Origin of the sequence: Streptomyces sp. NBC_01298 (assembly GCF_035978755.1) — a bacterium.
In the GTDB taxonomy this organism is placed as follows: domain Bacteria; phylum Actinomycetota; class Actinomycetes; order Streptomycetales; family Streptomycetaceae; genus Streptomyces.
Genome location: NZ_CP108414.1, coordinates 8,815,132 through 8,872,802 on the forward strand (window position 1 = coordinate 8,815,132; position 57,671 = coordinate 8,872,802).

Sequence of the window (57,671 nt, forward strand, 5' to 3'; positions counted from 1 at the left end):
GCCCCCGGCCGGAGCATGCGGACGAGGTCCGGAACATCCTCTCCTCCTTCGTGGAACCCACCCGGCAAGAGCCCGGCAACCTGCAGTACCACCTCCACGAGCAGGAGGACGGCCGCTTCTTCCTGTACGAGGTGTGGCACTCCCAGGAAGACCTGGACCGCCACAACGAGACGCCCCCACTGCGTGCCTTCCTGGAAAACCTGTCGACCTTCCTGGAGGCAGCCCCAGAGGGCTACTTCGACACCATGCTGAGCCCGTATCCCGAGCCTGAACCGGCTGCTCGCACCTGAGGGGGATTCCCACGACAGCCCCTGTGCCTCATGAGCGTGGCCATTCCTGCCTCGGGGACCATCGGAACAGAGGTTGGCGTCAGGGCCGCCGTCGTCATCACCGCGAAGTCCACCGGGCGCAAGGCCTTCGGTCGTCTCGCCACCGCAGCCGTCCTCTCACTTGACCTCTTGCGCGTCAGTCCGGCAGCCAGTGCAGCTCGTGCGCCAGGGTTTTGGCGACGGCACGGAGGCGGCGGTGCAGCGGCGACTGCTCGCGCGGGAGGACCAGGTGGATCGTCATGCCGGGCGCGCCCCGCAGCGGTCGCCAGGTGAGGCCGGCCGGTTGTACCGTGATCGCGGTTTCTCCGGCCGGGGCGAGGGTGACCCCGTCGCGCAGGTCGCGCTGAGACAGGTCTAAAGAGACTGCGGGCGTGTGGAATCGGGGCTGTGGCCGGATGTCGCGGAACACCGAGGCCAGCTGATCGTGGATCACGGGGTTGGCCGCACGGTCCGGGAGTCGCAGCGGGTACGCGGCCGCGTCGGCGATCTCGATCTCCGGGTGTTCGGCCAGCGGATGGTGCTGCGCCAGTTGGACCCCGACGCGCATACGCCGCAGCAGGTACCGGCGCACGCCACGGCCCGGCTGTTCGCCGCGGGTGATCCCGGCGTCGATGCGGCCGTCGGCGACCGCGGGGGAGATGTCCGGTGTCGCCATCGGGACCGCGCCGACCTCGAGTCCGCTGTTGCCGCGAATCAGCCTGTCCACCAGCGCCGGTGCCGTCTCGGCCCCGGCGCTGAGGCTGTATCCGATGCGCAGCGTGCCCAGTTCACCGGCCGCCGCGCGCCGGGCGGTGTCCCATGCCCGGTCCAGCGCCGCCAGCGCAGGCGGCGCGGACTCCGCCAAAGCCGCACCGGCCGTGGTCAATACGACGCTACGCGTGCTGCGGACCAGCAGGGCCGTACCGAGTTCCGCTTCCAATCGGCGCATCCGGGCGCTGAGTGCGGGCTGTGCGATACCGATCCGGGCGGCCGCGCAGGTGAAGTTCAACTCCTTCGCCAGCACCAGGAAGTACCGCAGGCTCACCGTATCCGGCGCCACGTGACCTCCCTGCCGATTGATAACGATCCGTTCTGAGCCTATCCCGAACCGGTCTTTCCCTGGACCGCACATCAAGCCCTAACCTGCGCATATGGCGATTCCATGGACCGCAGTACGCGGCGCCGGGATCGATCGATACGAGTGTCAATTCGAAGTCGGACGTGTCCGGCCCAACACAGGAGGTTTCCATGGCCAAGGGCTACTGGGTCAGTGTCTACCCCGCCATCTCCGACCCTGAGGGGCTGACTGCCTACGACAAGCTGGCCGGTCCGGCTGTCCAGGCCGGGGGCGGGCGCGTCATCTCCCGGATCCCGTCCCATGGCGGTCGAGTCGTCGCCCACGAGGCCGGAATCACGGAACGCGTCGTTCTGATCGAGTTCGACAGCTTTGAACAGGCCGTCGCGGCATACGAGAGCGAGGCCTACCAGAAGGCACTGGTGGCTCTCCCCGACGGCGTCGAGCGCGACTTCCGCATCATCGAAGGCATGGACTGACAGGCGGCGGCCAAGTCGTCGCTGAGCATCCGTCACCTGCACGCGCACACGGTGCCGAACGACGACTCCCGAAACGAGGGTTGGCGCTGAAGTGGGTGAACCACAGATTGCGGTCCGCACCGGCGGCGATCTTCACCGGAGTGGAATTCCCGGCCGGCACGTCATCCTCCGTGGCCACCCCGGCAGGGGTGACCCTCCGGATCTGGCCGCCCAGTGGCTGGGTGAACCAGACGTTACCGCCCGGGCCCGCGGCGATGCCCTGAGCCCGGCCGGGCGGCACGCTGTGCATGGTCACCACTGCGGATGCCGGGATCGCGCCCACCCCGTGCCTGCAGCAGAGCGCTCAGCGGGCCGCCCTGCACAGGGTTCGCGCGAGCCCAGCCCGGCCCATGAACCCGCCATCCCCTCGACGTCCGCTGACACCCCTCAGTGCGACGACGGGAGCGTTCCGAAGCCGGTGTACTTCGACGGCTCCTCCGTCACGGGACACGATGCCGCGCACTGGAGCGTCTACGACGGTGGCACCTGGCCGCGCCCCGCACAACTGAGCCCGGACCCGCCCAGCCCATCGCGTCCCCCGTCTCTCCTGCCGCACCGCGGCCGCAGTCTCGGGTATCTGTCGGGTCATCACATATGGCAGCTCATTGGGATGAACGTGCTGCGCAGAAACCGTTGGCCAACTCTTGAGTGCTGCTACCAATTAGCTTGCGTTCAGAACGGAGTTGGCAATCCATCTCGAGTTCGGGCGTGAATCCCACTTCTCAATCAAGAACGGTTACGCCCCCATGGCAATCGCCCTCCGCAAGACGCTCGCCCTCACGACGCTGGCTCTGACGGCTTCCTTCCTGCCGGCCGCCGGGGCGCAGGCCGCGGCACCCGCCGCCCCGGCCCTGCGTGCTCCCGCGCTCTACTGCCTCGCGAATGCCTGGAACACCCCGAACATCTCCACGAAGCCGTGTGACCCGAAGGACCAGGGCCAGCACTGGACCCTCGCGGGCCACCAGATCTATCTGACCAACGCACCGGCCTACTGCCTCGCCAACACCTGGAACGCCTCGGATGTCTCGGTGAAGCCGTGTGACCCGAAGGACCAGGGGCAGTACTGGAATGTCTCGGGCCAGCAGATCGCCCTGAACTTCGCGCCGGCCTATTGCTTCGCCAATGCGTGGGGCACCCCGAACGTCTCGACCAAGCCGTGCGACGTGAAGGACCAGGGGCAGCGCTGGGTGATCTTCAAGGACCAGATCAGCCTTGCCGCCGCCTGACCCCCACCGCGCCAACGGCCCTCCCCGGCCAGTTCGCGCAAGCCGACTGGATCGACGGTCCTGGCTGTCAGGGGCCTCCGGAAGCCCTGACAGCTCGCGATCCGCTCCGCCTGGGGTGGGCCAGCGACGTCTTCCGGGCCTTCAGCTTGTCGTTTAACCCGCATGCCACGGCCTGACCTGCTGTCCGTTGGGGACGAATGCGGCCACGTAGTCCTCGAATCCTTCATGCAGGCCCCATTCCTCGCGGGCCATGGCGGCTTCGTGTCTGGCTCGGGAGTCCTGGCGCCCCTTGGCGTAGACGTGGACGGTGTAGATCGTCGCCGGGTCGAGCTGCAAGGCTGGGGCATACCCCTGCCCACCGGTAAGCCAGCCCGCAGCTGGTGCGGCAGGGCCGGTGGTGGGGCCGGACATGCTCATCCGCCCGCCGGAAATCGGCAGGTAGGGCCACTTGCCGAGTAGCTGCCATTGTTCCGACTGTTCGACAGGCTCGGCCTCGGTGAGCATGAGCGTCACCCAGGCGTCGTGGGCTTTGACGCGGCTGACGATAGTGAGTTGGCCGGGGGTGACGATCACGGGCTCGTCCGTGCGGAAGTCAGGAGTCTGGTCGAGACCCTCCAACGCGGTCTCGATGTCCTCGCTGATGTAAAAGTGCGAGTACTCGATGCTGATAACGCCGGTGACTATGTCCATCTCTGGACCGTACGTCGTCATCGCATTGGAACGAGCTGAGCTTGCCTAAGCCGTGATGCGTCTGGGTTTGGTCCCCTGCTTGTGGTGGCTGGGGCGTGAGTACGGTTCGCCGGTTTTGAGGACACGTCCGACGTCGTGAACGACGGCCCGGGTACGGTTCGTTGATCCGAGTGGGCGCCCGGGGCCGGGCCTGGCGGGTTTTGGTGCACCGGCTGGTGGAGGGCACTTCGCACGGAGGTTCCTGAACCCGCGCCGGACCCGAGCGGGAGTGAGCCTGTTCGGTGCGGCGGGTCTCTCCCAGGGCCGCCGCAGGTCGGCAGTGAGAGGTCGGGCGAGCCGAAGTTGGGCGTGGACGGCGAAGATCAGCCAGATCCAGCGATCCGCTGCCTCGGGGAGACGGAGTTTCGGACGGGTCCAGCCGAGCGTCTGCTTGAGAAGGCGGAAGGTGTGCTCCAAGTCGAAGCGGCGAAGGAAAGCGTGTCAGAGCCGGTCGGCATCCACCGGGCTCGCGCCAGTGCCGGACCACCACAGCCAGACCGGCTTGGGCTCGCCGCCCGTGGGTGGCCGATCGACCTTGAGGCGGATCACGGTGCCCTCAATGATCGGCAGATCGGCTCCGTGGCTGAGCCGGGCCGCGCGGCGGGTCAGTCTCGGGTGGAGCCGGTCGAACGCGGTGGCCACCGCTGTGCCGTACCGCTCGGTGACCGTGGCTGTCCGGACGTCCGGCTCGCCCCAGGTGTCAGGCTGTCCGAAGACGAACTCGCCGCCATGCCTGGGCGGCCGGCCGGCCTTGGAGTCGTAGACCCTCGGCGGGGTCGGACGACGCATGACCCTGTCCGACCTCAGCCTGCCCAGCAGTTCCAAGGCAGATCCTCCAGCAGGAACGACAGCCGTTGGACGTCGTAACCCGCGTCCAGTACGAGGAGGATGTCGAGGTCACGCGGCTTCCACTGCCCAGCTGTCACCAGACGCTCGACGACGTCGCGGACCTGGTTGGCGGTGACGGCCGCGACATCTGCACCCGGTTCCAGGCGGACCGCGTCTGGCAGCGCGGTCCAGGATGTGCGTCCTACCTCCAGCGCCGCGACGATCGAGTACGGCCAGCCCGGGATCATCCGGTGCTCGCTCTTCCCGCGGCCGTAGGTATGGCAGAACGAGCGGTCTGGTGAAGTATTCGCGTCCGGCCGCAGCCACGGGCTGACATCCGCGGCCAGGACCAGCCGCCCATCCGTGGCCCTCGGCAGTGGCAGGCCAACCAGTGTCCTGCGAAGGCGGTCGATGTCGATCCGGCCCCGATTGAGCCCGGCATAGAGGGCGCCGCGGCCACGGCGGTGTTCGGGTGCGAGCGCGAGATCGACCAGAGTCCGCACCGGCCCATCGGCGCACGGGACCGCATCCGTGAGCTCGAACAGTTCGTCGCCGCGAGTGGTCAGACATAGGGAGAAGTCGGCCCGGAAGCCTGACAGTTCTGCGAACGCATCCCGCTTGGGCACCTGGAGGAGTGGACTCATGTCCACGGCCTTCGTGCTGGTCACATGCCTGATTCGATACGGCAAACGATCGCAGCTCACCCTTCTGGCTGACACTCGTCCCGGCGCAGCTCACCGTCCGGATCCGACGATGGAGACACGCTCCCCGGAGCTGATCCTCCCGAGCCTGATGCTTTCCCACGCCCCGGCGGCAGGCGGCAGGTGGCCGCCGGACGGTGGGCGGCGGACGGCGGGCCCTTGGCCGGTCCTCGCGATGGCGGCCCATCGGAGCGCCGAACCATGGGACATGGCGGGGCGAATCGTATGGTTGCGCGGTCGGGGGGACGACCGAACCGCCGGCCCTGGGAGTGGCATGACCGAGCCCGATTCCGACCGCGTGCGCGTTTCCGCGGGGCGGGTGCTGCGCAACCCGCATATCTGGAAGTTCCCCACGATCCTGGTCTCCCTGGTGATCGTGGGCCTCTCGCTCCTCTACATGGGAGGCATCGCCAACCCCAACGGGCACCTGCGCGACGTGCCCATCGGCCTGGTCAACGCCGACCGCGGCGTGGACGTGGCGGGCAAGCACCAGAACCTGGGCGCCTCGATCACCGAAGGCATCGCGGACCCGCGCGCCGCCGTACCGCAGGCGTCGTGGCGGCTGCTGGACGCGGACACCGCGCGCGAGCAGATGGAGTCCGGCAAGCTCTACGGAACCCTCGTGGTCCCCGACGGCTTCACCGCCGCCGTTCTCGGCCTCCGTACCGCCTCCGGGAGCGATCCGGCCCGGCCGACCCTGGTGGTCCTGACCAATCCCGGCGTGGGCAGCCTGGCCTCCAGCTTCGCCTCGACCATCGCCCAGGGAGCCGCCCACGGTGCCTCCGCCCAGGTGGGCAAGGACCTCACGGCGGCTGCCGCGGCCGAGCCGAGAGGGTCAGCGACCGCGGCCGAGCAGTTGCTGCTGTCGGACCCGCTGCACGTCGAGGTCAGGCCGGGCCATCCGCTCGGCGCGCACAGCGGGCTGGGCCTGACGGCCTTCTACTACTCGCTGCTGCTGGTCATGGCGGGTTTCCTGGGCGGCAACATCATCAGCAACGGTGTGGACGTGGCCCTCGGCTACGCGGACGGCGAGATCGGCCCCTGGCACAGCCGCCGGCCGACCGTGCCCATCGACCGCCGGCGCACCCTGCTGGTGAAGTCCGCGATGTCCGTGGCGCTGGCCGCCGTGACCTCCACCCTGATCATGCTCACCTGCGTCACCGTGATCGGCATGGACGCCTCGCACCTGTGGCTGCTGTGGGTGTTCTCCTTCGCCACCAGCGCCACGGTGGGCCTCGGGGTCCAGGCGATCAACGCCACCTTCGGGAGCATCGGGCAACTCGTCAGCATGTTCGTCTTCATCGTCATGGCCCTGCCCTCCTCCGGTGCCACCGTCCCCCTGGAGGCCCTGCCGGCCTTCTACCGCTGGCTCGCGGTGTTCGAGCCGATGCGACAGCTCAGCGGCGGCGTCCGCTCGATCCTCTACTTCGACGCCCGAGCCGACGCCGGACTCACCCGTGCCTGGCTGATGATCGCCCTCGGCATCGCGGTCGCCGTCCTCCTGGGCTGGGCCGCCACCACCTACTACGACCGCAAGGGCCTGCGCCGAATGGTCCCCACCTCGACCCCCTGACGAGGCAGGCTCTGACAGCTCGCCGTCAGAGGGCCACTGGGCACGGGCCGACCGCGCCAACGCGGAAGCGGGCTAGAACAAGTTGGCGAGGTCGTTGGAGATGCTCCAGGCCTGGTGGGCGGGGCCGGCGGCGATTTCGGGGTCGGCCTTGGCGGCGGCTTCGGCGCCGGCCTGATCGGCGTAGAGGTTGACCCGGTCGCAGAACCGCACGCGCACGGAGCCCCCGGTCCCGGGAGCCAGAGTGAACCAGGCGTTCGGGTGGGAGGAGTTCTCGATCCCGGTGGGTGTGACGGTGAGGGTGATCCGCTCCCCGGTGGCGGGGCACGTAGTCGTGACCGGGGAGCGGTTCTTGAAGATGATCGGGAACATGAGGGCGTCGGCCATGCACCACTGGTGGAAGAGGGTGCCGTCGATCTCCGCGGTGTGCCGGGAGTTGTTGATGAGGGACATGCCGGCGCCGACGATGTTGCCGCGTCCGTCCATCTCCAGGTCGTACTTCCGATCGCGGAAGTACTGGACCATGCCGATGCCGCGGGCGCGTTCGGCGTCGGGGAGCATCTTGTCGGCGGTCTCGATGGGCAGTGGCCCGTGGTTCTTCAGATGGAGGACGATCTTCGCGCCCTCCCGGATCAGCTCCTGCCCCTGAGGGGCGGACCACTTCGCGAAGAGGGCCTCGATGAGGCCGGGCATCGTCGCATTTTCTACGGTCACAATCGTCTCCATCCGGGTGCGGGCCGTACGAGCAGACCGAGGGCCGGCCGGTCGGTTGGCCCCGGCGTCGCAGGGCCGGACGGCACAGCCGTCGTCGTGGGGTCAGCGCATCACGAAGCCGGCCGGGTGTGCCGTCAGCCGGGCCGAGGCCCGCCGAGGTTCACGCGGGCAGCAGACCCCATGCCCAGGTCCAGGTGGAAGCGGGGACCGGCGAACCCCGGCACAGGATGCAACCCGCGGCAGAGCGCCTGGGGCAACGGTCTCCCACGGACCACATGGTGCCCGCGGTCACCGGCCGGACAACCGGAGGTCCCGCGCGTGCCGGGCCCGCGGCTCTCGCCGACCCGGGCGTAGAGGTCGCGCCAAGGTCCTCGGATCTGGACCGACAGCCACCCGCCGACTCTGGTCGTCGGGCCCGCGGGGGTCGGGAAGACGGCCCTCGTGCTGCACTGGCCCACCACGGCCGTGCCGCCTTTCCCGACGGGCTGCTCTACGCCGATCTGCGCGGGTTCGGCGACACGGGCGAGCCCGCCCTCGTCGAGGTGCCGCGCGAGTTCCTGCCGGCGCTCGGTGTGCCCCACGGCCGGATTCCGGAGTCGGCGCACGGCGCGGCCGCGCTGTTCCGGTCGCTCGCTGCCGACCGCCGGCTCCTCGTGGTGCTCGACAACGCCCGGGGCTCCGAGCAGGTCAGGCCGCTCCTTCCCGGAGGTCGCCACTGCGTCACCGTCGTCACCAGCAGGAACCGGCTGCCGGGACTCGCCCGGTGCCGCGCCACCTGTCCGTCCGGTGCTGTGGATGCTGCTTAGGGGCCACAAGATCGCCGGTGTGGTGCCGGGTGGGCAGGTTTTGGTCAGGGGAGGGATCGTCGTGGGCCGGTCGAAGCGAGAGCTCGGGGCACGGCCGCGGTGGGCGCTGGATCCGTTGGCCGGGGTGGGCCCGCTGCGGTTCGGGATGCGTCCCTCCGAGGTCAAAGCGGCCCTGGGCGGGGCGATCACACATGTGAGCCAGGGGTCGGGGGGGCTCAACGTGCTGGGAGAAGTACGGCGATGAGGGTGTGACCGCGATATACGGGCCGGGCGAGCGGCTCGTAGCGGTGGCTGTCGACGGTCTGGACGGGCCGCGGGTGAAGGTCGGGGACGTCGAACTGATTGCCCGCGTGCCGTCCGAGGCCCGTGCGGACATCCACGAACTGGCACGCCGGCAGGGCGCGGAGGTCCGGGTGAACTGGAGCGGCGACCCGCAGATCGCGGTCTGGGGCGTCTCCATGGGCGCCGAGCAGGAGTGGGTCCCGCACCCGAAGGGGTATGCGGCGCGGACGGACACAGCGCTCAGCAGCGCGTTGCTGGTCGCGCCGGAACTGGCCCAGGACCCGTACGGAGCCGCCCCGGTCATTGCTTGGCAGGACGTCCGGGAGAAGACGGCCAATCCCGGGGCGTGGCCGGTGCGGCCCGTGGTGGACCGGCCACGTTGGGAGTGGACACCGCTGCGGGGCGTGGGGCCGCTCCGGTTCGGGATGAGCCCGCCGCAGGTGGCTGCCGCGCTGGGCGGCGAGGCACCTGCCGCCCGCCGAGGCCACTTCCCCTACCCCTTCTACCGCCGGTCCGGGCAATGGATGCTGGACGAGGACGAGTTCCCCGGGACCGGGGTGACAGCGCACTACTGGAACCGGGACGGCGGGCCCACCCTCGCGGCTGTGACCGTGGACGGGTGTGCCGGTCCGCAGGTCGCTTTCGACGGCCTCGATCTCATCGGCGGGAGCGTTGTCGCCATCGGGGATGCCCTGGTGCGGCGCGCCGAGAACGAAGAGATGGAGCTGCTGGTCGGATGCGGCGGCGACATGGGGCCGGACGGGCTCAACATGTACGTGCGGGCTGCCAGAGCAGGTGATGCCTTCGTCAGTGAAGCGCGGTTCTGCACGGCCGATTGGGATGATCACGGCTGAGGGGGCAATTCGGGCACTCCTTTGGGAACTTTGGAACCTTGGAACCCCCTGGAGGTCCGGCCCGTGCCGGGGTGGTGTGAAGCGGCTGGAAGCATTGTCCGAGGCTGCCCCTAGAGTCACACCAACATGATCGCGGCGGCGCTGCGACAGGGGGTGTGCCATGCCGTGCCATGCCCCGGACCAGGCCGTCTGACCGAGGAGACAGCACATGGGGTGGGTTCCGGCCGGCGACTACGAAGTCGCCCTCGACGACGGGAAAGTGGTCTGCCGCAACGCGGCGGGTCGCCGGCTGAAGACGGTCCCGGGGAAACTCGCGGACGACCCGGCCGTGGTCGGACTGCGCCAGCTGGTGGAGTGGCTGGATCGGCACGAACGCCAGTGCGTCGCCGACGTGGAGCGCTGGATGGTGCGCTCGCTGCCCGTCCCCGTCGCGGTCATCGCCCGGGTGTGGCAGGACACGGCCTGGCGTTCCGCGCTGTACGACCTCGTCGTCACGGGTGAGGACGGCGAAGTCGCCGGATTCCTGCGCGACGCCGACCCCGTACGGGGCCTCGGTCTGGTCGACCTGGACGGCGACACGGTGCGCATCAGCCCCGAGCTGGTCCGCATCCCGCACCCGGTTCTGCTCGCGGACTTGGAAGAACTGCGCGAGTTCGCGGTCGAACTCACCGTGGACCAGCGGGTGCAGCAGCTCTTCCGCGAGGTCTGGCACCGCCCGGCGGACCTGGACCCGGAGACCGCCTCGGTTGACGACTACGCGGGCGGCGCCTTCAAGGAACTGCGGTTCCTGCACGGGCGTACCACCCAGCTCGGCTACCGGGCCCGCGGCGGCCAGGCGGTCTGCCCGGTCGTGGAGGACGGCGCGACGGTCGAGGCGCGCATCTGGATCGGCGACTACGACAGCTACGAGCGGACCGAGACGGGCTCGCTGACCTGGACCGACGCCGCCGGCCGGGCCCTGACCGCCGGTCAGGTCGGCCCGGTCGCCTGGTCGGAAGGCATGCGCATGGCGGCGGCCCTGTACGCGGGACGCGACATCGAGGACGAGGAGCAGGCGGCATGAACACCGACGACATCACCCGGGCCGCGGCCCTGCTGGACGCCGGGGCGATCCTGCGCGCCGGCACCGTCTCAGGCGAGGACGCCGACACCCTCACCGCCCGCACCTACATCCACCCGGCCCTGGACGACCGGCGCGTGGTGCGCCTGGTGGCGGGCACCCTGGGCGAGGCGGAGGACCTGGCACTGGACTTCCTCGGACTCGCCCGCGAGCCCGACGCCCCGGAAGTGGGACAGGTGCGCCGCGAGACGCTGGGCTTCCCCGCCTGGGCCCTGGTCAACGATCCGGCCAACGGCCACCACGCGCTGGCCCTGGTCAAGGACATGGAACGGCTGGCCCGCCAGGCCAAGTCCCGGGCCGGCGCCGCCAAGGACGGCTTCGAGGCACTCGCCACCCGGCTCGGCCGCGCCGTACCGCACTTCCTGCCGACCTTCTACGAACAGGCCGCGCGCGTCTTCCTCCAGCACGACAACAGCACCTACGCCGCGACGCTCTTCGGCAAGGCACGCGCCGCCGAGCGCGTCCACGGCCTGCCGGTCGACGAGGAGCGGCAGCGGGCGGTCTTCCTGGAGTTCGCCTTCGCCGGGGCCCTGACCGTCAAGGCGCTCAAGGACCACGCGCAGGACCTGTCGCGCCGCCTCGACCCGGCCGAGGCCTGGGCGCAGTTCCGGCAACTCGCCGTCGAACGCTGCGCCGCGGGCATGGCCCCGTACGCGGCCCTGCCGCAGGATGCCCGCGCGCTCATCAAGGCCGCGGGCCTGGACCGGGGGCCCGCCGGTAACGCCGAGAGCGCCTTCGTCGGCGATCTGATCGCCTCACCGAGCATCGTCCGGGCCCCCGCGTCCTTCTGGACCGCTTACCGCCCGACCCTGGTGGCGCTCGCGGCCGTACGACCGGAGATCCGCGCCCGCCTGCTGGAGATCATGCCGACCCGGCTCGGCAACGACCGGAAGGCCGACGAGGCCTGGCTCTCGCTGCTCGCGGAGACGGGCGCGGACACCCTGCTCACCGACACGGAGAGCACGGACGGGGGCGACCCCACCAACGGCGTCGACCCCGCGGACTGGCTCAGCCGCTGGGCCCTGCACCGCAAGCACGGCTCGTCCAGTTCGGAGCGCTGCGCGCGCACCCTCGCCCTCGTCGAGCGCATGGCCCCCAGGCTGCGCGCCGACGGCCGCCCCGCCGACCTCTTCCAGGGACGCTGGCACGCGGGCGCCGACCTGGACCTGCTCGACGCCTGCGTCGCCTGGGACATCCCCGTCACCGAACCGGCGGCGGGCGCCAGCGTCCACCTCCCGCTGGAGCGCTGGATGGGCGATGAGACCCCCGGCCGCCGCGACCTGACGGCCGTCGCCGGCCGCCCCCGCCTGCGCGGACTGCTGTACGAAGCACTGAACGGCATGAACGGCCATCGCTCGAAGGACTCCGTACTCACCGAGATCGCCGCCCACCCGGTGCTCGGCGCCGTCCTCCACGACTGGCTGCGCGATCGCGCCGCTGAACTCACCGGGGCGGCGGGACTGCCCGGTTCCCGCTCGGCGCTCCGGCGCCTGTCGTCCTTCCGCGCGGTCGCCGGCCAGGTCAACCCGGAAGCCGTCGCCCGGATCGCCGCCCACGACCTGGCGCCGGTCCTCGGCGCCACCCTGCGCGCCGGTGTCCTGGACGAACTGGGCTGGCCCGCCCTGGAGGAGACCTACCGGCGGCTCGACACCGACCGGACCGACCAGCACCACTGGATGGTGGTCACCGAGGCCTGGCCCGCCCTGGTCCTCGCCAACCGCCACACGGCCGTCGTGGTAGGCCCCGAAGGGGTGCTGCTCGAACACGAGCTGCGGCTGCCCGCCGACCTGGACCGCTGGCGGCGCCCCCGCTTCCGGTACACCGACGGCGAACTGCTGGTCATCTGGACGGAGGACGGCAAGCAGCGCGCGTACTGGTCGAACCGCCCCGGCGAACCCTTCACCCTCGGCGGCGAGCAGCTGCCGCAGTGGTGGAACGGGCAGGACGTCGGCTCCCCGTCGCTGCCACTGCCCGGCGGTGGCCGCGCCACCGGCGGCCGTACCCTGCACGCCGGTGACACCACCCTGCCGTCCACCCGCCCCGTGCTGGGCGACGGCACCGGACACTGGCGCCAGGGCAAGCAGGGCCGCGACCACTGCTGGGTCGAGTACGACCCGGCGGGCGGCACCCACGGCCGTGCTTCGCTGCCCGCCTTCCTGCAGTCGGGAATCCGCGACGGCGCCCGCCTCGTGACCGAGGAATGCGAGGTCCTGCCGCTGCTCCCGGGACTGGAGACCACGCCGTTCGGCACCGACGGCACCGTCCTGGGCCGCTGGGTGCGCACCGAGGGACAGGACCCCGACCGCCGCGTCACCTCCGGGACCCCCGACGGGCGGACCGTCACCCTGGCCGTCGCGCCGGGCCGCCGGGACCGTTCCGTACCGCTGGGCGCCCTGCGGCTGCCGGGCGGAGCGGCGCCCCTCGCCGCCGTCGTCGGCGGCAACGTCGAGCTCTATCCGGCGGGCGCCACCACCACCGACGCGCTGGGATCGGTACCCCTGGGGGAGCAGGGCGGCGAGTACGCCGCCGGCACCCGGTACGTCCCGCCGCCCGCGTTCTGGCACGCCCTGCGCCCGCGCGACGAGCGGGGCTCGGCCGCCCTGCGCGCGGTCACCGACGCGCAGATCACGACCCTCCTCGACACCGTCGCCACGGCACTGGCCGGACGGAAGGCCGCTGTCGCCGCCGACAAGTCGTACGACGGCCCCACCGCCGACGAGCTCATCGAGGCAGCCGTCGCCACGGCGCTCCCCGCGCTGACCGACGCCCGGCTGCTCACCGGCGTGAGCGTGCTCGTGCGGACGGCCGCCCACCACCGCGCCGCCATCGCCGCGTACGGAGCACCCCCGCGGCACGAACCGCACGGCGGGAAGCGGCACGGCGAGGGGATGTACGCCGACCACCGGCCCGCGCACGGGGACGACACGACCCTGACGGCCGCCGTGGACGGGATCGCCACGCCGGGCAGACACGGCTACTGGGGGCGCGAAGCGAGGTGGAGCGGCCTCCAGCAGATCCTCTCCGTCAACCAGGTCCTGTCCGGCAAGCCCGCCGACGGCAAGCCGCTGCCCGACCCCACCGCGCTGCCGGCCCTCGGCGACGGCTGGACGAGCGAGACCCACACCGTCCCCGGCATCGAACTGGGCTGGCTGCCGTTCCTGGACGCCCTGGCCCCCCTCGCCTACCGCGCCGCCGCCCCCACCACCACCGGTGAACACCGGGAGGCGCTGCTGCTCCTCCTGGAAGCGGTCGCCACCGGCCCGCTCGCCAACCCCGCGGGCGCCCTGCGACAGGTCCTGCTGTGCGAGGAGGACAGCGAGGACCAGGTCGGCAAGAAGCAGCGGCTCGGCCAGGTGCTGCGCCGCGGCGACCGCACGGTCGTGATCCTCGGCCGGGGGCACACCCAGCGCAACGACCGCGTCCACTGGCTCGCCCTGGACCACGACCCGGAAGGGGCGTTCGGCCAGATCGCCGGCTTCACCCACCACGAGGACCAGCGGTACACCCCCGCCCTCCCGCACGAGCGCCTGCTCCCGCTGATCCGCCTCGTCCGCGAGCGCGGCGCCGCGCCGTGGCGGCCCGAGGCGCCCGTCACCTTCGACGCCGCCACCGGCATCGGGCCCGCACAGGCGGCACTCCTCGTCGCGGCGGGAACCGGTGAACTCGACGCGGCAGGGCTGGCCCTGGTGGGCCTCAAGGCCCGGCAGGCCGAACGGGCAGACGCCAGGCTGAGCGCGCTCGGCCGCACCAACCGGCTGGCGCTGCTGGACGCGCTGCTCCCCGCCGACCCCGCCGACCTGTGGGAGACCGGCCCCGACACCGCGGCGGCCGCCAAGACCTGGGCGGAGCGTCTGGGATCACAGGTCCGGCTGCCGGAGGAGCTGGGAGACTTCCTGGCCGGTATCTCCATCGCGTCGGCCGAAGCCGTCCTCAACCCCGGCACCACCGCGTGGCTCAGCCGCACCACCCCGATGCGGCTCGACAAGGACGGCCACCTCGTGGCGGAGGATCCGGCCGCCGTCCCCGGCCGCGGCCACCTCACGAGCGCGGTGGCCGCGCTCAGCGGGCTCGCCTACGGACTGCCGTACGGCCATCCGCTGCGCGCCCACCTGCCGGCCGGACTCGCCGCGCTGCGCCGGCGCCTGGCCGACCCCGGCCTCATCCTCGACCTTGACGTGGAGTGGACGGAGAAGGGCACCGCCACCGCGGCCCCGCTGCGCACCGCGTACGGCCTGCCCGCGACGGGAGGCGCGGGAGACGACGGCCTCACCCGGCTCGGGGACGCCCTCGTGCTGCGCCCCTGGTACGGCGACACCGAGATGACGTTGGTGCGTACGGCCGGGATCACCGGCGCCGACGACCCCGTCCTCGGGCTGCTCGAAGGGCTGGTCGGCCCGGGCCGCGGCCACTCCCTGGCCGCCGTGCGGACCCTGCTCGGCGACGACCTGGAACAGGCCGTCCTGGCCGGGTCGGCTCCCGGCGGCTTCACCGGCTACGCCCAGGACCCCGCCCGCTCGGTCCCGGAGCTGGTCGCCGAGGTGGCCGCGGCCCACGGGCTGGGCGACGACGCGGCCGTGCTCTACCTGCAACTGCTCGCACTGCCAGATCCGACCGACCGCGACCGCGCCCGGTGGACCGGCTGGACGCCGGGCCGGTCGAAGAAGGCCAGGACCGAACTGGCCGCCACCGGACTGGTCCTGGAGGCCAAGCGGTCCCGCGCGGGCCGGACGCTGTTCCTGCCCTGCGGCTGGCACGACTTCAAGGCCCCCGCCCTGCCGGTGGAGACCTGGAAGGAATCCCTCTACCCGCTCCGCGACCACACCCGGGCCGTGCCGCACCTGCCGGTGCCCACCCTGTTCGCCCGCGCCTGGGACCGTGTCAAGGACGGCGACGCCCCCGCCTTCGAAGAACTCACCACCCGTGCCACCCGGAAGGGCCGCCGCCGATGACCACCGACACCACCGACACCATCAACACCACCGGCACCATCAACACCACCGTTTCCGTACTCCCGTCCGCAGCCCCGTCCGCCCGTCAGGTCAGCCCGCCCGAGGACAGCCACGCCACCGAACTGGCCTTCCTCGCCGCCTACGACAACGGCCCCCGCCCACCCGCCTGGCTGCTGAGCCCGCGCGCCGTCGTCACCTTCGTGATGGGCAGCGCGGGCGAGGCCCTGCGGCTGCCCGAGGGCGCCGTGGCGCCTGACGGCGTCCCGCGCAAGCTGGTCGTCGAGCAGAAGTTCGTCGGCGATCGCGCCTTGGTGGAACGCTGCGTCGTCACCCTCGCGGGAGAACGCGGGCTGCTGCTCGTCGGCGAGCCCGGCACCGCCAAGTCGATGCTCTCCGAGCTGTTGTCGGCCGCCGTGTGCGGCACCAGCGGCCTGGTGGTGCAGGGCACCGCGGGCACCACCGAGGACCAGCTCAAGTACGGCTGGAACTACGCGCTGCTCCTGGCCCAGGGCCCCACCCGGCAGGCCCTGGTGCCCTCTCCGGTCCTCACCGCCATGAACCGAGGCGCCGTGGCCCGCGTCGAGGAGATCACCCGCTGCCTGCCCGAGGTCCAGGACGCCCTGGTCTCCATCCTGTCCGAACGGCGCATCGCCGTCCCGGAACTGGCCGGCAGCGTCGACGCCCTCGCCCATGCCGCCCCCGGCTTCACCCTCATCGCGACCGCCAACCTCCGCGACAGGGGCGTCTCCGAGATGTCCGCGGCCCTCAAGCGCCGCTTCAACTTCGAGACCGTCGGCCCCATCGGCGACCTGGACGCCGAGACCGCCCTGGTACGCCGCCAGGCCCACGCGGCCGTCACCCGGGCCGGTGCCCCGTTCCAGGTGGACGACGCGATCCTCGAAGCCCTCGTGACGGCCTTCCGCGACCTGCGGGACGGGCGGTCGGCCGAAGGCTGGGATGTCGAGCGCCCCTCCACTGTGATGAGCACCGCGGAGGCGGTGTCCGTGGCCGGTTCGCTGGCCCTGGCCGCCGCGTACTTCCCCGGCGACCGGGACGTGCTGTCCCTGCTCCCCGGGCACCTGCTGGGCGTGGTCCGCAAGGACGACCCGGCCGACGCCGCCCGGCTGCTGGGCTACTGGGACGGTGCGGTGCGCCGCCGCGCCGAGCAGGGTTCGGCGACCTGGCGCACCCTGTGGGACCTGCGCCCGGTCCTGGAGAGCTGACACCATGACCGTAGCGTCCCCGTCCCCGTCCCCGTCCCCGGCCGCCACCGCCACCGCCACCGCGGAAGCCTCCGTCTCCCCGGCCGATTCCACCGCCCACGCCATGACTCCCGACGAGGCGGTGGAGGCCCTGACCGACCCCACCGCCCCGTACCTCATCGGCGTCCGCCACCACGCGCCGTCGCTCGCCGCCGTCATACCGGAACTGCTGGACGCGGCGAAGCCCGAGGTGCTGCTCGTCGAGCTCCCCGCGGATCTGCAGGAGTGGCTGCCCTGGCTCGCCCACGCCGACACCCGGGCCCCCGTCGCCCTGGCCGCCGTCCCCGCCGTCCCCGCCGGCTCCGGCAGGGACGGAGCCGGCGGGGACGGGCGCGGGCCCGCCTTCTACCCGTTCGCGGACTTCTCTCCCGAACTCGTCGCCCTGCGCTGGGCCGCCCGCCACGACATCCCCGTGATCGCCTGCGACCTTCCGCTGTCCGACCCGGCCCGGCACGAGCCCCGGCACCCGGCCGGAGCGGGCCTCGAAGGACCCGGGCTGCGGGAGGCGCTCACCGCCCGCCTCACCGGCCGTCCCGGCGAGGACCTGTGGGACCGCTTGGTGGAGACCACCGCCCCCGGCTCCCCGCCCGAGGCGCTGCGCCGCGCCGCCCTGCTCACGGGCTGGGCACTGCGGCACGACGCCGAACGGGCCGGTGCGGTCGCCGAGTCGGACCTGGCCCGCGAGCGCTGGATGCGCGCCCGGATCGAGGAGGCCGTGGCCGCCGGCCGCCGGGCCGCCGTGGTCGTGGGGGCCTTCCACACCCCGGCGCTCCTGGGCCCCGGGCCCGGCCCGGGGTCGCCCGGAGAGGCGCTCCCCAGCGGTCCGGCCTGGACCGTCTCCCTCATCCCGTACACCTATCCGCTGCTCGACGAGCGATCCGGCTACCCGGCCGGCATCCGCGACCCCGAATGGCAGCATCTCGTCCTGGAGGCGGCGGGCCGTCCGGCCGCCATCGACGAGGCACTGCTCACCACGGCCGTGCGGATCTGCGGCGAACTGCGGGCGCAGGACCACCCCTCGGGGCCCGCGGACGCCCGCGAGATCGTCCGGCTGGCGGGCGACCTCGCCCGGCTCCGCGGCCTGCCCGCGCCCGGCCGCGGCGAACTCATCGAGGCCGTGCAGACCGTACTGGCCCAGGGCGAACCGCTCGGCCGCGGTCGCGCGGTCGCCCGGTCCCTGGAACGGGTCCTGGTCGGCACCCGCTCCGGCCGGCCCGCGCCCGCCGCCCCGCGCGGCGGTCTGGCACCGGCCGTGGAGGACGAGGTCGCGGCCCTGGGCCTGCCCGGCCCCGCCGACAGCGGCCCCGCCGCCCGCGACCTGCGACTCGACCCCTTGCGCTCGGACCTCGACCGCCGCCGCGAACTCCTGCTGCGCCGGCTGACGGTCTGCGGCATCCCCTACGCCACGTCGACGCCCGTCACGGGCGCCGGCGCCGGCGAGGCCGTGACCACCCGGTGGGAGGTCCGGTGGACCCCGGCCACCGCCGCCATGCTCACCGCCGCCGGAAACCGCGGCGTCACCCCGGCCCAGGCCGCCGAAGGCCTGCTGCGCGAACGGCGCCGCGCCGAACAGGACGACGGCGGGCCCACCGCCGCCCAGAGCATCGACGGCCTCGCGGAGGCCGCCGCCTGCGGACTGCCTGCACTGGCCGACGAACGGCTCAGGGAACTGGGCGGGTCCGTCCCGGCCACCGGCACGCTGCCCCAACTACTGTCCGCCCTCGGCCTGCTGGACCGCATCCGGGCCGGCCACGTCGCCGGACTCGGTCCGGACCCGGACCGCGCCGCGCGGTCGGCGGCGGTCGGCGAACTGCTCACCTCGGCCGCCGTCCGCCAAGTCGACGGCCTCACCGGCTCCGACGACCCCGAAGACGCCCGAGCACTGCTCGAACTCGCCCACCGCGCGGACGTCTTCGGCGGAATCCGGCTCACCGACGCCCTCACCCGGCTGGCCGCGGACGGCTCGCCCCTGATGTCCGCCGCGGCCGGAGCCGTCCGCGTCCTGCTCGGCCACGAGGACGCCCACGCCTTCGGTACCCGTACCGCGTCCTGGGTGGACGCGGCCACGGACGCCGCCACCCGGACCGCGCTGACCGGCCGCCTCATCGGCCTGCTCACCGCCGCCGCCCCACTTCTGGAGACCATGGCCCCCGTCCTCGACCCGGTGCTGGACCGCGTCACCGACCTCGCGGACACCGCCTTCCTGGACCGCCTTCCCGCCCTGCGCGGGGGCTTCGACACCCTCAGCCCCGCCTCCCGCGACCGCCTGCTCACGGCGGTGGAAGAACGGCTCGGCGACGCGGTCGGCCCGGTCACCGACACGGACGGCATCGACCCGGCCGCGCTGGCGCTGTGGACCCGCGCCGACCTCGCCGCCCGCGGGACCCTGGACCGGCTGGGCCTGCTGCCTCCTTCCCTTCCGGCGGGTCCCGACGTCCGCGGACCGTCCGCGCCCCCGCCGCATGACGGCGCTGACCACCCCGGCGAACCGTCACCGGTCCCCCTGGCGGAGCCCACGAGTCCTGATCCGACCGGTACACCACCGCCCGTCCCCGGCCGAGCCCCGGCCCCGTTCGCCGCTGCGCCCGCTGCGCCCGCTGCGCCCGCTGCGCCCGCTGCGCCCGCTGCGCCCGCTGCGCCCGCTGCGCCCGCTGCGCCCGCTGCGCCTGGTGCAACGGCCGACCGCGCGGCCGTGCGGCGGGCCGGCCTGCCGCCGGCAGGATCCCCGGCGACGCCCGCCGCGCCCGCGGGAGACCGCGTCCTGGCCCCCGCCGACCGCTGGCGACTGGTACTCGGCCGCCGCGCCGACCAACTGCCCCCATCAGCGGCACCCTTGGCCACCGCACTGGACGAGCTGTACGGCAGCGGCCGCGGCGAGGGCTCCCGCGGCGAGCTCGGCGCGGGCAACCGCGGCGGCCGCCAGGCGTCCTACCCCGGCGTCCGCGAATGGTCCGAGGAACTGTCCGCCCTCTTCGGCCCCGGCATCCGGGAGGAGGTCCTCGCGGCGGCCGCCGCGGCCGGCCGCCGCGACGTCCTGGGCGAACTCGACCCCGCCGCCGTCCGCCCCTCCGTCGACCTGCTGCGCACGGTCCTCCAGCACGCGGGCGGCCTCCCCGAGGCCCGGCTCGGCGCACTCCGCCCCCTGGTCCGCCGACTCGTCGACGAACTCACCCGGCAACTGGCCACCCGGCTGCGCCCCGCCCTGACCGGAATGACGCTGCCCCGCCCGAGCCGACGCCCCGGCGGACAGCTCGACCTGGCCCGCACCCTGCGCGCCAACCTCGCCACCGCCCGCCGGACCCCCGACGGCAGCGTGCGGGTCATCCCGGAGCACCCGGTGTTCCGCTCCCGCGCCCGGCGCGCCGCCGACTGGCGGCTGGTCCTGGTCACCGACGTCTCCGGTTCCATGGAGGCCTCCACCATCTGGTCTGCCCTCACCGCCGCCGTCCTGGCCGGGGTGCCCACCCTCTCCACCCACTTCCTGGCCTTCTCCACCGAGGTCATCGACCTCACCGACCACGTGCACGACCCGCTGTCCCTGCTGCTGGAGGTACGGGTCGGCGGCGGCACCCACATCGCCGCCGGGCTGCGCCACGCCCGCACGCTGGTGACCGTCCCGTCCCGCACCCTGGTCGTCGTGATCAGCGACTTCGAGGAGGGCCATCCGGTCGGCGGGCTCCTCTCCGAGGTCCGCACCCTCGTCGGAGCCGGGTGCCATGTACTCGGCTGCGCGAGCCTGGACGACGCCGGCCGCCCCCGGTACTCGACCGGGGTCGCCGGGCAGCTGGTTGCCGCGGGGATGCCGGTGGCCGCCCTCAGCCCGCTCGAACTCGCCCGCTGGGTAGGGGAGAAGATCGCATGAGCCAGCACCTGCCCGCCGTCGCGCCGGCCGTGACCGCCGAGATCGTCGGCGCGCTCTCGCCCAGGCTGCGCAAGCGGCTCGACGCCGCCATCACCAAGATCGCCGACCGGCCCGTCACCCGCGACGGAGACATCGTACGGATCGCGGTCGACGACGAGACCGGCCTGGAACTCCACGCCCCCGCCGGGGTGGTGGTCACGGCGGACGCGATCCGCTGCGGCTGCCTGCTGGCCCCGGACTGCCTGCACCGGGCGGCGGTCGCGTCCGCCGCGCCGGTGGCCGACCCCGTGGCCGGCCCGTCCTGTGACGCGGACTCCGGGCAACCGTCCTCCGGCGGGGACGCCGGATCACCGGAGCCGCCGCCGGCCGAGGAGAGCGCGGCCACCCCCGAGCAGCGGGCCGCGGCCGCCCAGCTCTGGGCCGCGGGCGCCGCCGTGCTCGACACGGGCATCGAAGGCGCCGGAGCCGTCCTGCAGTCCGAACTCCTGCGGGCGGCCCACACCGCCAAGCTCGGCGGCCTGCCCCGCCCGGCCGCGGCGGCCGTCTCCGTCGTCACCGCGCTGCGCTCCGCCCGCTCCGCCGACCCGGCCCACCGCCTCGCCGACCTCACGGCGGCCGTCCGCGAACTGCTCGGCACCGCCCACCGGCTGCCCGACGCCACCGGCCCCGAACTGGCCGCCCTGCGCGGCACCGCCCGGCAGACCTACGTACCGGAAGGATCCCTGCGCCTGTACGGCCTGTTCACCGAACCCCTGATCACCGCCGACGGCTACGCGGGCGCCATCACCTGGACCGCCGCCGCCGACGGCCGTCTCTACACCGTCTCGGACATCGCCCCGGGCGGCCCCGGCCGCGCCACGGCGGCAGCCGGGCGCACCGTACGCCTGGGCGACACCGCGCTCACCCACCGCCAGCTGTCCCACGCCGGGCTCGCCCTGTCGGGGGCCACCGTCTCGCCCACCGGCCGCCTCGGCGCGGGCGCCGGGAGCAAGGCGGTCCAAGCGGCGGGCGCGGCCTGGACGGACGAACCCCTCGCCGCCCTGTGGGCCCCGCCGCCCGCCGGACAGGTCGCGCGCGCCCTCCACTCCCAAGCTCCCGGTGCCGACCTGCTCTTCCTCGACGTGACGATCCTGGGCCCCGTCCGTGAAACCGGCGGCGACTGCCTCCTCGCCACGTCCTGCGACGACCTGACGCTCCGCCTCACCGCGGCCCACGACCATCCCGCGCTGGCGTACCGCGACAACCTCCGGATGCTGGCCACCCTGCCCGGCACGCGCCTGCGCGTCGTCGGCCGCCTCGTCCCTGACTCCCGACCCACCCTCCAGCTCCTGGCGGCCGCCCATCCGGCGGATCCCACCCGGCGGGTCGACCTGGGCCTGGACCGGCTGCAACGCGCCGACCTCCCCTCCGCCCCGCCGACGTCCGTCGCACAGGCCCCCACCGGCCGGGGGGCGGACCCGGCCCCCCTCCACCTCCTGCGTCGCCGCCTCGAACAGGCCGTCGCCGCCGGACGCCCCTTCCTGTCCGTCCCCGGATCGCTGTCCACCGACGCCGGGCGGCTGCGCCGCTCGGCCTTCCCCACCGCCGCCGACCTTCTGGCCGAACTGCAACGCACCGCGACCCGGCGCGCCCGAGACCCCTTCGGCCGCCTGCTCCCCGCCGACCCGACCGACTTCGCCCGAGCCTGGCTGGGCGCGGCCCTGTACGCCGAAGCGGCCGAGACCTCGCTGTGTGGCGCGGCGTGGCAGCCGGACCGGTGAGTCCCGGCAAGGCGGCGGTGGCATCCGGCGGCGGGCACTCGTAGATATCGAGGTCGAGGTCGACTGCGACCTCGACGAGCAGCTGCTCGTACCCCCGGACCGACCCGTCTCGGCGACGACCTCAAGAGCGAGTGACCAGCCGAAGACCCAGCACCTTCTCAGGCCGGGCGGACCAGGCGGTTGTCGTGGGCGAAGACCACGGCCTGGATCCGGTCGCGGAGTTCGAGCTTGTGCAGGATCCGCCCCAGATGGGACTTCACGGTCGCCTCCGCGAGGTACAGCGCGGCCGCGATCTCGGCGTTGGACAGGCCGCGGCCGACCTCGACGAGCACCTCGCGCTCACGGGCGCTCAGCCGGTCCAACCGCTCGTCGCGGACGGCGGCGCCCCCGTCGGGCAGGTGCGGACGGAAGTCCTCCAGCAGGCGCCGGGTGATCCGCGGGGAGAGCGCCGCGTCGCCCGCCGCGATATTGCGGATCGCGGTGAGCAGCTCCTCCGGCCTGGTGTTCTTCAGCAGGAAGCCCGAGGCTCCGGCGGCGAGACCGGCGAAGGCGTACGCGTCCAGGTCGAAGGTGGTCAGGATCAGCACTCTGCTCCGCGGGGAGACCTCGACGACCTGTCGGGTCGCCTCGATCCCGTCCGTCCCGGGCATCCGGACGTCCATGAGGACGACATCGGGCCGCAGCTCCCGGGCGAGGCGGACGGCCTGGGCGCCGTCCGCGGCCTCGCCGACCGGTGTCATGTCGGGCTGGGCCTCCAGGACCGTGCCGAAGGCCATCCGGAGCAGCGCCTCGTCGTCGGCGATCAGGATGCGGATCGTCATGCGGAGCCCGCTCCGCAGCTGTGGAGGAGGAGTCGGGTACGGACGCTCCAGCCGCCGCCCGGAAGCGGTCCGGCCCGCAGCATCCCCCCGTAGGCGGCCGCGCGCTCGCGCATGCCGGGGATGCCGTGGCCGGACGGTGCGGCTCCGGGCCGCGCCGGGCGGGGGCCGCTGTCGGTGACTTCCACGCCGACGGCCTGGGGCGAGCACTCGACCAGGACCGTCGCGCGGGTACCGGCGGGTGCGTGCTTGAGGGTGTTGGTCAAGGCTTCCTGCACCAGACGGTAGACGGTGAGTTGCGCGGTGGCGGGGACGTGGGTGTGGCCGCCGCGGACCTCCAGGCGGGTCGGTAGCCCGGCGGCGCCCATCTGGTTGGCCAGAGCCTCCAACTGGGTGATGCCCGGCGGCGGGTGGCGCTCCGCGTCCCGCTCGCCGGCCCGCAGGACGCCCAGCGAGCGTCGCATGTCGGTCAGCGCCTGCCGGCCCGTCTCGGAGATCTGCAGCATCGCGGCGGTGGCCCGCTCCGGGGACCTGTGCTGGGCGTAGACGGCGGCGTCGGTGAGCGCGACCATGACCGACAGGTTGTGGGTGACGATGTCGTGCATCTCGCGGGTGATCCGGGCCCGCTCCTCGGCGACGGCCAGCCGTGCCTGCTGCTCCTGGTGCAGCGCCACCCGGTCGGCCCGTTCCTGCACGGCGGCGAGGTAAGCCAGGTTGGTCCGCACGTTCACACCGAGGACGGCTGCGGCGACGACCGTCGCGGAGAGCGCGACGAAGGGGGTCAAGAACGCGCCGTCCGGTACCCAGCGCAGGCAGGCCAGCACGGCTCCGGCCTCCACGACGGCACCGGCGAAGAGCGTGCCGCGCCGGTCCGTGTGCGTGGCCGCCGTGTAGAGGGCCACCAGCAGGGCGACGTCCGCGAGCAGTTGGACGTCCATCGACCACTGGACGAAAGCCGCGGCCGCGACGGCGGCGAACACCGCGAGCGGGGCCCGGCGCCGCCACAGCAGGGGGAGCGCCAGGGCGGCGGTGAGCGCCGCGGCCACCGGCAGCTCCCGCGCCGGGTAGGTGGTCACGACGTTGAGGAGGAGAAGGATCGGCAGCGCCGCGTCCCACACCAGGGGCGGTACCCGGTCCCGGTGGCGCACCGTCACACCTCCCCGTCGATCGGTCGTCTTGGCGGCCCGACCGGGACCGTCAGCGCGTACGTGCCGAGCCTAGGCCGCTGGGGCGGCGGTGCGCATGAGTCCATCGTCTGACCGCACCCTGCCGGGGTACGACCGCAGGATGAGGCCCACCACCTCCCGCGGTCGCAGAGCGGCTGCCGGGCGGGCGTGACCGCATGCCACTCCGGTCGCACGGCGGCCCGCCCGGGTTGCGACCGGAGTGGCAACCGGCGGCGACCCGCGACCGATTCGGCGGCGCGGACCCGGCGTCGAGCATGGCCGGGTGACCGAAACCATCACGGGGCCGTCGATGTCCCTTCCGGAAGTCCTCGTCCTGCTGGGTGCCCTCGGGCTGGTGGCGGGGCGCTGGCTCCCCCCGGCCGCCCGCCGGCCCGTCACGATCGGGGCGGGGGCGGTGCTCGTGGCGTCCGCGACCGTGCTGGGCGCGGTGGGGATCCGCTGGCAGCTGCTGCCGGTCCTGGCCGGCGCCGCCCTGGCGTCGGCGTTCGCCCTCCCACCCCTCCTGCGACGCCGTGCCGGCCGACCGGTGTGGCGGGCCCGCTGGTGGCTGGCGCTGCCGGGATCGCTGGCCTGCGCCGGCCTGATCGCCATGGGACCGGTGGCGGCCCGGGCCTTCCCCGTGCCCGAATTCCCCCAGCCGTCGGGCGGTTTCGCGGTCGGCACACGGGTGGTGCAGTGGACCGACCCGCTCCGCCCCGAGAGCTTCACGGCCGATCCGGACGACCGGCGCACGGTCGTGGCCCAGCTCTGGTACCCCGCGCAGAAGAGCCCCGCCGGCACCCGGCGCGCCCAGTACCTGGGACGCACGGAGCAGGAGGCCCGCACCGTCGCCGAGGCCCTCGCCGGCGGGGTCGGCCTGCCCGGCTTCCTGGTCGACGGCGTCCCGCGGGCTCGCAGCCGTGCGGTCGTCGACGCCCCGGTGGCCGTTGGGGGAGAACGGTTCCCGGTCGTCCTGTTCTCCCCGGGGTCGGGCGGGGTCCGGACCCAGAACACCGCCTGGGCGGAGGAGCTGGCCAGCCACGGCTACCTGGTCGCCGCCCTCGACCACCCGTACGACTCCGCCGTCGTCGTCCTCGCTGACGGTCGCACGATCCGCGCCACGACCGCCTCCAGCGGGGACCGGGACCGGGACGAGGAGCTGGCGGCGGGCTGGACCGCCGTCCGGGCCGCCGATCTCGGCTTCGTCCTCACCGAGCTGGAACGGCTGGACCGGGCAGAGACCGCCGACCCGCTGACCGGACGCCTGGACACCGGCCGCGCCGCGGTGGCCGGCCACTCCCTGGGCGGCGCCGCCCTGCAGGCGGCCCGGCAGGACCGCCGGTTCGGCGCCGTCGTCGACCTGGACGGCTACCCCCACGGCCCCACCGCGCCCGCCCTCGAGCAGCCGGCGCTCGCGCTCACCCAGGAGATCACCGCCGGCACCGACCCGCGCTATCTGCCCCGCCTCACCGACGCCCTCGAGCACAGCACCGCGACGAGCTACCGGCTCACCGTTCCCGGCGCCGGGCACCTCACCTTCATGGACGGCCCGCTCTACCTGCCACCGCTGCCCTCGATCGTCGGCACCCTGGGCCGCACCGAGAGCCCGCGCGTCGTCGCCGGAGCCACCCTCACCTTCCTGGACGCCGTCCTGCGAGACCGCCCCGACGACCCGGCCGAAGCCCTCCGGGCCTACGGGAAGGTCTACACGCTCTCACCATCAGGACTCGGTGAACTGCGAGGCTGACCGCGTGATTTGGCCGAAGGCGCACGTAAGCCGCGCGGTTCGATCTCCTCGCCGTCCACTTGACGACCCACGCCGCTGAGCAGAGGGACCGGCCGGAGCAGTCTGCCGCGGAGTCACCCCCGCCACCCCACGTCGCCGGCGCTCCGGTTCCTACGCGGCCGTGCCGCCGAGGCGGCGGGGCTCGGCGTCGAGGAGCGCCCACACCCGGCGGCCGTCCTCGGCGGCATCGGTTCCGCACGAGTCCACGGTGCGCAGGGCCCCAAGGCTGCCGAGGATGTTCTCGTTGGGGCCGGGATCGGGCACATGGCCAAGGACGAGCACCAAGATCTTCTGGTCCTGATCGGCCAGGTGCACGCTGACCCGTTTCCCGCCGTCTTTCACGACGGTATTCACCAGGAGATTTACGGCAGCATCAAGGTCGTCCGCGTCGAGTTCCGGGTAGCCCCAACCGCGCACGGTGGTCAGGGCCTGCTGGGCGGCTTTGGCCGCCGCCCACTGGTCGGCGCGGAAGGTGAGCACCGTGGTCTGCCGGTTGCGGATCTGCATGCGCGGCCGCCGGGGCATCAGCTGTGCCTTGGGCTTCGTGGCAGGCTGTGGCCGGGGTGCCTCTACCGGCTTCTTCTGCGGCGGAGGACTCCGCGGGGGGTAACTCGGCGGCACCATCGGCCCCTGGGCCTCTGAGATCGTCAACTCGTCCTCCCCGAAGCGGGCATTGCTGTACCCCAATCCTGACAGTCCCCCAGGGAGGCCGGGCACGAAACCGCTCCGTCCAGGTGGACTCGTCCACGGTCGGCTTTCGCCGCTGAGCCACGGCAGCGCCCTCTCTCCGTCGATGTACGGCCCGCCCGCGCGCTCCTGGAGCCTGTCGCCTAGCGACCCGGGCCACATGCGGACGCCCCGCCTGCGGTGCGCCGGGTACGTCCGTAGCTCGCGCGATCGTGACGGCCGGGGCCCGCTTGCCCTCCCCACCGGCCTGCGCCCACTCCGCGTCCGGCCGCACTCGCCGCTCGCACCGTCGCGGGACCCCTATCCATGGGCCGCCTGGACGTGGACGGCTCGGGCGCGGACCACGAAGGGCCGGGAGAAGACGGCGATGGCGATGGAGACGGCGGCCACAAAGGTGATGGCCGTGCCAGAAGTGAACTGCTGGGCGATGCCACCGGCGATCGCGGCACCGATACCCTGCCACGTCATCCGGCCGGCGGACTCGACTCCCTGGACCTGGCCACGGACCGGGTCAGGAGTCAACTCCAGAAGCTGTTCCTGAAGCGGCAGGGTGGCGGAGAAGCCGGCACTGGCGATGAACACCGCGGCTGTCGCCACCAGCACGGGCGGGTGGACGGCGAACAGCAGGTAGGGGGCGGCGAGCACCAGCCGCAGGGCGAATGCGTAGCGGCGCCGCTGCTCGGCGGTGAGTAGCCGCCCGACCGCGAGGTCACCGAGGAGCATGCCGGCCGATCCTGCGGCCAGGAAGACGCCGGCGTGGTGGGGGGCGTAGGAGATGAACAGGGCCTCGCAGCCAACGATCAGACCGTTGGGGACCCACAGGTTCAGCAGCAGCGCGCGCTGGCCGGAGTGGGAGAAGAGCTCGATGTTCGTCGTCCAGGTCTGGCGCAGTCCAGGGCGACGGGTCAGGCGGATCGAACGTTCTCGGACCGTCACCGCCACAATGATCACTCCACCGCCGGTCAGGGCTGTCGCGACGGCGAAGACCCCCTGCGGGCTCAGGGACCGCAGCAGCACGGCGCCGATGGCGTAGCCGAGGATGGCCATGCCGCCCGAGGTGATGTTCATCAGCGAACGCGCCAGTGCATAGGTGGAGGCCGGCACCACCTCGGCGAGCAGCCCCATCCGTGTGCCCGTTCCCAGGGACTGGAAGAACCCCAGTACGAGGAGCAGACCGAACCGGGCGGCGAGCGGCAGCCCTGGAATCACCTGCGCCGCAACACCTACGAGCGAGACGCACTGGAGCGCGACGAGGGTCCGGCGAGGACGGCTTCCGTCCGCGACCGACATCAGCGTCAGCGCACCGAGCACCGTCGCGAAGGCGGCGCCGTACATGCTCACAGCGGTCAGGAACGGGGACTTGGTCTGCTGGTTGACCAGCGTGCCGAGCGCGAAGCCCGACAAGGTGCTCGCGGCGACCGACAGCGTGAAGCCGGCGTACAGGCCGACGAATTCACGGTTGCGGAGCAGGTCACGGTAGGTGGTGGGAGGAGAGCCGTGGGCAGATGTGTCAGAAGGCATAAAAAAAGCCTTCGCGCGCACCCAAGTTGGGTCGCCGAAGGCCGACTCGTGGAGTATAGCAAGCACCCCAGCCCGGCCAGGGAGGGGAATGCGGACGCGTGTGCCGTCCGGCCGGATGCCGACGCGCAACCCCGGCGGGGCCTTGGCCTCGGCACGCGGGAGCACGTGCAGCTCGCTGCGGCGGCGGTACGGACAGCAGGTACCTCCCCTCTTGAGGGCCATGCGGGTAGGGCCCAAGCGGGTTCAGCTGGGGCTGGCACGGGCACCGCTGGAACAGATCCGACAATCGCCCGGCACGCCCGGCCGTATGGGCGATCTCCATGGCGGCCCTCGTGGCGCAGCGGGCCGACCGGGTCGGCACTTCCTTGGACTTCTCGCCCCGTGGTTCTCCCGGCGTGGCTAGCTCGCCCCAGGGCGCCCGGTCGCCGCGCCCGTTGCGCGTCGCTTCCCAGGGGCGTGCGCCGGGCGCTTTTGTACCGGACAACTATTGATAAATGCGCTGTTGCGGATAGCTATCCCTGTATGGGTTGATGAGCGCCCGGAACAACCGGAAGGCGTAGCTCCGATGGGTGGCCTCGCCATGCACACCCCCACGGCCTTGCGTAGAAGAGATCCCTTGCGTGAACGCTGCCAATCGCGCAGAGCTGGTACGGCTGATCGAAGAGGCAGCACACGGGCACGGTCGTGGCACGCGTGGAGCGGATCCGCGGATGCGCGGTGCGGGCCTCGACTCGCGGGCCGTCGCCGAACTCGTCCAGTACCGCACGGTCGACCACGCGGCCACCCTGGACTTCCCCCACACCCTCGACGAGGTCCGTATCGGCCTGCGGCCATCCGGACCGTCCTGTACCTCATGCGTCCGCAGCGAGGACGTGTCGAATCGACCTGCACGGGCGACGTCCGTGACGCGGTCGAACGCTACCGCGCGCTCTGAGCCGTAGCCGACGCTCTTGAACGAACACCACCTTCACCCGCACCGGAGGACTCATGCCCGAATCGTGCCAGTTTTCGCCCGACCGGTTCCTGACCGATATGGAGGCGACGGCCCGCGCCATCGGGGCCGGCTACTGCCCCAGCACGACGCGCCGCATGCTCGACGTGTACGAGTCGGGCTTCCACGAGGGGGCGGTCTTGTGGCGCACCACCAGCAAGCCCGCCGGCGCGCTCAACTACCGCTTCTACGCGCGCCGTCCCACCGACACCGTCGCCATCGCGACGAGCGCCGGACTCCTGGCCCCGGCCGACCCCATGGCCCGGCTCATCGGGGCATGGAGCGGCCTGTACGAGGGCTCGACGGAGCTCTGCGACTTCGACGCCGTAGACGGGCTCGTGAAGACCTGGGTGTTCCTGGGAGGGATGCGGCCGATGGCCGACGTCCTCGCCACGCCCGGGGTGCCGCAGGGCATCCGCCGCCATGAGGCCGCCTTCGACAAGCTGGGGCTCACGTGGGTGCGGCACGTGGCGGTCGACTACCAGAACCAGTCGGTCAACCTCTACTTCCGCACCATCGAGGGCTTCACCCCGGCGCAGGCCGAACGGCTCCTCGCCCTCACCGGAGCAGAGCTGCCCGAAGCCGCGGTACTGAAGGACATGGAGGGCTTCACCGCCCCCACCGGCTGCACGTTCTCCGTCACCATGTCCGCGGCAACGGGTCGGATCGAGAGAGTGGGCGTCTACGCCCTCAGGCTCCCCACCGGCCAGTTCCCGACCATCGGCGAACGACTGGAGCAGTTCTTCACCACGGCACCCTCCCACGACGACGAGGAGATGAACGCCGTCGCCTGGTCATTCGGCGCCCAGGGCCGGCAGTACATCAAGGCCGAGCGGTCCTACTGCGGCCGCCTCGTCGAACTCATGCGCCAGTGGGCGAGCCCCATGACCGACACCGGGGCGCGAGCGTGAAGCCGACCCCGACGGACACCTTGGCGCGGGACACCGGACGTGCCTACGCCGACGGTGTACTGGGCCACGACCGATCCGGTGAGTACGAGCGGCTGCGCCTCCTCGAGAGGATCAGCGACCCCGCGACGATCCGCGTCCTCGACCGCCTCCCCATGACCCGCTCGTGGCACTGCGCCGACATCGGCGCCGGAACCGGCTCCCTGGCCCACCACCTCGCGGAGCGCTGCCCGGACGGACAGGTCACCGCCACGGACCTGGACACCCGCTACCTCGACGCGATGCCCCGGCCCGACAACCTGACGGTGCTGCGCCAGGACGTCACGAGGGAAGACTTCCCTCCCGCTTCCCTCGACCTCGTCCACGTGCGGGCGCTGCTCACCCACCTCTCCGAACCCGCGGAGGTGGTGCGGCGCATGGTGAGCTGGCTCAAGCCGGGCGGATGGCTCGTGATCGAGGACCCCACCTACCTGCCGGCCGAAGCCTCACCCCAACCCGAGTTCGCCGCCCTCCTTGCCGCCTGCGGAGAGCTGCTGGCCCGGACCCAGGGAACGGACAACACCTGGGCACGGAAAATCCCCGCGGCCATGGCCGACGCGGGACTGACCGATGTCGCGATGTCCGCCGAACTGTCCGTCTGCGGCCGCAGCGAGGTGGAGGATGCCTACTGGCGCCAGTGCTTCACCCAGGCCACCCCCGGCCTCCTCGCGCACGGCCTGATGACCGGACGGCAGATCCAGCGCGCCATCGCCCACTTCGACGATCCGGGCTTCGCCGACGCCGCATGGCTGATGGTTTCCTGCTGGGCGCGCCGCCGCTGAGGAGTGGTGGTTCGGGCCCGAGAGGCCGTTTCCGGTGTCGACCGGGCTCGACGATCACTACAGTCCATTCTCATGGCGAATCCGACGGCGAATCCCATGACGAAGGTCACGACGCGGGCGGTCGAGTATCCGGCCGACGGTTTGACGATGATCGGGCACCTCGCGGTCCCGTCCGGTGTCGACCGCCGGCCCGCGGTGCTGCTCGGACCAGAGGGCATGGGGCTCAGCGACGTCGAGCGCCGCCGGGCCGATGCTCTCGCCGAACTCGGATATGTAGCGCTGGCCTTCGACCTGCACGGCGGGCGCTATGTGGGTGACCCCGAGGAGATGCTGGCCCGATGCCTGCCGCTGCTCGCCGATCCCGACCGGTTGCGGGGGATCGGCCATGCGGCGCTCGACGTGTTGCGCTCCGAGCCCCGGACAGACCCCGACCGGATCGCCGCCGTCGGCTACGGCACCGGGGGCGCCGTCGCGCTGGAACTCGGGCGCGGCGGGGTCAACCTGCGCGCGATCGGGACAGTCAACGCGACCACCACGGGTCGACCGGGTGAGGCGGCGCGCATTCGCTGCCCTGTGTGGGCCGGGGTCGGGTCGGAAGATCCGATCATGCCACCCGCTCAACGAAACGCGTTCACCGCCGAGATGCAGGCCGCGGGCGTCGACTGGCGCCTCACGGTCTATGGCGGAGCCTTGCACGCCTTCCACCACCCGCCGGTCGACCACCCAACGGTCCCCGGCGTCGGCTACCACCCACAGCACGCGCGGCGAGCCTGGCGCGACGTCGTCGACCTGCTGGCCGAGTGCCTGCCCGTGAACGAGATCGCGCATGGCTGGCGGTGACGCGTCGGACGGATCCGGGTTCGTGCGCGGCGCAGGTCAAGGCGCGGCCCAGGTCAGAGCCGCCACACGCGCCAGCGGTCATCGCGGCAATCCTGCTGGGTGATCGGTTCGTTGTCCCCGCTGCCCGGCCGGGAGGAGACACATTTCCCGCTGTGGGTATTGGCGAGCCACCAGGCCCCGCGACTGCTGTCGTAGCGCAGGGTCCAGAACTGGTCCGGAAACAGGCCGTCCCGGTCTCCGCACTCGAACTGGGTGACGAGGGCATTGTTGGTGTCACGGGCCGCGTCGACGGACAGGCACATACCGGTTTGCCTGTTGCGGATCGAGTAGACGATGCCGGCCGGGCCCGTCGTCTCCGGGGTCAGATGCCAGCGCTGCTCCAGGCTTGCCGTGCACCCGCTCTGTACCAAGCCGGCGCCCGGCGTGTTGCTCCCGGCGGCCACTGCCAGGCACATTCCGCTTCCGGGGCTGGTGAATTGCAGCAGCCCATCAGCCGGCGACGGCACGCTGGGCGGCGTACTCGGCGCCGTACTGGGTGGCGTAGTGGGCTGAGGACTGCCCGGGGCGGTCGCCGTCGCGGACGGCGACGGCTGCGCGGAGGGGCCGGGCAGGGCAGCCGGTGGAGTGATCGCGGGCGCGTTCGGCACCGCGGCGGAAGGCGAGGTGCTCGGAAACCCGGCGGGCCCGGGCGGGGACGGCGAAGGTGAACCGGACGGCGAGAGCGAGGGCGTCGTGGCCGACGCCGAGCTCCAGCCCAGGTCACGGGAGAGCGAAAGGTCCCGCTGCCCCACGCCGCTCGCGGCCGGGGGCGGGACGTTGCGCTGCTGGCCGATGACGACCATCGCAGTCGTGGCGAGCGCTGCCACGGCGAGGACCGCGGTCGCGGCGACAGCGGCCAGCGGCGTGCCCGACGGGCCGCGTCGACCGGCCGGAGCAGGCGGGGCCACGGTGGCCCGGACCACCGGGGCGGCGTCCGGGGGAAACGACCGCTCCACCGCGGTGATGGAACGGGCCGGCGACGGCGGATGCACCCCGTCGAGCCGCTCCAGGACCACACCTTCGAGGGGTATGCGTTCTGCTTCCCGTGCGTGGCGTCGGCCTACGAGGCCGCCGAGCCCGGCGAGGAGCTCTTCCCGCAGCCGCCGAGCTTCCCATCCGCCGTACTCCAGCAGCGCGGACGTCCGCGCCAGCGCGAGCACCAGCTCGCGGTCGGCGCTGCTATCGTCCCCGCCACCCGGGGGCAGGGCTCGACAGCGCGTCTGTGCGCCGGCCAGGACCTGCCTGGCCGTGTGACGGGCCGCCCATGCCTCCTCCATCTGGGTGAACGCCCGATCCGCGAGCTCATCGAGGACCACCGCGCGATCCGAGGGCCGCACATCGTCGCGCGGTGCCCGGGTCTTGGGTTCGGACTGCGTCGGGCCGGCGGCCGGTGTGGGGTCGCCCGGTTCGTTGACCAGCAGGGTGACGACCGTGAGCAGGCTCTTCACCAGGTGTTCCGACTCGGCCAGGTTCGACTCCGCCTGCCGCAGCGCCTCGGCCAGGCTCGGCCTGGGGCCCGCGTCCGCTTGACCGTTCAGGGCGGCCTCGTGCAGCCGACGCGCCCGCTGCAGCATCGCCTGCTGTCCCCGGCCGTCCCGTATGCGATCCCGTACGACGGTGTTCAGCCTGCCCAGCGGAATGATCCGCGCTCCACTCCGGTATTCGCTCCACATCGTCCTGCCGCCGCCAAAACGCCGCGCCAGCTCCCGGACCGTCAGCTCCGTCGTGATCTCCACCAGGAAGCGGGCGAGTTCGTCAGCCGCCAGTGACGCGCCTTTCATAGCCCCCTGCGGCCGGCCTGCCTTGACCATGATCTCCCTCCGTTGTCCGCGGACAACCGAGCTTGTCCGCCCTTTCTCCACCTGATGAGCTGCACGATTCTCTCCGGACCGGCCCGGACAATTCACTGCGCGGGCAATGTCTGGCAGCGGAACGGCACCACAGAACACCAGTTCCACGGCACCGTCCATCGCGTAGCGCACCGTTGTCTCGAAAACCGCGGTCGCTGACCGCTCCGGTCTCATGCCGCGTCGGACAAACAAGAAAAGCCCCACGGAATTGACCGGAGGAGCACTTGTGGATCAGCACCGAATCGATATCGCTCGCAGGCCCATTTCTTGACCGGCGCTCAGCGGCCGAGAACAGCTTGCCCGACAGCACCGATGGGCTCCCTGCACAAAGAGGCCGACGTCCCTGACAAGAGGCAGCCTCCGGGCCAGCGGCGCACTGTGCGGCACCACTTGGAAACCCACGCCCAAACCCACTCACCCGCCCATCAGAAGAGGAAATTCCAGCCATGATTTCTTTGCGCACTTCTCTCGCGGCCATGGCGATCGCCACGGCGGCCGTGATGGCCAGCCCCCTCACGGCCCAGGCCGCCGAATCCGGGACGGCGGGAAATGGAGTAGGTGCCTCCGTCGCCGCGGCGTCCGTCCCTCCGTCGGCGGACCTTTACGGCTGCACGTACAAGATCATCACCGGAAGCGGCGGGCACCAGGGCTCGGCCATCACCTGCAAGGGATCGTCCTCCGAAAGCTTCGTCGGCTGGGTCAAGTGCCGTGACGTCTCGGGGAACGTCTACGAGAGCTACGGTCCGCAGACCTGGGCCAACAACGCGTCCACCGCCTGGTGCGCGCTGGGATACCGGGTGATCGGCTCCTACTACTACGCCGTCTGACGGCGTAGGAAGCGCAATCCAGTCAATGTGCCCGCCCCATCGGGGCGGGCACATTCACGCGATCGGCCGAAATCCGTCACGGCAGCATCGGGAGCCAGTCGAAGGGTGTGCGTGGACGGCGGAATCAGGCGCTGCGGCCCGGGCGCCGGGGGAGCGGACCCGGCACTGCGGGAAGTTCACGGTGACCGCGCAGGTCCGGGCTCTGAAGGGGATGTGGAAGGGCAACGTGGCTGCGGTTCCTAGTGAGTTGACTGCTCGTGCGACCCCGGGGCGAGGAGGGAACTGCCTCCGTCGATTCCGACGTTGCACCTCCCAGTGGTACACGCCGATCTCATCAGGGACCCACGGACTACTCGGCCGGAGCTCCCATCCGGTCCATTGCCTGGTCACCGAGCTCGTCCGTCCGGTCCGGGAAAGCCTGACGGGTACCGGCGTGCGAACTCCTGCGCTGTCAGCGCCTCTCGCGCTGCTACCAGCCGCTCGATCGCTTCCCGGAACCATGTGCGGGCGATGTCCGCCGTCTGAAGCACCTCAGCCACTTCGGTGGGCACCTGGCCCCCCTCGAAGTCGCGGCCCAGGACTGCTCGCGTGATCGCGTTGGACGCGTGTTGCAGCGCATCCACTGAGCCATGCATCCGTCTTCCTGCAACGTGGAGGAGGACCGGGGCGTAGATGGAATCGAACGATTCAGACCGATGGTTGTGACAGGTCGCCACGAACTCCTTGACGTCCACGTGCTCACCAGCGACGGCCAAGGCGACGGTCAGGTTCAGGTAGTCGAACCACCGTCGCGTCTTCAGCCGGCCCAACGTCAGAGCAGTGATCCGTGTGGTGTACAGATCGTCCTCGCGCGCCAGTTCCTGCCAGTGGCGCTCCTTCTTCTTTAAGGCGAGAGGTCCGTAGACCGCCGCGGTTGCTCCGACTACGGCTCCGCTTGCTGCACCTATCAGCCCCATCAGGGCACTACCGTCCGGCATGGAAACGACCATGGCAGCAGGACCGCCTGTTGGACAGAGGGCCCGCGTGGCGGCCGACCCCCCATCGCAGGCGGTCTACGCCCCTTTAAGTTGGCGGGTGAGGGCTTATTGGCGGATCTTGGTCCCGTAATGCTGTGTGTCGGCTGATACCAGGCAAGCGCTGCCGACCAGCGGCGCCCCCTGACCGAGTGCCCGGCGGGAACGCCCGGCTTCAACGTCGGGGCGTGGTCGGGGCATGATTCCCACCGTGTATGAGGACGAAAACCGTCGCGGGCGCATGCGGTACACGCTGACCGAGACAGAGCACGGCCACACCTGGGGCGACTGCGACGGGGCGGAGGGTCTGCTCGGAAGCCCCCGGCGCGGGACGTACGGAATGCTCGACTGGGTACCGGACCGAGCAGAGGTACGTGGCTGGGTCGGCAGCCGGGTCTGGCTGGGGCGAGCCGCTCACCCAACGCCCGCTGTGGACCCGAGTCGGCGCCTGGCGCCCCTCCTCCTACGGGACGGATCTGATCGACCTGGAGCTCGACGGAGAGCACTTCGCGCCCGTCCCCGCATACGCCCGGACCGTCTGGGAGCGATGGCTCGCCGGGCCGCCGGACACCCTGGGCACCTGGAACAGCCTCGACACCCGACTCCGCGGGGCCTGGCTCGAACTCGTACGGGAGCGAGCTTGCCGACGCGCACACCATGACCGGCCGGCCGGGCACGCATACGAACTCGACGGCCGCCACATCACCGATGAAGCGGGCCTCTACCTGGCGCCCGGCGAGGCGGTGAACGGGCCTGGTGGCTACTTCGGCGGAAACCTAGCCGCCCTGGACGACTGCCTTGGCGGCACGTTCGGCTACACCGCCCCCGCCACGCTGCCCTGGCGGAACGCCGCGACCGCACGCGAGCACCTGTCCCAGACCCTGGAAGCAGGCGGCCGGCCCTGCGACCTGTTCTCCAAGGTTCTCGACGTCCTGGCCGGGGGCGGCATGTACGTCACCTTGGCATGAGCTCCGCTCCGCCCGCTGACGGGTGACCCGCCAACCAGCTCCCTCAACATCCGCCGACAAGGATTCTCCACGTGCTCCTGACCTGCACGGATCAAGAGCTTGCCGTTCCTGTTCGCCATGGCCGCCGACCCCGCCACTCGCCGCGAGGCCGGCCCGCGCCGTGGGCTTGAGCCCAGTGCCGCGACTGAAGAACCTGGCGAAGAGTCATGTCTCACCGGCTCGAGGCGCGGCCAACCGCCCCGCTACGCCCTACTTCTCCTCCGGCTCCCAGGCGCGGAGCAGGTCGAGCAGGCCTGCGTCTCCGTCAACGTGCAAGGAGTCGGCCTGGATCCGGTCGTACAGGTAGAGGACCAGCTCACTGGCCGTGCCGTGGACGGAGGCGCCGGCTGCGTCCGAGTCTTCGCCGATCGCGGCGGTGGGCGCGGGGATGCGGGTGGTGCGTGCGCCGTCGCCGTCGAGGGTGAGGCGCCAGGAGCGGCCCTCAGCGGCGTGGAAGTCGAAGGCCGTGGGCTTGTGCGGCCAGGCGCTGGGGGTTGCGCAGACGGTGAACAGGAACTCCTCCACGCCGTCGAGTGCCAGCTCGACCGGCAGCGGCTGCGGGGCGCCCCCGGCGAACTCGGCGTCGTAGGTGTGCACCGCGGTCTCCTGGACCCGGTGCCGGGCAGTGCCGCCGGCGGTCCGCGGTGACTGCGACGCGGGCCACCACGTCCAGCAACCGCTCTCCGGGCCCGCCGCGCGCAGGGCGCCCAGCAGAAGCTCCGTCGACGCGTCCAGCCAGGCCAGCAGGGCCTCACGCTCCTGCGGCACTTCCAGCGCGGCGCGCGCGGCGACGGCCTCGGCCGGGGGAGCGTCGGCAGACCCCGCGCCGACGATGGCGGCCCAGAAACGGTCTCCCCCACCCAGGTGCTTCACCAGATCGAACAGCGTCCACCCGGGGCAGGTCGGCACCTGCGCGTCGAGATCCGGTGCGGCGGCGACCACGGCGCGGAAGGTGGTTGACCGTTCGTCGATCAGTCGCAACAGGTCGGGGAACTCAAGATTCTTTTCCACGCCGGATGTCTATCACCGTGCTCCGGTGATCGGACAGCGATTTTCACAGTCACCGCCGGTCGGCCATTGCGGACGTCCGCCGGGCACCTCTGCGAGGTGGCGTCCACCCGGTGCGCGCGGTCATGCTGCCGCTCGATGCGATGGACGCGAGGTCATGACGGCTGGGGAGGACCGGTCGGGTCGGGAGTCCAAGTGACTGCCGTTCGACCAGCACTCCTCAAGTTCGTTACAACAGCCGCCACTTGGGCTTTGAGCAAGATCATTGGCTGGCGTGCCTGTACGTGGGGAATCGGATGAGCTGGGCAGGAACCCGGGGGTCTGGCCGGTGACCCCTGACTGCGACCGTCCGTGCCGGGGTTGGGTGCCGCTGGAGCGGGCGGGCCGCTCAGGTTCGGGATGAGCCCGGCCCCGGTGTCGGCCGGCCTCGACGGCCAGATACCGTTCGAGAAGGCCGGGGTGAGCGCGCACTACTCGACACATCCAGACGGCGTCCGGCGGCTGGGCGGCGTGACCGCGTAGGGGCCGTACCGGACCGCAGGTCCTCTGCGCGGGCATCCCGCTGGTAGGTGTGACGCCCACCGTCCTCGAAGTAGCGGTGACCCAGCATGCCGAGAAGCACGACATGGGCCTGCGTTTCAGCCCCAGCGGCGACGATAATTAGCGTTCTAGCTGTCCGCCGGGGCCAAGTGCAGGGCTAAGTCAAACCGATGGTGACTGAGCTCTTCAGTTGGCGGATGAGCGTCCTACTTGGCGGGCTGAGCAGCGTAGATGGCGGACGACTCGTCGTCGATCAGACACTCGACTCTGGGCCTGATCCTCGGAGAGGCTCTCTAGGGCGCTGTGCGTGGACGCGCCGTACGTGCTTCACCGTCACCGCCGCCGGGAGACCGCCCAGGAGGAGGGACAGCCCCACCGGGAGCACCCCCGCCCACGCCGTTGGTGAGACGTACGCGGTGCCGGACGTGCCGTCCACCAGCCACGCACGGACCGGTGGCGAATCGATGCGGCCATCGACGGGGACGTCGAACGACGGGCCGCCGTCGTCCGGGGTGAAGGCGCCCGAACAGGACGTCGACGTTCCCGCATTGGCCACGGTGGCGTCGTACGTCCGGCAGTCGGCTTCGGTCACGGTTCCGGGCTTGCCCCACAGCGCGGTCCGCAACTCTCCGGTGAAGTTCGTCAGTACGACGTAGGCCAGAGACAACCCGACCAGACAGGCCAGTGCCAGCCACGGCGCGGGTCCGACCTGCTCCGATTGCCTGTCCGGAACGTCCCCACCCTCGCTCATACCCACCCCTCGGATCGCCGACGGACCTCCATGGTGACCGATCCGAAGCACTCTCGGAAGCCCTCCAGGGCGTGCTGGTGGGCTCGCACGATCGTCGAGTCGACCGACACCAGCCAGTCGATGTTGCCGGCCGCGTCCGGCCCGCCCCGCCGCAGTATCCGCGAGAACGCGGCTGTCGGTTCGATTCGGCAACGCGGCGAGGTGCCGCGCCAGACGCCGCGGCCCGGCCATGACCCGCCGGGCAGCTCCTAGTGCTACGTGCGAACTCGCATCACCGCTGGTCACAGATCCGCCTGTAGGGAGCGCCGTACATGGCGAATTCCGCCAACTGAAGCACTCAGTCGCACCGGACAGGTCAGTTTGCGAGTTCATCGGTGGGATCGGCAGGCCACGGCCTTTCGGGGCGGCGTTGTCTGCGAGGCGCGCCGGCCGTCGAAAGCCGAGAGGCGGGCGCCCCTGCCCCCCGGCCGAAAGCAACGCCCCGGCTTGCGCGGGTCCGGCCTCCGTACGCCGCCCTAAGGGCTGTCCCGCAACTGTCAGGAGGGGTATGAGTCGGGCTGGTCTGCTGCTGCGGCCCAGCGACGGATGTGTGGGTCGGGATGGACGCGGGCGGATGCGAGTGCGCTTTCAAGTAGTTCGTGCAGGGGTGACGGGTATGCCGCGCGGGAGGTAGGCAGGCTCAGCAGGACATGGTGGCGCTTCTGCAGGTCGGTGGCTTCGACAAACACCCGCAGGGATGTCTCCAGCCAGGCGGCCTTGATGCCTTGTGACTCGTCCAGAGCGGGATCACGTACCCCGCCGGGTCCGTACGCTGGAGTCCGATCTGCCCGCAAGGGCACATGGGCGCTGTACCAGGCCCGCACGGCACCAGCCCGCTCGGGATCCGTGCCGATCCGCAGGTAGTCGACCAATGCCGCCATCACACGGCGGCGTCCGAATGCGTAGACCGCCGGCTCGACGAACCAGCGGCAGAAGCTGGGATCCGGGTCGTACACGGCTGCCGCCATCAGCGGGGCGAACCACTCCTCGGGCAGACTCGCACGTTCGAGCAGGGGCTCACGCACCGCATGGGCAAGGTGGCGGGCATGCCGGTCCTTTGGCGCCATGCTGACGTCTCCGACGCCGAGCAGCCGGGCCACCTCTGTCACGCATGTCAGGAATGAACGCGGCTCTATGCCGCTCTGCTCGCCTTTGGTCACGGCAGCATTCTGGACCGGCCATGTCGGCAGGCACAGGCCCGAAGGCCGCTGGCGCTTGGGCGGAAGAGCACTCGCTCGACCTCCCTTGGGTGGCACGATCGCGGTGTGGCTTCTAGCTCTGCCTCAGATGCTGCCGGTGACCGCGCAGGCAGCATCGGTGCGGTGACACGCACCGCTCGGTGGCCTGTCCGAGGCTGTGCCACAGGTGCCGGCGGTCGGCCACCTGGAGGGCCAGCGGGGCGCCGAGCGTGGTGCCTTCGGAGTAGAACGGGGCGCGGTCCCGGCAGATGACCTTGATCTGCGGATGCTGGGCTAGCCAGGTTGCCAGCGTCTCTGGTTCCCGGTCCGGCAGAAGTTCCAACGGTCGGCGCGTCTCCACATCTACTAGGACCGTGCCGCAGACGCGACCTTTGCGCATCGCGCACTCGTCGACGCCGACCGCTGTCGGCTGCGTCGGGTTCGGCTCGGGAAACGTGGAGGATGCGCAGGACGGTGCTGCGGCTGACCGGGACGCCGATCAGTCCAGCGAGCCGTTCACCCGCTCGCCCGGCAAGCGCCAGGCCCAGCGAAGCAAGCTCCGACCGCAGCCGCTCGGTCCAGCGGCCAAGCCGGCGCGTCAGCCCTGGTATCTGTTCCACGAACGTCCGCCGCGGGCACCCAGACGCCCCACAGGCGAAGCGGCGCACTCGCGACGACAACACGACAGGCCTGCCCGAGAACGGTGGATCGCCGGGAAAACGCAGGTAAGTGCCGTGAAGGCGAGGCGGCCGTGATCCATAGCCTGGGCACGCAGCACCGTAGGTCGTACCGCGGATCCCGATGCATGAGCGGTCGTCACCTGGGTCGACGGAGGTCACGGCAACGTCGGCGAGCGGCGCGAACAACATCTGCGAGATCCGCCGGGGACAAGCGGTCACGTTGTCTATCTGCGCGTGTTGGAGCTGCCAGTTCCTGGCAGGGACTGTCTGGACTGCGAGTTCGTCGTGGAGACCGAGACCGTCAAGGGCAGCTTCCCCGCCTATGTCACGTCCGATGACCTCGATGACTGGCAAGAGGCCCTTGAGGAGCTCGCCTCAGGTCGGTTCGTATCGTGGCTGAACTCGGGTCGGACGGTCCAGTTCAAGATCAAGCCGCTGAGCCCTGGTGTGATCGGGGTGTCGCTCCATGACGGTCCGTCGTCGCAGGTGACGGTCAGCTTTCCCCTCTCCCCAGGCGACCGGCTGGATCGATGATCAGCGTGCTCGTCTCGAAAGGTGCGGCGAGCGCTTGACAGCTGACCGTCCCGACGTCGCTGGTGTTCGGCTCGTCGTCAGCCGGCGGCTTGTTGCTCGGCGCCTGCTCGGGTGGTGGCGAGGTGGTAGGAGTCGGTGCCGGCCTCGATGATGTTGCCGCCGAAGGTGAGTGGGTCGACGATGGCCGTGCAGAGGCGCGGTCGGCGAAGGTCTTTGTCCGGCCAGAGAAGGATTGCGGGTAGGACTCGCAGGACCGCTGGGTGCAGGACGCCCCGGACCTTGGGACCGGCACCCTCGTGATGTCAGGAGGCGTGCTTCACGTGGCGGACCAGCCACATCAGCAGGGTGTCCAGGTCGGCGGCGACCGAGAGGACCCTGTCGAGCGCCTCGGAGGTGTGCAGCCACTCGTCGCAGCCGAGGGGGCGGGCGGCGATCAGAGAACGATGCCGCAGCAGATCCGTACGGGAGTGGTTCGTCGGATAGCCGCGCGGGGGACGTTTCATCACGTCCCCGGAGATGTCGTAGCCCATCCTCCGAAGGTCCTCGACGATGGCGGACAGTTCCCGGCCGCTCCCCTCGGATGCCACGGCCTTGCGGAACCTGTCCACCTGGCCGGGATCGGGGTACCACCAGGCGCCCTGGATGCGCAGGCCGTCCAGGGAGAAACGGAGACCGATCTCGATCTTGCGGTCGAGCCTGATCACCGCGCTCTGGTTCTGCCACCACCAGGAGTCGGTGCGGTAGTGCCAGACGGAGAAGTCCTCGTATCGCGGGTCTGTGTCCGCGACCTCGTTGAGCAGGTCGATCATCGGCTGGCGGACCAGGCGCTCGCGGTCCGCGCGACAGCGCTCGCGGATCGCATGGGTCGGTTCGCCCTGGAGCTGCCACAACACGTCCATGGCCTGCTCAGGCCAGCCGGTGAACTGTCCGCGCATGCCGGCAGGTTAGCTCAGCTCGGCGATCCCATGTCCGGTGGGCCCGTAGGCGGCGAATTCGTCGTCGGACCATTCCGTGTCGTTGAGGCGGCCGGGGAGGTATTCGAGGAGCCGGCGGGCGTCGCAGGTCGCTCAGGTTCACGTGGTGGCGGTCCCCGCAGCGGTGGCGACGGCCGGTCGTAGGGCAGGGCGCTCACGTCACCAGGTGCAGCGATGTTCCAGCGATGCCCAGCCGTACGCTCTGGCCCCACGTCAGCTCCAGCGCATCGCTCTCCATACCGTCGCCGAACACCACGATCCGGTCCGACTCCACGGTCAGCCGCAACCCCTGACCCCGCCCCAGCTCCCCGGCGACCCTCGTCGTACCGGTCGCGGGAGAGGGCCAGGCCTCCCGTACGAACCACAGGAGCCGCCGCTCGCAGGGCGCGGGCAGCCCTGCGGAGCTGCCGCGCTCCAGCCACAGGGAACGCAGCCAGCCGGTGGCGCCCGTGCCTGTGCCCACCAGCACCCCGGAGGATGCCTGGGCCTCACCCGGGCCGTTGTCGCCGTCGCACCCCAGGCGGTAGCGGGCCGTCTGGTGACCGTGCGAGCCCACGTAGATCTCGTTCAGCGCGAGAAGACGCTGGGTGTCGTCGGCGACGGCCTCGACCATGGTCAGCTCCTCTGCCCGGCCTCCGGCAGCGATTGCCGCACGCAGCAGCGCAGCCGCGTCGCCGCAGCGGTGCCGGACCAGGACTCCCGGGTTTCGCCCCGGGTCGGTGTCGATGCCCACGACCGGCTGTCCGCGCAGGTACTTCGCGGTATTGGCGACCAGACCGTCCTGGCCGACCACGACCACCACGTCCTCCGGGGCGAACAGGAAGCGGTCCAGGTCCGCCCGTTCCACCCGGGAGCTGCGCCAGGTGAGCGGCACCGCCGCCGCCACCTCCCGCAGCGCCTGCCGCGTGCGTTCGTGGCGGCGGACCACCTCGTCGATCGACCGGCCCCGGCTGGAAAGGAAGAACGCGGCCTGCCCGTGCGTCCCGTGCCGGGCGAGAAGTTCCTCGTACTCGGTTCTGCGGTGCACGAGCACCGCCCTTGGGGCCAGGCTCACGCTCCCGCGCCGCCTTCCGGGCGTCCGAGCTTGGCGAGGAGCCCGGTGAGGACGTCAGGAGAGAGCGTGATGCTCTCGATCCGCGGCAGGTTCTCCGCCAGCCGGGTTGCCGCCAGGGCGTGCAGCGTGCCCGGGACTGCTTCGTCGTGCACGCGCAGCCAGGCTGCCTGCACCTCGGCGCGCGCCGCGCCCGTCTCGCGCGCCGCCTCGGCGTCCGCGCGGGCCAGGCAGACCTTGCGGGACGCCTCGGTCTCGGTCCGGATGCCGTCCGCCGCCGCCTTCTCCTCGGCCTCGCGGCGGGCGTTGATGCCGCGCTGGTCGATCAGCTGTTCCTCGCGCCTGGCCAGTTCGATCTGGCTGGCCAGCTCGTTCTCGGCGATGGCACGCTCACGCTCGACGGCGACGGCCCGCCGTTCGTAGGTGGCCCGGTCCGCCTCCTGCTGGATCTGCTCGCGGGCCGGGGTGCGCAGGGCGCGCTCCACCTCGGCCTCGGGGCGGATCGCCACGACCCGTACGGCCACCACATCGATGCCGGTGGCCGGGAGTCTGGGCTCGGCGGCGAGACCGGCGGTGACGTTCTCCCGTACGGAGGCGACGCCGTCCACCAGAGCGACGGCCAGCGGAGTCCGGGCCAGTACGTCCAGCGTGTGCTGCTGCGCGGTTTCGGTGAGGAGGGTGGCGATCTGCTCCAAGGGGGCTCCGCGCCAGCCCCCGGTGTCCGGGTCGACGGAGAAGTCGAGCCGGGCCGCGGCTTCGGCCGGGTCACTGATCCGGTAGGTGACGGTGGCCTGCACGGCGACGTCCTGAAAGTCGGACGTACGGGCGTGGAACGCCATGGCCAGCTCCCGGTCGTCGACCGGGACTTCGGACAGTGCCGCTGAGAGTGACCGGTACCAGAAACTGAGCCCCAGCCCGTCGTGGACGAGTCGGCCGCGCTTGTGGTGGCGGATGTGGGTGGTGGGCGCGGAGCGCAGATGACGCCAGCCGAAGCGCCGGGTGATGTCGGCCATGGTGAACCCCCTTCATTTCGTCAATGCGACGATAATGGGATGTGCTCATATCGTCAAGAGGACGAAAAGGGGTGCTTGGGCGCTACCCGGCAGCAACGGAAGCCGCTCGAACGAGCCCTCGCCCTGCCGGACGGGCTCCCGCCCGGGCGGCCTCATGGGCCGTGCTTCACCCCGCTTCCGACGCTCCCGTACCCGCCCACGCGGGTGGGCGCCGGCTGATGCCGGTCGCGCAGGGCGCCGACTTCCGCCAGCCGCCCGGCGAGACCGGGCCCGCACCCGCCCCGGCCCCGACGGCTGCTCGCCCCGGCGGACTCACCTTTTCGGACCCGGACCGCCAAAACTGAGCGGCTACCATCACGGGTTGCGCCACGTCCGGGATTAGCTCACCACCTAGCCCCGCCGCCCGGTGTGCCAGCGCCTCCACCAGGAGAGTGGTCGGAGCCGGCCCGGCTCCCGCCTCGGATACCGTGTCCTCTACGGGGTGCATATCGGATGTGACGCCCCTCACCAGAGGTAGTCAGCGTATGAGTTCAAAGCGCAGCAAGAATCTCGCCCTGCCCGTACTTGACGACGCATTCCGACTCGCGTCGGTCAAGGACGCCGAAGAGTCCACCCGTGACTTGGCCGCCCGGCTGGCCACCACCGAGCTGCGCCGCGCTTCCCACCCGGGCCGGGTCACCTGGGAGCCCACGGATCAGGCCGAGCCCGTACCGGTCCCGCCGACTGTGGTCGACGGTGACGGGGACCTGTGGCTGCGGGACCGGGGCACTGGCACCTGGACCATGCCCGAGTTCAACCCCAAGGAGTTCCCGGCCCGCTGTGGCGAGGTTCTGACGTGGAACCAGCTTGCCCGCGAGTTCGGCCCGCTGACCGCACTGGCCGACGACCGCCGCATCGGCGGCGGTCGGCGCTGACCGCGCGGCCTTCTGGGATGACCGCGTCCCCTGAAGCGCCCGTTTGAAGCGCCCGTTACGGGTAGCGGGGAGCTCCAGCTCACCGCCGAGCTCGACCATGGCGGCGAGCAGCTGAGCGTGGTGGTGGCGTGCGACGGGCTCGAGCAGCGTGGTGCGGGCCCGGCGCCAGGCCGTGTTTGAGAACTGAGGTCCGTGTCTCGCCTCATGCCGTGATGATCTCGGTGTGGGGCGAGGCGATCTTTCAGATGACCGGTGGGCAGTGCTGGGGCCGTTGTTGCCGGTCGCAGTGTGGGGCAGGCCGTCAATCTGCGGACGGCGGTTGATCGACGGGATCCGCTGGCGGGTACGGACCGGTGCTCCGTGGCGGGACCTACCGCCGGAGTACGGTCCGTGGCAGACGGTCTACGGGCTCTTCCGCCGCTGGAAACGCAATGGCAGCTGGTCATCGGTGCTGACCAGCCTGCAAGCGCGGGCGGATGCGGCCGGGCTGATCACCTGGGACGTGAACGTCGACTCCATGATCTGCCGCGCCCCGGTCCCGGGCCCACAGCCGGAAGGCCCCGAGGCGGGGGATCGCAGGCCGCCGGTAGGGGCCGCCGCAATGGCGGCCCCTCGGTACGGGCCAGGCCCCCCTCCCTCTCTTCTTGGCGTAGAGCTGCGTGAGGACCCGGATGGCGAGGCCGCACGGCACTCGGCGATCGAGGACTTGTTCAGGGAGCGCCGGACGGCCGAGCCGTCACCATGTGCGAACGCCGCTGTCCGGACAGGTCGGGCTGTGTCACGGGCGAGGGGTTCCGGTACGGGGCCTGCGGCACCGGTCGCGCTGGCCGCGACGGCGGCAGCCGACACGAGCAGGCGCCGGACGCGACGGCGGCGCACAGCGGCCCGATGCGGGAAGGCTTCCACCGGGCTCCCCACCTCTGCGGCCTCCGGCGGCGACGGCTCCGCGTACCGCTGTCAGCGCAGCGTCCACCGCCCGTGCGGTCGGCGGAGCCGCGTCCCCTGCGGCTCGTACCCGTCCGCGCCGGGGAAGTCGAGTACGTCGTGCTCGGTCATGCGGGATCTCCTGTCCGACGACGGGTGGAGCTACCTGCTGCATGGCAGCCCGCACCCGCACCCGGACCCGGGCCCGGTACAGCGGGGACCGGGCGGTGCCCGGCGGTATGCCGACCACAGCGGCGGCCTCGGTGGGGGTGAGCTGCTCCCAGGCGACGAGCAGCAGAAGTTCCCGCTCGACATGGGGAAGTCCGGCCATCGTGCTCCGCAGCAGCGGTCCGACGGCGGCAGCGTCGAGCCGCTGCTCGACAGCGTGCCAAGGGTCACTGGCCCGCTCGTTCGCAGCGGGCAGCTGCTGATCCCGGTCGATGCGGCGCCAGTGCGCAGCGAGCACGTTCCGTGCCACACCGAACAGTCGAAGGACTGCGGGGCGGGCACGCCACGCCCCATGACCGAGGACGAGAAGGCCGGCGTAAGTATCGTCAGATGCGGGTGGTGTCCTTACGGTGACGGCCGTTCTGTCGGTCGGCGCGCTCGCCGGACGCAATCCGGGGGTGACGGCCGGCAAACCGTCCCCGCCCGGCCAGGGCAGGGGCGGCCTGGGAACGCGAAAACCGATCAGCGTGTCCGGGTGGTTCTGATCGTTCGCGTATGCCTCCCGCCGCGCCGCCGACCACGGTGCTCGTTCGGCTGGTGGGGAGCGTCATTCGGGACGCGCGTGGTTTCGGCGGCTCGGCATTTCGCCGTAGGGGTGTCCCGTCCAAGCGGGCCGGGGCGACTGTCACCGCGGTTGGCTTCCGGGCGGCTTCAGCCGGCCGTAGCGGCCTCCGGTGCCTGCCGAGGCACGGCGGCGGATGCGGAGGTGGGGCGGCGCGGGCGGGCGAGCAGGACGGCGGCCAGGCCGGCGATCACCCACATGGTCAGCGTGATCGACGATCGCACGGCCTGTGCGCCGTCGAAGAACGCCACGGACCGCAGCAGTGAGCCACCGGCGCCGGGCGGCAGCCACTGGCCGATCAGCCCGGCCGGCTCGGGCAGCAGCTCGGGGGCGGAGGTCATGCCCGAGAAGGCGTTGCCGACCAGCATGCAGAGCAGGGCGCCGGCCCCTATGCCGGCCGGGCCGATCAGTGCCGCGAGTCCGGCCACGGTGGCGCCGACCGCGAGGGCCGTGAGGCCGAGTGTGCCGGCTTCGGCCCACCAGTTGCCGCTGAGCGCGCCGAGCCAGCTGTGGGTGAGCGCGGCTGCCACGATGCCGACCAGGGCGGCCGAGCCGAGAAGTGCCAGGGCTCCGCGGGTACCGCGCAGTCCGAGGAGCGTGATGACGGCGCCTGCCGCGATTCCCGCGAGGGTCATCGGCAGCAGGCTGGAGTTGAGTACGGCGCCGCGTGGGTCCTGGGCCGGCGCCGCGACCACATCGGTGATCCGCACCTGCGTGCCCTGCGGGCTCCCGGCGGTTACCGCCTGCTGCAGCAGCTGGGCCACCACCGTGCTCGCGGCCGAGGCGGTGAGCAGCTTCGGGCCCTGCTGGGTGACGACGACCGCGCCGTACACCGTCCGGGCCTCGATGGCCGCACGGGCCGCGGCTTCGTCGGCGTACCGGTGGATCTCGAACGCGCCCGGCTTCTGCTGCAGTTGCTTCTGAACGCCTTCGGCCGCCGCCGCGGGGCCCGCGACGCCGATGGGGAGATCACGCGGTGCGCTCCGGCTGGCCGGCCAGGAGAACGCCCACAGGGCAAGGGTCACGAACACCGGGATCAGGACTATGACAGCGATCAGACGCCTGCCCTGGGGCGGAGACGGTGGCGCGGAAGTAGCGGACACGGTGGACATCGAGGCTCCCGAAACAAAGAGAATGAGCATTCGTTTTAGATGAGCCACTGTGGTTGCAGGCTGTGACGCTTGTCAAGAATGAATGCTCGTTCTACGTTGGGCGCATGGCTCGCGTATCCCAGGAACACCTCGACGCCCGCCGCCGCCAGATCTTGGACGGCGCCACGCGCTGCTTCAGCCGCAACGGCTTCCACACCGCGTCGATGCAGGACGTCCTGCGCGAGGTCGGTCTCTCCGCGGGCGCGGTCTACCGCTACTTCACCAGCAAGGACGAGCTGATCGCAGCCATCGCGACCGAGGCTCTCGCCGCCGTCCGGGCCGCCTTCGAGCGAGCTGCCGAGGAGCACCCGCCGCCACTGCCCGACGTACTGCTCACCCAGACCCTCGGCAACGTGCTGGCCGGAGGGGTGCTCGGCAGCGGTGGCCCGGGAACCGGCGACGAGCCCGAGTTTCCCCGAGTGGCACTGCAGGTATGGGCGGAAACGCTGCGCAACCCGGAGTTGGCCAAGGCGCTGCGCCAGGGGTTCGACGAGATGCACGGGGCCTGGAGCAAGATCGTCGCGGGCTACCAGGAGGCCGGGCTGATGAGGGCCGACGTACCGGCCGACCGCGTGGCGCGCACCTTGGTGGCGCTGGCGCAGGGGTTCATCGCCCAGCAAGCCCTGTTCGGAGATGTGGAGGTCGAACAGTTGCGGGACGGGCTGCGCGGCCTGATGTCCATGACGGGACCCAGGGCCGGCTGACGAGCGGGGGACCAGCAGACTCGGCCCTGACAGCCCGCCCCCACGCCGCCCTTCTGCCGGCACTGGGCGCGCCGGACGCAGCCAGGCGGTTTGTGGGTATCAGCGCCCCGCTTTCAGTCGGTGAGTGCGCGCGCCATCCGGTCGAGGTCTTCGAGGAGTCCGGTCAGGCGTTCGGCGGGGATGGCCTCGATGGCGTAAGCGGTTCCCGGCGCCTGATTCAGGCGGCGTAGGCCTTCATCGGTGAGCTTCCAGCGGCCTGGCTGGGACAGCCCGGCGTCGGGAAGACGCATGGTGTCGTGGCTCTTTCCGTGGAGTGAGCCGAGGCGAACCCGGTGATCCAGGTGATCTCAAAGAGGTGGGGAAAGGGCTCGATCACCCTGACATCGAACAAGACCTTCAGCGAAGGGGGACAGGTGTTCGGCGACGAGGTCCTCGCCACCGCCATCCTCGACCGTCTCCTCCACCACTGCGACGTCGTCTCCATCAACGGCCCCAGCTACCGGCTTAAGAACCGGCTCGCCGCCATCGAAGGCGACAACGCGGCCTGACCAGCAGGTCCGTGGCCCGAAAAACGATCGGATGTCTCCCCGTGGACCTGGTAGAACCAGGTCCACGGGGCACCGGGCCGCGCATTCGGGGGGCATCATGGCGGGACCGGCGGTGGGGCTGTGGCTGTTCGAGCACCGCAGCTTCGAAGGGATACGAGCCGGTGTGATCCCGTGGCTGGAGACGATCTGCGGACCAGTCGAAACCGAGGCTGACGGAGACGTGGCCTTCCGAGTCCAGGACCCCGCATCACTCGGCCTACACGCCCTCAATGCCGCTGCGGCGGGCATGTTCTTCCTCTCGGAGGACGACTGCATACCGGCAGACGACGAGGACTACTCCGACTTCTCGCAGCCGCCAGTCCAGGGCCTCGTACTCGCCGCCGGCAGCTCGGGGCAGGTGAACCACATGCTGCTCGGGCACCTCGCCCTTGCCTTCGCCCAACGGCTCCACGCGGTGATCGACTTCGACGGGGTCCTTGGATTCACCCCTGGCGACCGGGCCGAAGAAGCCGCGGACCTGGCCCGAGCACGGGCGCTGGTGGCATCCCTTCCCGGTACCGTCAGGGAAGTTTCCTACGACACGGGCGGCGGCTACCGCTGGATCCGGCATGTCGGCGATCTGCAGTTCCTCAGTGCCTGGCTGCGGCACCCAGACTTCCGCCTCGTCACATAGGCCCACCCGAGCCACACCGCACCTCGGCATGGCACGAGCTTGAGGCTGACACTCATACCGTCGCCCAACTGGGCACGTTCATCCGTATCTCACTGAGCACTCTCATGAGTACGCGGACAGTCGCGGCCGCTTTCCAGCGTCGCGGAACAGCCTTCAGGCGAAGGCCAGGGTGGCCGTGGCTACGACGGGTGCCAGGTACAGGACGGGGAACGCGACGGTCTTGTACGAGCGCGCCCGCAGGACCGTGACGATCGCGCCGAGGAAGTAGAGGATGAGGCCCGCCGCCGCGGCCCCACCGAGTACGGGCACACCCAACCCCACCAGCAAGCCCATCGCGCCGAGGAGCTTGAGGACCGCGAGGGCAGTCCACCATGAACGCGGCACCCCGTAGACCACCAGGGGCTCGACGACGAACGCGGCGCGCCTCAGCAGCGACACGCCGGAGAATCCCACCCACAGGGCGGTCAGGACGGTGACGACAACAGCGGTAGTGGACATCCAGGGCTCCCGGAATGGTGAGTGTGGCGCGGGCCCGGCAGATCGTTCCTCTGCAGTCCCTCGCGGTGGGAGACCAGCACACCCCCGGCCCGCCGCACATCCCATCCCGACGGGACACCATGGGACACCCAAAGTCCCGCTGACCAGCACAGACAACGCTTCAACCCATACCGCACCGCTGGGACGAAACACATCGACAGGTCCACACGGCACAGGCCGGCCGACCCGCCCTGCAAAAAGTCTCTGACCGCTTCCTCAAATTACGGAACGGCCTTTAGGTCCCGCTGAGCCGGTACGGCGGCACAGGCCGCCGCCACCTGGGGTGGCCGCGCGCTGCGCCCGTGCTGGACGCCGGCAATCTGTCAGGGCCGGGTGTCAGCGCGGGCCCGGACCGCGCGCCTCGGCGGTCACGCGGGTCCACCACCACCGTCCGTGGAGCTCGGGGTCGGTCACCGGCTGCAAGGCGATGGGCAGCCGGGCCCCGGCCGCTTCGATCTGCGCATCGGCTTGGCCCCATACCTGACATCCCGGAAACGGCCCCCGGCGCAGCCGCGCCGGAAGTCAAGAGCGCCAAGAACAACAAGGGCGCCGGAAAGAACAAGGCCCGGCGTCTGGGTGTCGTTTCCGCTGGTAGGCGTGGGTGTTCAGTACTGACGTGGGGTGCCGATGTGGTGCTGTCATGTCTGGCGTAAGACGTATGTGCTGGTCGTTTTGGTGCAGATCGGGTTGGCGCGGGCCGGTGTCGTCAGTCAACGTTCCCGCGCTTCCCGTAGAGACCTGTCAGCTCTCACCCTCGCGGCCGAGTCCAAGTCCATGCACTGAGGGCCGGCGACCCCTCGTGGGCGGGCTGCCCAACTGCGGTTATCCCGGCCATGTCAGGCACTGGTGGTGGTTCCGTCGTCTGGGAGCAGCTCGGGCATTCCCTCCACGAGCACGACAACCGCGACGACTTCGCCGGCCTGGGAACGGCCGACCCAGACGGGATAGGTGCCGTCGCCTGTTGTCGCGAAGGCCGCCAGCTCGCCGCCGGTGGCCTGGTCGCGGGTACGCAGCAGGTACATGGAGTCGCTGATGTCCTCGTAGGCGTCCGGATGCAGGTCCGGGTCTCCCTGGATCAGTCCTCTCTCGAAGAGCGCGAGGAGGGGTTCCCAGGCTCCGGCATCGGCGAAGCAGCCTGTGGCTCCGTCTGTGGCGAAACCGGAGATCTCGTCCTCGACGAACAGCCGGAGGTCGTCGTCGGGCCTGAGCGCCATCCGCCAGCTCGTGGCGGGGGCTTCGCTCACGAGCACGCGCACAGCCATGGTGTCCGTGCGGGTGACTTCGCTCCCCTCCCACATGCAGTGGTAGCCGTGTCGGGCTCGCGCCTCCTCCAACGCGTACTCCCCGGGCGGGACGGGGACTGTGAGGTGCGGGCCGTCTTCGTGGTCGATGTCCGGGCCGGAGATTGCGAGCAGCCCGCTGGGTACGCGCAGGGTGCCGATGCGGCGTGGCTCCACGATCGTCATCTCGGGGTGGTATCCGTCGGTCACGCGTACCCCGGGCCGGAACAGCTCACCGATCGGTCCGGGCTGCGCGGGGCGGGGTGGACACCAGCACGTGGTGGGCGCGAGTTCACCGCCGTCGGCGGCCGCCGCGGCCGGCTCGGTGATCTCGAAGACCAGCGGCTCCGTGAGGCCGTGAACCTGGCCCGAGAGCAGTGGCCATTCCCCGAACACCGGCCGGTCCACCCAGCGCTCGTCATCGCGGCTCCTGGGCACGGTGACGTACATGGGCCCGCGCTCGCCCTGGGGCTGCTCCGTTCGCCGGCCCTTCCCGCCCGGGAAGAGCTCTACGGTGATGCGCGGGCAGGCCTCGTCGAGTTCCGCCATTTCTGGGCCGGTGTATTGCCGGTGGACGGTGCGCCGGGGCCACAGCCGCGTCGGGTCGTCCAGCAGCCGCAGGTCGAGCTCGTAGGTACCGCGGCCCTGAGCGTCGTACGCCCACAGGCCGACGTAGTGATCCCGCCAGGAGACGAGTCGAACCTCCAGCGGAGCCTCCCGACCCACTGGCCAATACACGACCACGTACGGAAGCCCAGCGGCATCCCGCTCACGGGCCTCCGCCACAGATATCGGCCTCCAGGGAACGCGAGCCTCCGGATCCCACGCCCGCGCGTACCCCACCTTGACCACCATCGCTGCTCCCCACTCGCCTGTGTAACGAGTGGCAACATAGCCCCCACCTGTGACAACACCCCTCACCGGCATGCTCGGGCCGGTGAGGGGTGCCAGTGGGGTAGGCGGCTGTGGATGGTGGTGGTGTGAACCTTGACGCGGGTTCCGTAGGGGTGGGCGTCCGTGCCGCGGATCAGCGCGAGGCGGGAGGGGGCGGCGCCGGTCGGCAGGGTGGTGGTGAGGGCTGCCGTGTGGAGGGGGCGGGCGGAGGGTGCGCAGGCGGTCGGCGAGTTCGCTGTGGGCTCCGCTTGCCGGTGTTCCGGGTCGGGCCGGGTCTCGCGTGTACGCGCGGGGGCGTGTGGGAGCAAGCGCCCGTCGTCACCCGTAGGCGCCACCGCACCGCGGTAGGGTGCCACCGGGAACGGTTAGGGTGCGTCGGGAACGTGATCGCGCACCCGTGGGGGATGGAATGACAGTGCACCGGCCCGGATTGCCGCAGGACCTGCCCGCGCCGGAGATCCTGTGGGCCCGGTGGAGCGCGGTCGCCGTGCTGGAGGCGACGGCCGAGGCGGAGCAGAAGCCGCCGGTCCACCGCACGGGCTGCTGGATCGACGACCGTGGGCTGCACCTCGACGACTGCGGCTGTACCTGGTGGACGCTGAAGCCGCTGGGCGGGGACCGGTTCGTGCTCTTCGGTGAGGACGAGTCCAGCGGGGTCAAGTGGCACGAGCCGCCGGTCGACATGCTGGCCGGGGCTCCGGACTGGCTCCCCCACGACGAGCTCCGTGAGCTGATCGCGGGCAACGAGCTGGGGTGCGTGTACTGGTCCGAGAACGGGTCCTGGGCACGGGCTCCGTACCCGGCGGACCTCGATGACGACGGTCTCGACTGCGGGTTGAGCCGTTTCGTCAACGAGGACGAGCTGCTGCGGGAGCTCGACGGCGGGGCGGTCCTCGGGGAGGGCCGCGCGGAGCTGGTGCGCCGCGCCGAGCGGTACGAGCTGACGCCGGAGCTGCTGGAGACCCTCGTCCGCCGTTCGGGCGGCGAGCCCGCCGACCTGCCGGCCATGCTGCGCGCCCTGCGGCGCTCGGGCCTGGCCCACGGGAGCCCGCAGCCGGCCGCGTGACGTCGCTTGGCCGCCAGGGTCGTCAAGTGGGTGTTGGCGGTCTGTGGGCAGAGCACCACCGGCTCGTCCTCCTACGACACCGCACTCTGGGGTCTGGTCTGGCGCCTGACCGCTGGCCTGGCCCGCTATGCGATTCCGGCGTACTACCTCCACGACGCGCCCGGGCCGGCCCCTGGCTCCGAGTCGGCGCCACCGATGCGCGGCACGGTTCGGTCAGGAGGCGTCCAGATTCACGCCCGCGAGCACGGGCATCGTCCGGAGGAAGTCCGGGACACTGCGGAGTTCGTCCAGCCGCTGCTCGTAGGACTCGACACGCCGCGTGCAGTCCGCGGCAAGGCCGGTCAGCCGGTTCAGCGGATCCGTCTGTGACGCGAGGATGACGGAGTCGTAGTTGCCCAGGTCCGAGCCGATCGTGAGATCGACGAAGCAGCGAGCCCTCGGCTGAAGAACCCACAGCGGCGAACCAGACCGCTACCCAACCTGGCTGGCCCGCTCACCCCTTGACTCTGCGGGCTGAGGTAGGCGGTGGTCGATTTCGTGCGCCGCGCGGTGGAGCTGCCGGAGGCTACGCCCGTTGTGGTGGGTGGCCGTAGGGCGGTGCGGAAGCGGCGGGCTGGTCTGCTTGCCGGGAATCGGATCGCCGTCAACGGGGTTGGTGGGGGATGAGCCATCAACGGGGTTGGTGGGGATGAGCCGTTTTTGGAGAGTCATGCGAGCGATTCAGGTGTACGAAGTGGGCGGTCCCGAGGTGCTGCAGGAGGTCAAGGTGGACCAGCCGCGGCCGGGTCCGGGGGAGGCGGTCGTGGAGGTCGCCGCATCCGGGGTCAACTTCCTCGACGTCTACTACCGCGAAGGCCGGTACAGCCTCCCGCTGCCCTTCACTCCGGGCGCTGAGGGCGCCGGTACGGTCGTCGAAGTCGGACCCGGCGTCGCTGATGTCGCAGTCGGGGACCGGGTCGGTTGGGTGGAGATCCCCGGCACGTATGCCGAGCGGGCCGTCGTGGACTCCTCCCGGCTGGTGCCGCTGCCCGACGACATCGGCTTCGAGACAGCGGCCGCCGTGCTCCTCCAAGGCATGACCGCGCACTATCTCGTCAAGGACGCCTACCCGGTTCAGGGGGGCGACACGGTGCTCGTGCATGCGGCCGCTGGTGGCATGGGGCTGCTTTTGACCCAGCTCATCACCCATCTCGGCGGCAGGGTGATCGGCACGACGTCGACCACGGCGAAGGCCGAGCTGGCGAAGCGTGCCGGGGCCGCTGAGGTGATCCTTTCCTCCGCGGTCGACGATCTCGCAGCCGAGGTGAGGCGGCTCAACGGCGGTCAGGGACTGCCGGTTGTCTTCGACGGCGTCGGCGCGCACACCTTCGATGCGAGCCTCGCCAGCCTGCGAACCCGCGGCCATCTCGTGCTCTTCGGCGCGGCAAGTGGTGCCGTGCCGCCGTTCGATCCGATTCGGCTCGCCCACGGCGGTTCGCTGACCCTGATCCGGCCCAGCCTCGGGGACTTCATCGCCGATCGGTCCGAACTGCTCCGACGGGCCGCCGATGTGTTCGAGTGGGTGCGCTCCAAGGCGCTTGAGATCACCGTAACGGGCCGCTACGCACTGTCCGAGGCCGCCCAGGCCCACAGCGATCTGGAGGCTCGGCGTACCACCGGCAAGCTGCTCGTCATACCCGATGCGGCCGCTACGGGACGCCGCGAGGAGACGCAGAGCTGATCGCGGGTGGCTGGGTCGGGGATCTTGGAGACTGAGATGTCGAGGGCATGACCGACCGTCATCGCCGAGATCCCCGACTGTGAGGATGGGGAGACACCGCTCGAGGGTCTAACCCGATTCCCGATCCCCGATCCCCGATCTCTGATTGACGCTCGGCTGTCCTCACTCTGAAGCGTCGGCCCTCCGAGCGGTGCCAAGGCGCGCACCGTCCGTCCGTCCGTCGGCCGGTGCGCGCGTGTCCGCTCGCCGCGTACGGAAGGAACCGAGCGAAGCGCTGATCTGGGCCTGGATCCTCGCGCCAGTACCGCAGAACGGTTTCCTGGACGATGTCGAGCCGGCCTGCGGCAATGAGGCACGAGACCGACTTCTGTCCGCCGATGTCTGCCTCGGAGGCGACCACGACGGCCGGTGTCTCGCCGAGCTGGCGAATGACTTTGAGGAGCTCGTCGGACATCGGGGCCCGGAAGCCCGGATCGTGAAAGCTGGACGGACGGCTGACGAAGACCGGATCGTCGAAGATCAGTCCCAGGCCGTGGTGGTAGGTCAGGTCGTGGTCGGCGGCGCGCTCGAGCTGTCCGCGGTCCCAGGAGACGACGTCCCAGTCCCACCACGACCCTTCGGGAAGCCGGATCGCGGCATGCGGCGCCGCGCCTGACTCCAGGCAGCGTCGCCCGGTCCGCCGCGTACATGCCGTCCGATAGCACTTCGTCGGTCAGTTCGAACTGCTCGGGGCCGGCGGGACCGGTCCAGGTGACCACCGTCCCGGCCGGCCTGCTGCTGGGCAGGTGGACGGGCTGACCGACGGACGGCCCAGTGCTGTTCCTGAACCCCGAAGCCACGGCGCCCCTCCCCGGGCCCATCCGATGGATTGACGGACTCCGATTTGCACGCGATAGTTGCGCGGCCGGGATGGGGCCCGGTCGCACAACCAAGGGGCGGGACGCAGCAGCGATGCACGGCACGAATGAAAACAACCAGGTCAATGAGGACATTGACGACGCGCACCCGGCCGGTGGCGAGACATCGCTCGCCACCGCGACAGCCGAAGGCACCGGGCAGGAAGTCGCGGACGCGAACGCCGCGGTGCGCGGAGGCGCCGAAGGTGCCCGCGCCGAGGGACGGGCGCTGCTCACCGCGCGGCGGTGGGGCGCGGCCCGGCAGGCGGCCCGAACGGGACTGAAGGCGTACGGGCCCGACGCCGAGCTGTCGCTGCTCCTCGCGCTCGCGCACGCGGCCGAGGACGACGACGACGAGGACGACCGCGCCGAAGAGGTCTACCGGGACGCTCTCGAGGTGTTCCCCGACCACCTGGGGCTGCTCGCCGGGTACGCGGAACTCTGCCTGCGCAGCGACTTCCAGGACCGCCCGGCACGCAAGAACCGGGGCCCCGCCCTCGCTGCGCGGGTGGCCGAACTCGCCCCCGACTCGCCCGAGGCCCTGCGCGTGGCCCAGGTGCAGGGCGCGCCCTGGCTGACGGCGGTCCGCGACAAGGCCGCGAGGCCGCCGCGCGTCGCCCGGACGCAGCTGTACGATCTGCGCCAGGCACTGGCGGCCGGCCGCGGTGTGCGCCCCGCGGCCGGGCAGGCGCGGGCGGATGCCGCGCAGCGGCCGGACGACGCGCGCCGTGCCATGCTCGCCGAAGCCCTCGAAGTACTGGACCGCCCCGGTCGGGTGCTCTTGCTGCCGCTCGTCCGCCGGCCGTTCGAGTCGGGCCTCGTACGCGGCGTCCTGCTCGGCGCGGTGCTCGTCGCCGTGGTCGGCCTGGGGCTCCCGCAATGGGTGTGGTGGGCCGGGATCGCCGCCTACGGAGCGCTGCCCTTCTGGCTCGGCAGGGTGCTGCGCGGAGCCCGGCGCCGGGGCGAGC

The 57,671-nt window shown here is 71.5% G+C and carries 46 protein-coding genes and 7 pseudogenes (2 of these 53 only partly in view); 29 read left to right on the forward strand and 24 right to left on the reverse strand.

Annotation, left to right across the window (positions count from 1 at the left end; all coding sequences use genetic code 11):
* A protein-coding gene (locus OG730_RS40235) for a putative quinol monooxygenase (RefSeq protein WP_327308946.1) crosses the window boundary here: on the forward strand, positions 1–290 show its 3' portion. 43 nt of this gene lie to the left of the window's left edge; 290 of the gene's 333 nt are visible here — the last part of the coding sequence; its start codon lies beyond the left edge, outside the window; its stop codon occupies positions 288–290.
* Positions 291–465: 175 nt separating this feature from the next.
* On the opposite strand, the gene OG730_RS40240 is transcribed toward OG730_RS40235, so the two are convergent.
* On the reverse strand, positions 466–1,368 hold the full coding sequence (locus OG730_RS40240) for a LysR family transcriptional regulator (protein WP_327308947.1): 903 nt from the start codon (positions 1,366–1,368) through the stop codon (positions 466–468).
* A gap of 188 nt (positions 1,369–1,556) precedes the next feature.
* On the opposite strand from OG730_RS40240, the gene OG730_RS40245 reads away from it, so the two are divergent.
* Positions 1,557–1,862, forward strand: coding sequence for a DUF1330 domain-containing protein (locus OG730_RS40245; RefSeq protein WP_327308948.1), 306 nt, complete (start codon positions 1,557–1,559; stop codon positions 1,860–1,862).
* Here OG730_RS40245 and OG730_RS44405 read toward each other — a convergent pair.
* Positions 1,843–2,184 (reverse strand): virginiamycin B lyase family protein, encoded by a 342-nt coding sequence (locus tag OG730_RS44405; RefSeq protein ID WP_442815159.1) that lies wholly within the window; start codon positions 2,182–2,184, stop codon positions 1,843–1,845. The two genes, OG730_RS40245 and OG730_RS44405, sit on opposite strands and share 20 nt — an antisense overlap.
* 463 nt (positions 2,185–2,647) lie before the next feature.
* On the opposite strand from OG730_RS44405, the gene OG730_RS40250 reads away from it, so the two are divergent.
* Entirely contained in the window at positions 2,648–3,127 is a 480-nt protein-coding gene (locus OG730_RS40250) for a ricin-type beta-trefoil lectin domain protein (protein ID WP_327308949.1), read from the forward strand.
* A 153-nt stretch (positions 3,128–3,280) separates the two neighbouring features.
* On the opposite strand, the gene OG730_RS40255 is transcribed toward OG730_RS40250, so the two are convergent.
* Together OG730_RS40255 and OG730_RS40260 are read right to left on the reverse strand one after the other, a co-directional pair.
* Positions 3,281–3,817, reverse strand: coding sequence for a hypothetical protein (locus tag OG730_RS40255; RefSeq protein ID WP_327308950.1), 537 nt, complete (start codon positions 3,815–3,817; stop codon positions 3,281–3,283).
* 45 nt (positions 3,818–3,862) lie between these two features.
* Positions 3,863–5,328: pseudogene (locus OG730_RS40260) on the reverse strand (NF041680 family putative transposase).
* A gap of 331 nt (positions 5,329–5,659) precedes the next feature.
* Between OG730_RS40260 and OG730_RS40265 the strand changes: the two are divergent.
* Positions 5,660–6,958 carry a YhgE/Pip domain-containing protein gene (locus OG730_RS40265; protein ID WP_327308951.1) on the forward strand — a complete coding sequence of 433 codons (1,299 nt, stop codon included), beginning with the start codon at positions 5,660–5,662 and terminating at the stop codon, positions 6,956–6,958.
* Positions 6,959–7,030: 72 nt separating this feature from the next.
* Here OG730_RS40265 and merB read toward each other — a convergent pair whose 3' ends face one another.
* Positions 7,031–7,669, reverse strand: coding sequence for an organomercurial lyase (merB, locus tag OG730_RS40270; protein ID WP_327308952.1), 639 nt, complete (start codon positions 7,667–7,669; stop codon positions 7,031–7,033).
* Positions 7,670–8,062: 393 nt separating this feature from the next.
* On the opposite strand from merB, the pseudogene OG730_RS40275 reads away from it, so the two are divergent.
* The 7 genes and pseudogenes from OG730_RS40275 to OG730_RS40305 all read left to right on the forward strand — a co-directional run.
* Positions 8,063–8,451 (forward strand): annotated as a pseudogene (locus OG730_RS40275) (AfsR family transcriptional regulator); the annotation flags it as partial.
* Between the two features lie 272 nt (positions 8,452–8,723).
* A complete protein-coding gene (locus OG730_RS40280) occupies positions 8,724–9,611 on the forward strand; it encodes a hypothetical protein (RefSeq protein WP_327308953.1) in 888 nt (295 codons plus the stop codon).
* 208 nt (positions 9,612–9,819) lie between these two features.
* A complete protein-coding gene (locus tag OG730_RS40285; RefSeq protein ID WP_327308954.1) occupies positions 9,820–10,674 on the forward strand; it encodes a DUF4132 domain-containing protein in 855 nt (284 codons plus the stop codon).
* Positions 10,671–15,680 (forward strand): hypothetical protein, encoded by a 5,010-nt coding sequence (locus OG730_RS40290; protein WP_327308955.1) that lies wholly within the window; start codon positions 10,671–10,673, stop codon positions 15,678–15,680. The genes OG730_RS40285 and OG730_RS40290 overlap by 4 nt, the downstream gene beginning before the upstream one ends.
* Positions 15,677–16,903 carry an ATP-binding protein gene (locus OG730_RS40295; RefSeq protein ID WP_327308956.1) on the forward strand — a complete coding sequence of 409 codons (1,227 nt, stop codon included), beginning with the start codon at positions 15,677–15,679 and terminating at the stop codon, positions 16,901–16,903. The genes OG730_RS40290 and OG730_RS40295 overlap by 4 nt, the downstream gene beginning before the upstream one ends.
* A gap of 4 nt (positions 16,904–16,907) precedes the next feature.
* Entirely contained in the window at positions 16,908–20,804 is a 3,897-nt protein-coding gene (locus tag OG730_RS40300) for a vWA domain-containing protein (protein ID WP_442815160.1), read from the forward strand.
* Entirely contained in the window at positions 20,801–22,564 is a 1,764-nt protein-coding gene (locus tag OG730_RS40305; protein ID WP_327308957.1) for a hypothetical protein, read from the forward strand. The genes OG730_RS40300 and OG730_RS40305 overlap by 4 nt, the downstream gene beginning before the upstream one ends.
* A gap of 158 nt (positions 22,565–22,722) precedes the next feature.
* Here the strand turns inward: OG730_RS40305 and OG730_RS40310 are convergent, their stop codons facing one another.
* The gene (locus tag OG730_RS40310; protein WP_327308958.1) at positions 22,723–23,385 is read right to left on the reverse strand and encodes a response regulator; all 663 of its coding nucleotides are present in this window, start codon (positions 23,383–23,385) and stop codon (positions 22,723–22,725) included.
* The gene (locus OG730_RS40315) at positions 23,382–24,536 is read right to left on the reverse strand and encodes a sensor histidine kinase (RefSeq protein WP_327308959.1); all 1,155 of its coding nucleotides are present in this window, start codon (positions 24,534–24,536) and stop codon (positions 23,382–23,384) included. The genes OG730_RS40310 and OG730_RS40315 overlap by 4 nt, the downstream gene beginning before the upstream one ends.
* A gap of 295 nt (positions 24,537–24,831) precedes the next feature.
* Here OG730_RS40315 and OG730_RS40320 point away from each other — a divergent pair, with 295 nt between their 5' ends.
* Positions 24,832–26,295, forward strand: coding sequence for an alpha/beta hydrolase family protein (locus OG730_RS40320; RefSeq protein ID WP_327308960.1), 1,464 nt, complete (start codon positions 24,832–24,834; stop codon positions 26,293–26,295).
* A 150-nt stretch (positions 26,296–26,445) separates the two neighbouring features.
* Here OG730_RS40320 and OG730_RS40325 read toward each other — a convergent pair whose 3' ends face one another.
* Together OG730_RS40325 and OG730_RS40330 are read right to left on the reverse strand one after the other, a co-directional pair.
* On the reverse strand, positions 26,446–26,859 hold the full coding sequence (locus OG730_RS40325) for a hypothetical protein (protein WP_327308961.1): 414 nt from the start codon (positions 26,857–26,859) through the stop codon (positions 26,446–26,448).
* Between the two features lie 462 nt (positions 26,860–27,321).
* Positions 27,322–28,542: an MFS transporter gene (locus OG730_RS40330; protein ID WP_327308962.1), complete on the reverse strand. Its 1,221-nt coding sequence runs from the start codon at positions 28,540–28,542 to the stop codon at positions 27,322–27,324.
* A 620-nt stretch (positions 28,543–29,162) separates the two neighbouring features.
* Here OG730_RS40330 and OG730_RS40335 point away from each other — a divergent pair.
* The 4 genes from OG730_RS40335 (at position 29,163) to OG730_RS40350 (ending at position 32,102) form a co-directional block, all read left to right on the forward strand.
* Positions 29,163–29,483, forward strand: a complete 321-nt coding sequence (locus tag OG730_RS40335) for a hypothetical protein (protein ID WP_327308963.1) — start codon at positions 29,163–29,165, stop codon at positions 29,481–29,483.
* 46 nt (positions 29,484–29,529) lie between these two features.
* Complete coding sequence (locus OG730_RS40340) at positions 29,530–30,444, forward strand: aromatic prenyltransferase (protein ID WP_327308964.1); 915 nt, start codon at positions 29,530–29,532, stop codon at positions 30,442–30,444.
* Positions 30,441–31,262, forward strand: coding sequence for a class I SAM-dependent methyltransferase (locus OG730_RS40345; protein ID WP_327308965.1), 822 nt, complete (start codon positions 30,441–30,443; stop codon positions 31,260–31,262). Before OG730_RS40340 ends, OG730_RS40345 begins: the two co-directional genes overlap by 4 nt.
* A gap of 96 nt (positions 31,263–31,358) precedes the next feature.
* Positions 31,359–32,102: a dienelactone hydrolase family protein gene (locus OG730_RS40350; protein ID WP_327309611.1), complete on the forward strand. Its 744-nt coding sequence runs from the start codon at positions 31,359–31,361 to the stop codon at positions 32,100–32,102.
* A 53-nt stretch (positions 32,103–32,155) separates the two neighbouring features.
* On the opposite strand, the gene OG730_RS40355 is transcribed toward OG730_RS40350, so the two are convergent.
* Positions 32,156–34,099, reverse strand: a complete 1,944-nt coding sequence (locus tag OG730_RS40355; RefSeq protein WP_327308967.1) for an RICIN domain-containing protein — start codon at positions 34,097–34,099, stop codon at positions 32,156–32,158.
* Positions 34,100–34,437: 338 nt separating this feature from the next.
* Between OG730_RS40355 and OG730_RS40360 the strand changes: the two genes are divergently transcribed.
* Positions 34,438–34,818 (forward strand): hypothetical protein, encoded by a 381-nt coding sequence (locus tag OG730_RS40360; protein WP_327308968.1) that lies wholly within the window; start codon positions 34,438–34,440, stop codon positions 34,816–34,818.
* A gap of 386 nt (positions 34,819–35,204) precedes the next feature.
* On the opposite strand, the gene OG730_RS40365 is transcribed toward OG730_RS40360, so the two are convergent.
* A complete protein-coding gene (locus OG730_RS40365) occupies positions 35,205–35,807 on the reverse strand; it encodes a hypothetical protein (protein ID WP_327308969.1) in 603 nt (200 codons plus the stop codon).
* 223 nt (positions 35,808–36,030) lie between these two features.
* Here OG730_RS40365 and OG730_RS40370 point away from each other — a divergent pair.
* Positions 36,031–36,799 (forward strand): annotated as a pseudogene (locus OG730_RS40370) (barstar family protein).
* 249 nt (positions 36,800–37,048) lie between these two features.
* Here OG730_RS40370 and OG730_RS40375 read toward each other — a convergent pair.
* A complete protein-coding gene (locus OG730_RS40375; protein ID WP_327308970.1) occupies positions 37,049–37,849 on the reverse strand; it encodes a maleylpyruvate isomerase family mycothiol-dependent enzyme in 801 nt (266 codons plus the stop codon).
* A 396-nt stretch (positions 37,850–38,245) separates the two neighbouring features.
* Between OG730_RS40375 and OG730_RS40380 the strand changes: the two genes are divergently transcribed.
* Positions 38,246–38,368: a hypothetical protein gene (locus OG730_RS40380; RefSeq protein ID WP_327308971.1), complete on the forward strand. Its 123-nt coding sequence runs from the start codon at positions 38,246–38,248 to the stop codon at positions 38,366–38,368.
* 271 nt (positions 38,369–38,639) lie between these two features.
* Here OG730_RS40380 and OG730_RS40385 read toward each other — a convergent pair whose 3' ends face one another.
* The 3 genes from OG730_RS40385 to OG730_RS40395 all read right to left on the reverse strand — a co-directional run bounded on the left by OG730_RS40385 (position 38,640) and on the right by OG730_RS40395 (position 40,754).
* Complete coding sequence (locus OG730_RS40385) at positions 38,640–39,137, reverse strand: hypothetical protein (RefSeq protein ID WP_327308972.1); 498 nt, start codon at positions 39,135–39,137, stop codon at positions 38,640–38,642.
* Between the two features lie 536 nt (positions 39,138–39,673).
* Entirely contained in the window at positions 39,674–40,336 is a 663-nt protein-coding gene (locus OG730_RS40390; protein ID WP_327308973.1) for a hypothetical protein, read from the reverse strand.
* A 112-nt stretch (positions 40,337–40,448) separates the two neighbouring features.
* Positions 40,449–40,754, reverse strand: a complete 306-nt coding sequence (locus tag OG730_RS40395; RefSeq protein ID WP_327308974.1) for a transposase — start codon at positions 40,752–40,754, stop codon at positions 40,449–40,451.
* Positions 40,755–41,223: 469 nt separating this feature from the next.
* Here OG730_RS40395 and OG730_RS40400 point away from each other — a divergent pair, with 469 nt between their 5' ends.
* Positions 41,224–41,568 (forward strand): DUF5959 family protein, encoded by a 345-nt coding sequence (locus OG730_RS40400; protein WP_327309612.1) that lies wholly within the window; start codon positions 41,224–41,226, stop codon positions 41,566–41,568.
* A gap of 77 nt (positions 41,569–41,645) precedes the next feature.
* Here OG730_RS40400 and OG730_RS40405 read toward each other — a convergent pair.
* The 4 genes and pseudogenes from OG730_RS40405 to OG730_RS40420 all read right to left on the reverse strand — a co-directional run.
* Positions 41,646–41,803, reverse strand: a pseudogene (locus OG730_RS40405) (IS21-like element helper ATPase IstB); the annotation flags it as partial.
* 67 nt (positions 41,804–41,870) lie between these two features.
* The gene (locus tag OG730_RS40410; protein WP_327308975.1) at positions 41,871–42,503 is read right to left on the reverse strand and encodes a DUF2461 family protein; all 633 of its coding nucleotides are present in this window, start codon (positions 42,501–42,503) and stop codon (positions 41,871–41,873) included.
* A 193-nt stretch (positions 42,504–42,696) separates the two neighbouring features.
* Complete coding sequence (locus OG730_RS40415) at positions 42,697–43,596, reverse strand: hypothetical protein (protein ID WP_327308976.1); 900 nt, start codon at positions 43,594–43,596, stop codon at positions 42,697–42,699.
* The gene (locus OG730_RS40420) at positions 43,593–44,606 is read right to left on the reverse strand and encodes an SPFH domain-containing protein (RefSeq protein WP_327308977.1); all 1,014 of its coding nucleotides are present in this window, start codon (positions 44,604–44,606) and stop codon (positions 43,593–43,595) included. The genes OG730_RS40415 and OG730_RS40420 overlap by 4 nt, the downstream gene beginning before the upstream one ends.
* Positions 44,607–45,130: 524 nt before the next feature.
* On the opposite strand from OG730_RS40420, the gene OG730_RS40425 reads away from it, so the two are divergent.
* Both OG730_RS40425 and OG730_RS40430 read left to right on the forward strand, forming a co-directional pair.
* Positions 45,131–45,520 carry a hypothetical protein gene (locus OG730_RS40425; RefSeq protein ID WP_327308978.1) on the forward strand — a complete coding sequence of 130 codons (390 nt, stop codon included), beginning with the start codon at positions 45,131–45,133 and terminating at the stop codon, positions 45,518–45,520.
* A gap of 223 nt (positions 45,521–45,743) precedes the next feature.
* Positions 45,744–45,959, forward strand: a pseudogene (locus OG730_RS40430) (transposase); the annotation flags it as partial.
* A gap of 690 nt (positions 45,960–46,649) precedes the next feature.
* On the opposite strand, the pseudogene OG730_RS40435 reads toward OG730_RS40430, so the two are convergent.
* Both OG730_RS40435 and OG730_RS40440 read right to left on the reverse strand, forming a co-directional pair.
* A pseudogene (locus OG730_RS40435) lies at positions 46,650–46,775 on the reverse strand (RNA polymerase sigma factor); the annotation flags it as partial.
* A gap of 548 nt (positions 46,776–47,323) precedes the next feature.
* On the reverse strand, positions 47,324–48,346 hold the full coding sequence (locus OG730_RS40440; protein ID WP_327308979.1) for an ABC transporter permease: 1,023 nt from the start codon (positions 48,344–48,346) through the stop codon (positions 47,324–47,326).
* 104 nt (positions 48,347–48,450) lie between these two features.
* Here OG730_RS40440 and OG730_RS40445 point away from each other — a divergent pair, with 104 nt between their 5' ends.
* The gene (locus OG730_RS40445; protein ID WP_327308980.1) at positions 48,451–49,089 is read left to right on the forward strand and encodes a TetR/AcrR family transcriptional regulator; all 639 of its coding nucleotides are present in this window, start codon (positions 48,451–48,453) and stop codon (positions 49,087–49,089) included.
* Between the two features lie 113 nt (positions 49,090–49,202).
* Here the strand turns inward: OG730_RS40445 and OG730_RS40450 are convergent, their stop codons facing one another.
* A complete protein-coding gene (locus tag OG730_RS40450) occupies positions 49,203–49,379 on the reverse strand; it encodes a hypothetical protein (protein WP_327308981.1) in 177 nt (58 codons plus the stop codon).
* A 27-nt stretch (positions 49,380–49,406) separates the two neighbouring features.
* Between OG730_RS40450 and OG730_RS40455 the strand changes: the two are divergent.
* Positions 49,407–49,637 (forward strand): annotated as a pseudogene (locus tag OG730_RS40455) (ATP-binding protein); the annotation flags it as partial.
* Between the two features lie 97 nt (positions 49,638–49,734).
* A complete protein-coding gene (locus OG730_RS40460; protein ID WP_327308982.1) occupies positions 49,735–50,310 on the forward strand; it encodes a DUF6368 family protein in 576 nt (191 codons plus the stop codon).
* A 153-nt stretch (positions 50,311–50,463) separates the two neighbouring features.
* On the opposite strand, the gene OG730_RS40465 is transcribed toward OG730_RS40460, so the two are convergent.
* Together OG730_RS40465 and OG730_RS40470 are read right to left on the reverse strand one after the other, a co-directional pair.
* Positions 50,464–50,808: a DoxX family protein gene (locus OG730_RS40465; RefSeq protein WP_327308983.1), complete on the reverse strand. Its 345-nt coding sequence runs from the start codon at positions 50,806–50,808 to the stop codon at positions 50,464–50,466.
* Between the two features lie 875 nt (positions 50,809–51,683).
* The gene (locus tag OG730_RS40470) at positions 51,684–52,853 is read right to left on the reverse strand and encodes a DUF4241 domain-containing protein (RefSeq protein WP_327308984.1); all 1,170 of its coding nucleotides are present in this window, start codon (positions 52,851–52,853) and stop codon (positions 51,684–51,686) included.
* A gap of 577 nt (positions 52,854–53,430) precedes the next feature.
* Between OG730_RS40470 and OG730_RS40475 the strand changes: the two genes are divergently transcribed.
* The 4 genes from OG730_RS40475 to OG730_RS40490 all read left to right on the forward strand — a co-directional run.
* Positions 53,431–54,087 (forward strand): hypothetical protein, encoded by a 657-nt coding sequence (locus OG730_RS40475; RefSeq protein ID WP_327308985.1) that lies wholly within the window; start codon positions 53,431–53,433, stop codon positions 54,085–54,087.
* Positions 54,088–54,796: 709 nt separating this feature from the next.
* Complete coding sequence (locus tag OG730_RS40480) at positions 54,797–55,807, forward strand: quinone oxidoreductase family protein (protein ID WP_327308986.1); 1,011 nt, start codon at positions 54,797–54,799, stop codon at positions 55,805–55,807.
* Between the two features lie 235 nt (positions 55,808–56,042).
* The gene (locus OG730_RS40485; RefSeq protein ID WP_327308987.1) at positions 56,043–56,462 is read left to right on the forward strand and encodes a hypothetical protein; all 420 of its coding nucleotides are present in this window, start codon (positions 56,043–56,045) and stop codon (positions 56,460–56,462) included.
* Between the two features lie 296 nt (positions 56,463–56,758).
* Positions 56,759–57,671, forward strand: the 5' portion of a protein-coding gene (locus OG730_RS40490; RefSeq protein WP_327308988.1) for a hypothetical protein. Its footprint extends 656 nt past the window's final position; only the first 913 of its 1,569 coding nucleotides appear in the window; it begins with the start codon at positions 56,759–56,761; the stop codon falls past the right edge of the window.

Coding starts and splice junctions, on each gene's coding strand:
- OG730_RS40285 (WP_327308954.1), top strand. CDS start 9,820: ATGGGGTGGGTTCCGGCCGGCGACTACGAAGTCGCCCTCGACGACGGG.
- OG730_RS40310 (WP_327308958.1), bottom strand. CDS start 23,385: ATGACGATCCGCATCCTGATCGCCGACGACGAGGCGCTGCTCCGGATG.
- OG730_RS40330 (WP_327308962.1), bottom strand. CDS start 28,542: ATGCCTTCTGACACATCTGCCCACGGCTCTCCTCCCACCACCTACCGT.
- OG730_RS40380 (WP_327308971.1), top strand. CDS start 38,246: ATGAGCCCGGCCCCGGTGTCGGCCGGCCTCGACGGCCAGATACCGTTC.
- OG730_RS40295 (WP_327308956.1), top strand. CDS start 15,677: ATGACCACCGACACCACCGACACCATCAACACCACCGGCACCATCAAC.
- OG730_RS40450 (WP_327308981.1), bottom strand. CDS start 49,379: ATGCGTCTTCCCGACGCCGGGCTGTCCCAGCCAGGCCGCTGGAAGCTC.
- OG730_RS40250 (WP_327308949.1), top strand. CDS start 2,648: ATGGCAATCGCCCTCCGCAAGACGCTCGCCCTCACGACGCTGGCTCTG.
- OG730_RS40480 (WP_327308986.1), top strand. CDS start 54,797: ATGCGAGCGATTCAGGTGTACGAAGTGGGCGGTCCCGAGGTGCTGCAG.
- OG730_RS40425 (WP_327308978.1), top strand. CDS start 45,131: ATGAGTTCAAAGCGCAGCAAGAATCTCGCCCTGCCCGTACTTGACGAC.
- OG730_RS40290 (WP_327308955.1), top strand. CDS start 10,671: ATGAACACCGACGACATCACCCGGGCCGCGGCCCTGCTGGACGCCGGG.
- OG730_RS40305 (WP_327308957.1), top strand. CDS start 20,801: ATGAGCCAGCACCTGCCCGCCGTCGCGCCGGCCGTGACCGCCGAGATC.
- OG730_RS40350 (WP_327309611.1), top strand. CDS start 31,359: ATGACGAAGGTCACGACGCGGGCGGTCGAGTATCCGGCCGACGGTTTG.
- OG730_RS40460 (WP_327308982.1), top strand. CDS start 49,735: ATGGCGGGACCGGCGGTGGGGCTGTGGCTGTTCGAGCACCGCAGCTTC.
- OG730_RS40340 (WP_327308964.1), top strand. CDS start 29,530: ATGCCCGAATCGTGCCAGTTTTCGCCCGACCGGTTCCTGACCGATATG.
- OG730_RS40255 (WP_327308950.1), bottom strand. CDS start 3,817: ATGGACATAGTCACCGGCGTTATCAGCATCGAGTACTCGCACTTTTAC.
- OG730_RS40365 (WP_327308969.1), bottom strand. CDS start 35,807: ATGGTCGTTTCCATGCCGGACGGTAGTGCCCTGATGGGGCTGATAGGT.
- OG730_RS40325 (WP_327308961.1), bottom strand. CDS start 26,859: ATGCCCCGGCGGCCGCGCATGCAGATCCGCAACCGGCAGACCACGGTG.
- OG730_RS40300 (WP_442815160.1), top strand. CDS start 16,908: ATGACCGTAGCGTCCCCGTCCCCGTCCCCGTCCCCGGCCGCCACCGCC.
- OG730_RS40475 (WP_327308985.1), top strand. CDS start 53,431: ATGACAGTGCACCGGCCCGGATTGCCGCAGGACCTGCCCGCGCCGGAG.
- OG730_RS40385 (WP_327308972.1), bottom strand. CDS start 39,137: ATGAGCGAGGGTGGGGACGTTCCGGACAGGCAATCGGAGCAGGTCGGA.
- OG730_RS40245 (WP_327308948.1), top strand. CDS start 1,557: ATGGCCAAGGGCTACTGGGTCAGTGTCTACCCCGCCATCTCCGACCCT.
- OG730_RS40395 (WP_327308974.1), bottom strand. CDS start 40,754: ATGCGCAAAGGTCGCGTCTGCGGCACGGTCCTAGTAGATGTGGAGACG.
- OG730_RS40445 (WP_327308980.1), top strand. CDS start 48,451: ATGGCTCGCGTATCCCAGGAACACCTCGACGCCCGCCGCCGCCAGATC.
- OG730_RS40265 (WP_327308951.1), top strand. CDS start 5,660: ATGACCGAGCCCGATTCCGACCGCGTGCGCGTTTCCGCGGGGCGGGTG.
- OG730_RS40410 (WP_327308975.1), bottom strand. CDS start 42,503: ATGCGCGGACAGTTCACCGGCTGGCCTGAGCAGGCCATGGACGTGTTG.
- OG730_RS40420 (WP_327308977.1), bottom strand. CDS start 44,606: ATGGCCGACATCACCCGGCGCTTCGGCTGGCGTCATCTGCGCTCCGCG.
- OG730_RS40440 (WP_327308979.1), bottom strand. CDS start 48,346: ATGTCCACCGTGTCCGCTACTTCCGCGCCACCGTCTCCGCCCCAGGGC.
- OG730_RS40465 (WP_327308983.1), bottom strand. CDS start 50,808: ATGTCCACTACCGCTGTTGTCGTCACCGTCCTGACCGCCCTGTGGGTG.
- OG730_RS40360 (WP_327308968.1), top strand. CDS start 34,438: ATGATTTCTTTGCGCACTTCTCTCGCGGCCATGGCGATCGCCACGGCG.